The sequence below is a fragment of the Amycolatopsis sp. WAC 01416 genome (assembly GCF_003947485.1).
Taxonomy (GTDB): domain Bacteria; phylum Actinomycetota; class Actinomycetes; order Mycobacteriales; family Pseudonocardiaceae; genus Amycolatopsis.
The window spans coordinates 855,134-902,912 of sequence record NZ_QHHX01000003.1; the positions used below are offsets into that span (position 1 = coordinate 855,134).

Sequence of the window (47,779 nt, forward strand, 5' to 3'; positions counted from 1 at the left end):
CGAGCGCGCGGGTCGGAGTCATAGTGACGGCTGACCGCCCCGGATGCCGCTTGTCGCTCGTCGACGGCACGGCGGCCGAGGTCGCCGAGGTGCGCGCCGACATCGCGCCGGGCAAGCCCTTCCAGGAGAGCATCCCGCTGACGCGGCCCGCTGATCGACTCGTGCTGCGCGTCCTCCACGGTGACGAACTGTTGGTGGAGTGGGATTCCCTGGTCCCCAGTGCGGACGTTCAAGTCACCCCGGCACGCGAGCCCGCCGCGCCCGAGGACGTGCCGACCGTGGAAGAGCTGGCCGTGATCGGCGCGCACCTCGATCAGTACCGGCACGCGACGCGCTCACCGGAGCTGTACTGGCGTGAGGCAGTGCGCCGCGATCCCGCGCATGTCGCGGCCAATGTCGGGCTCGCTGGGCGCGCGTATCAGCGTGGTGACTTCGCTGAGGCGGAGAAGTTGTCGCGGGTAGCCGTTTCCCGGCTGACGACGGTGAACCCCAACCCGGTCGACACGACCGCGCTGTACTGCCTCGGTCTCGCGCTGGAGCGACTCGGCCGCGCCGACGAGGCCTACGACGTATACGGTTCCAGCTCCTGGGCGCGTGCGTGGCGGGCACCGGCGGGCTATCGCATGGCGCGCATCGACGCCGCACACGGGCGGAACGGGGAGGCGCTGGCCAGGCTTCAGGATGTGCTGCGCACCGAGCCGGAGCACCTGCAAGCCCGTGCGCTCCGGGTGATCGTGTTGCGCCGTAACGGAAAAGACGGTCAAGCGGCAGAACTTGCCGAAGCCACCCGTGCGCTTGATCCCCTGGACTGGTGGACGCGCGATCTGCTTGGCCTGCCTCTCACTACGGACGCGCAGACCTGCCTTGACATCGCGCTGGAGTACATCGGCGTTGGTGAGCACGACGCGGCGCTGCGGGTGCTCGACGTCGCCCGCGAGCGGGAGGGTTCTCGCGCGATCGGACAGACAGTGGCCGGGCCGTTGCTGGAGTACTACCGAGCCGAGGTGCTACGCAGGCTGGGCAGAGACCACGAGGCGCGTGAAGCCGTTGGGAGGGCGCAAAATCTCGACGCGACGTGGTGTTTTCCTTCGCGGTTGGACGACGCGTTGACGTTGGAGCGTGCGGCGAACTCCGACGACACGGACGCGCGGGCTCGCGCGCTGCTCGGACACTGGCTCTACGCCAACGGACGCCCTGATGACGCGTGCACGGCCTGGAATGCCGCAGCAGTGATCGACCCGGATGATCCCGTGGTGTGGCGGAATCTGGGGCTCGCGGCCTTCAACCATCTCGGTGACGCCGACCAGGCATGCGCGGCCTACGACTCCGCGCTCGCCGTCGCGGGGGACGACGCCAGGTTGATCTTCGAGCGTGACCAGCTCAGCGCGAGGCGCGGCGTGCCGCCCGGGCAACGGCTGGACTGGCTCCTGCGGAACCGCGCCCTGGTCGAGACGCGGGACGACGCCACCCTTGAGCTCGCGAACCTGCTGATCACCGCCGACCGGCTCGACGAGGCCCGCGAACTGCTGCTTGGCCGCACCTTCCAACCATGGGAGGGCGGTGAGGGCGACGTGCTGCGCGTGTGGGACCGGCTGTGCCGCTCGCAATCCACAGTGGACGATGCGTTTGCGCCGCCGGAATCCCTCAGCGAGGCAAGGCATCCGCTCGCGAACACCGCGCAGCTGCACCTGATGCGGGGTGACCTGCTCGGCGACCGGGCGGCGTGGGAGCTGGCCGCCGCGCAGCAGGGCGACTTCCAGGGGATGAGTACCCAGCCCTACTCCGAGGCGACCTACTCTTCGGTGCTCGCGCTGCGCAGGCTTGGTCGCACCGAGGAAGCCGACCGGCTCACCGAGGCATTGCGCGACTTCTGCGACACGTTGGAAGCGAGCCCGGCGACCGTGGACTACTTCGCGACTTCGCTGCCGTCGATGTTGTTGTTCACCGAGGACCTGGCCGCCGCACAGCTGCGCCGAGTAGGTTTTTTGCGGGCGCAGCTCGACATTCTCGACGGGCAGCACGCAAGCGCAGGTGACCGGTTGGACGCGCTGCTGGCTGTGGACCCCCACCACGTCGACGCGCTGGACCTCGCCCGATCGATCCGGACTCCAACGCCGTGACGGCGTCTGTGCACCGTCACGGCGTGCGGGATTCCTTACACATCAGGACTATCCGCCACGGTTCCGGTCGCGGCCGCGTCGGCGTACTTCGCGAGGCGCTCGGCCATCGGGACCCCGGCGCGATGGGCTCGCCTGCCGGTGCCGCCGCGCTGCCACGGCGCCGGGCCGGTCAGCGGGCGGAACTCGACTCCGGCCGCCGCCAGCCGGTCGAGGTGGCGGGGCAGCCGCCGGTGGAGATCCTGCGTGCGGGAGCCCCAAGCGATCTCCGCGAAGGCACACGTTCGCGGGTACAGAAGGTAGTCGACCAGTCGTGGGTCCTTGACGAACTCGGTCCACATTTGGCACTGGATCCCTTGCACACGAGCACTTTCGGCCTCGGACCAGTCCTGCGGGATCGGCTCCCACGAGGCGACGTCGTCGAGGGTGACCGGGCCGCCGATCGCGAGCGGCTCGTCGGGGTGGGCCTCCTGGAAGTAGTCGAAGTAGGTCGGCATGACCGGCGAGAGCACGACGTCGTGCCCGGCCGCCGCCGCCCGGCGGGCGACCTCCGCGCCACGCCACGCCATGACCAGCGTGGTGGTCGACTCCGCGTCGGCGGCGCTTCCTTGCGCGGCAAAGCTGTCGTCCCACGTGACCGGTGTTTTGCCGTGATCGGCCAGCATCTGCCGCACTTCGGCCATCAGGGCGGCGAAGATCTCGGCGCTCCCGGAAAGCCTCCGCTTGTCGGCGAACGCACGCACCACCGGGTCGTTGTCCCACGCCCGCAGGACGGACTCGTCGCCACCCACGTGCACGTAAGGGGAAGGGAACAGCGGGAGCAGCTCGTCGAACAGGAGGCGCAGGAACTCCAGGGACTGCTCCGACGGAGCCAGGAGCGCGTCGTGCACACCCCAGTTCGGGTGCACCGCGCGATCCGGCACGGACGGGGACCCGAACTCCGGGTAGGCGGCCAGCAAGGCGCCGGTGTGGCCGGGAACGCCGATCTCCGGGACGACCGTGATCGCGCGGTCCGCCGCGTAGGCGATGATCTCGGCGAGGTCGTCGCGGGTGTAGTAGCCGCCGTGCGGTGTGCCGTCGTGGACGACCTCGTCGGAGTAGTGGCTGACCTGGCTCGTCGCCCGCCAGCTGCCGACCTCGTGCAGGCGCGGGAAGCGAAGGCTCTCCACCCGCCAGCCCTGGTCGTCGCTGAGGTGCAGGTGCAGGGTGTTCAGCTTGTGCGCGCTCATCAGGTCGATGTGGCGCAACACCTCCCGCTTGGGCAGGAAGTGCCGGGCGACGTCGAGGAGCATTCCGCGCCAGCGGAATCGTGGGCTGTCCTCGACACGGACGACCGGTGCGACCCACCGGATGTCCGACGGCGCGGCCTGCCGGTAAGCGGCGTCGGGAAGGAGCTGGCGCAGGGTCTGCACGGCATACACGACACCGGAACGGTCCGCCGCGGTGATGGTCACTCCGGCCGCGGTCACGTCGAGCACGTAACCCTCGGGAGGGGTCGCGCCCGCGCGAAGCAGCACCCGCAGACCCGCGGGTTCGGTGACCACCTTGCCGGCCATGGGCAGCAGCGCGATCGCCCGCAGGACCGCCGCCCGTTCCTCCGCCGGCACGTCAAGGCGCACCGGGAGTTCGGCCGGAAGCTGGAACACCCCCGCGCCGAGCAGCACCGAGTGCGGTCGGGGGATGAGGTGTGCCGCCCGCTCTCGCGCGTCGTCGTGGCTCATGGTCGCTGCCTCCTGTATGCGTGCACATGTTTCTTTCTGTTCAATTACCGTCTACAGTAATCATATGCGCTCATTTCTGGGGCCATTATGCGCATAAACGAACGAAAACCACCACGAAGGGACGCCGATGTATCTCCCGATCGCCGAGGTTGCCTGCGTGCCGGCTCGGGCGCGCGTCTTCGAGCAGGGCTGGCAGTCCTGGAGTCCCACCGGCACCTACCCGGGTGACGCGACCTCTCCCCGGCCGTCCTCGGCGCAGATCGCGGCGAGCTGCTTCCGCTTCGACCGGCCGATGCCGGAGTCCGGATTCCAGGGCGAGGGACTTGTCGTGATCGACCCTGGCGACGGCGGCCCGGTGCGGTCGTGGTCCGCGGTGGATCACTCCGCCGAAGTCCCCTCCATCCGCGTGCAGGCGCTCGGGGACCGGCTCGTCGTCTCCAGCCTGGGCGCTGTCCGGGAGACCGAGCACGCCGACCTCCCGCGCGCACTCGTCGCCTGGGCCGAGGAGGTGGCGGCCGTCGGTGGCGTGACGGCGGTCCGTCCGCTCGGTCCGGGGTGGAGCAGCTGGTACGGGCACTGGAACAAGGTCACCGAGCAGGACATCGCCGACACCCTGGTGCACGCCGGACGACTGGAGCTGCCGCTGGAGATCATCCAGCTCGACGACGGCTACCAGAGCGCGATCGGGGACTGGCTCGACATCCGGCCGGGCTTCGGCTCCCTTGAAGGAGTGGCGAAACGCGTCGCCGACACCGGGCGGCGCGCGGGCATCTGGCTGACGCCGTTCTTCGTCGCCGCCGGCAGCCGGGTGGCGACCGAGCATCCGGACTGGCTGGTGCGGGGCACGCCCGCGATGCGCGAGTGGGACCGGGACATCGCGGTGCTCGACGTGACGCACCCTGGCGCGGCGGAGCATCTGGGCGGCGTGTTCAGATCCCTTGTGGCGACCGGGTTTTCGTTCTTCAAGATCGACTACATCTACGCCGGAGCGCACCCCGGCTCGCGGCACGCCGACGTGTCGGGGCACGACGCCTACGTGGCGGGGATGCGGATCATCCGCGAGGCGGTCGGGCCGGACTCGACCGTTCTCGGTTGCGGCGCACCGATGCTGCCCAGTGTGGGACTCGTCGACGCCATGCGGGTCAGCCCGGACACCGCGGTCGCCGTCGAACCCAAGTCCGGGGACGTCAGCCAGCCCTCGCAGCTCGGCGCGCGGCTGGCCGGGGCCGCGCGGGAGTTCATGCACGGCCGGTTGTGGGTCAACGATCCCGACTGCCTGCTGGTGTCTCCGCGCGTGGAAGACCGCGCCGGCTGGGCGGATCACGTGGCCTCCAGCGGTGGGTGGAGGTGTTCGAGCGATCGCCTCGCCGACCTCGACGAGTGGGGAGCCACGCGCACCCGCGAGCTGCTCACGCCGTCAACCAGTCCTGCCTGATCTCTCCGGAAGGGAGTCCGCCATGGCTCAGGTCCTCACGGTGCCGACCCCGCCGCCACCGGTCTCGACCCGGCCGGTGCCGCCACGGGGACGTCGTCGGCGGGCGCGGGAAACCCTGACGGCATATGCCTTTGTAGCCCCGAGCCTGTTCGGCGTCGTCGCGTTCCTTTTGCTGCCAGTACTGATCGTCGCCGGGCTGAGCCTGTTCGACTGGAAGCTGCTGGCCGAGCCGGAGTTCGTCGGGCTGGCCAACTACGAGCGGCTTTTCGCCGACGGCGGGATCGGCCACTCGCTGCTGGTGACCATCGCCTACGTGGTCCTGACCATCCCCGTACAGACGGTGCTGGCCCTGTTGCTCGCGCTGCTGCTCAACCAGCGAGTGCGCGGCGTGAAGATCTTTCGCGCGATGTTCGTCCTGCCTTGGATGGCGACGCCGGTGGTGATGGGCCTGGTGTGGGGCTGGATCTTCGACCCGGCCAACGGCGCGGTCAACTCCTTCCTGGAGATCTTCGGGATCGGCGGACCGAGCTGGCTGTCCTCGGCCGGCCTCGCGCTGCCCTCGGTAGCGGCGACGCAGGTGTGGCAGTTCGCGGGCTACAACATGCTGTTCTTCCTCGCCGGGTTGCAGTCCATCCCGAAGGACTTCTACGAGGCGGCCACGCTGGACGGGGCGTCGCCGGTCCGGCAGTTCTTCGCGATCACACTGCCGCTGTTGCGCCCGACGCTGTTCTTTGTCCTTGTCACCAACGTGATCGGCTCGTTCCAGGTCTTCGACACCGTTTTCGTGATGACCAACGGCGGTCCTGGCAACAGCACCGAGGTCATCAACTACACGATCTACCAGACCGCGTTCCGGCAGTTCGATTTCGGCTACGCCTCCGCCATCGCGATGGTGCTGTTCCTGATCATCCTCGCGGTCACCATGGCGCAGGTCCGGTACTTCAACCGCACCACGACCTACGACCTGACCTGAGAGGGGCCGACCGTGACCACGACCACCCGGCGACGGCGGCCATCCCGCCGCGCCGCCCTCTACGCGACGCTGATCATCGGGGCGGCCATGTCGGTCTTCCCGTACTGGCTGATCGTCTCGACCGCGTTGAAACCGCGCGGTGAGCTCTTCGAGGCGGCACCCTGGGCGCCGCCGTCCTCGCCGACGCTGGAGAACCTCGGCGCGCTGCTGGGCTCGGACTTCGCGCAGTCCATCCTCAACACCTTCATCTTCGTCACCGTCCTCACCGTGGGGCAGCTGATCTTCACCACGCTGGCGGCGTATGCGTTCGCGCGCTTGGACTTCCGGGGCCGCAACTCGCTGTTCTGGCTGTACCTGGCCACCCTGATGGTGCCCAACGTGGTGACCCTGATCCCGCTGTTCCTGATCATGCGTGAGCTGGACCTGGTGAACAGCTGGTACGGGCTCGTCGCGCCGTACGTCTTCGGCACGCCGTACGGGATTTTCCTGATGCGCCAGTTCTTCCGCAGTATCCCGCGCGAGATCGAGGAGGCCGCGCGGGTGGACGGCGCAGGGCACCTGACCATCCTGTGGCGGATCATCCTGCCGCTGAGCAGGCCGATCCTGGCCACGCTGGCGATCGTCACGGTGATCTCGTCCTGGAACAACTTCCTGTGGCCGCTGATCATCACCAGCAGCGAGGACACCCGCGTGGTCACCGTCGCGATCGCCGCCCTGCGCTCGGAGATCGGCATCGACTACACCCGGATGATGGCAGGCAGCCTGCTCACGCTGTTGCCGATGCTGCTCGTCTTCGTCTTCTTCCAGCGCTACATCGTCCGGTCGGTCGCCCTGACCGGACTCAAGTGACACAAAGGAGTGTCCCCATGAAGCTCTCGGCTTTCCGGCGGAAGGTGCTCAGCGCGCTGACAGCCGGCGCACTGGTCGGGCTGGTCGCCGCCTGTGGCGGCAGCGGCGACAGCAACGGCAAGACGACACTGACCTACCGAATCTGGGACGAGCAGCAGCAGAAGGGCTACGAGAAGGTCTTCGAGGCGTTCAAGGCCCAGTACCCTGACATCGACGTCAAGATCGAGCTTCAGCCCTACGACCAGTACTGGACCAAGCTCGTCACCGAGATGGTTTCCGGCACCGCTCCCGACGTGTTCTGGATGACGCCCGCGAACTTCCCCGAACTGGCGACGAAGGGCGCGTTGATGGACGTCTCCGACGCCGTGGAGCAGTCCGGCCTCGCCAAGGACAAGTACCACGCCAACGTGGTGGATTCCTTTACCTACAAGGGAAAGATGTACGCCGCCCCCAAGGACTGGGGCGTACCGGGGATGCTCTACAACAAGCAGGTCTTCGCCGAGGCCGGCGTCGCGATGCCCACCGAGCCGCTGACCTGGGCACCCGACGGATCCGGGACGTTCCTGCCGCTGATGCAGAAGCTCACCGTCGACGTGAACGGCAAGCACCCCAATGAAGCCGGCTTCGATCCGGCCAAGGTCAAGCGGTGGGGCTTCGCCTCCTGGAACCACTCGGGCACCCAGTGGCTGAACTGGATCCCGAGCAACGGCGGCACGACGATCACCAAGCCCTACGGCACGTTCAACTTCGACGAGCCCGCTTCGGTCGAGGCGTTGCAGTGGGGCATCGACCTGATCAAGAAGTGGCACGTGTCCCCGCCCGCCGAGCAGACCAACCCGCCGGCGGGCCGTGCGACCGAGATGTTCCAGCGCGGCGAGGTCGCGGTCTTCCCGGCCAACAACGCGCTGCTGCCCTTCGTCGCCCCCAACTCGACCTTCCCGATCGGCACCGCATCGCTTCCTGCGGGCAAGGCAGGCCGCGTCGTGATCATCAACGGCCTCGGCGAGGCGGTCTACTCCCGCACCGAGCATCCCGACCAGGCCAAGCAGCTCGTGTCGTTCCTGGCCACCCCGCAGGCGCAGGCGATCATGGCCGAGGGTGGCTATGTCTTCCCGGCCATCAACGACCTCGCCCCGCGCTACGTCGAGCATTGGAAGGCTAAGGGCATCGACACCCAGCCGTTCCTGGACGAGGCACGCGGCAAGACCGTGAACTTCCCGATCGTGTCCGGCTTCGCCGCGGCGGAACCCAAAATCAACCAGATCTTCAACGACATGTACCTCGGATCGGTCAATGTCTCCGACGCCGCCGGGGAGGCTGTCAAACAGGGCAACGCCCTGCTCACCCCCGAGAAGTAAAGAGGTCTGCCATGTCCGCATCACCCAAGAGATGGCGAGCGGCGGCGATCGCCACCGCCGCGTCGCTGGCCGTCTCACTGGCACCGGCCGCGACGGCCGAGCCCGCGCCCGGGGTGCCCGTGCAGCTGCTGTCGATCACCGACCTGCACGGCTACTTCGGCGAGTACACCACGACCGTGCCCGGCTCGCGTGCCGGTGAGCCCGCGAAAACCGTCGGTGGCGGGGCGTATCTCGCCTCGCACCTCGACCGGCTGCGCGCACCGGAGAACTCCGTACTGTTCTCCGCGGGCGACGACTTCTCCGGCTGGCCGTCGGAGACCGCGTGGTTCTGGAACGAGCCGACGATCGAGTACATGAACATGATCGGCGTCGAGTTCTCAACCGTGGGCAACCACGAGATCGACCGGAAACCGGCCTACCTCGAGCATATGATGGAGGGCACCTGCCAGGGCCGCCCCGACCGCGACCTCTGCTTCACCGACTCGACCGGGAAACGCTTCCAGGGCGCGGACTTCGACTACTACTCCGCGAACGTGATCAACGAAGCCACCGGCCGGCCGCTGGTCAAGCCGTACCACGTGCGGCAGGTCGACGACGGTCGCGGCGGCACGCTCCCGGTGGGATTCATCCACGCCACGACCACCCACACGCCGGAAGAGCAGCTCTCCTACTGGCCGAGCGAACTGAAGTTCCTGCCCGAGGTGGAGACGATCAACCGCTACGCCGAGGAGCTGCGCGGGCGGGGCGTCCAGGCCATCGTCGCCGTTGTGCACGAAGGGTTCTCGCAAGCGAACGGGGCGGGGTACAACGACTGCACCGCACCGTTCGGCCCGCTCGCCGACATGAACAAGCAGATCAGCCCGGCGGTGGACGCCATCGTCGGCGGGCACTGGCACGCGCTGGTGAACTGCATGCTGCCCGACCCGGCCGGTAATCCCCGCCCGGTGGTGGATGCGGCGAACCACGGCAGGCTGATCAACGAGATCAACCTGGAGCTGGATCCGGCGACCGGCGATGTCCGGCGAGACCGGACGAAGTCGGTCAGCCACGCCAACACCCGTGATGTCGCACCGGATCCCGAGGTGCAGCGGATGGCGAAGTACTGGAAGGACCGGCTCCCCGCGCGGGGTGACCAGCAGGTCGCCACGGTCACCGGCGATCTCACCCGCACCTCCGGCACCGACGAGGAGTCCACGCTCGGCAACACCACCGCCGATGCGTTCCGCTGGGCGGCCAACCAGGACGGACAGGCCGATCTCGCGGTCGCGATGCCGGGAATCTTGTTGCGCGACATACCTTTCGTCCCCAATCCAGCCAATCCCGCGGACGCACCGGGACGGGTGCTGTTCTCCGAGCTGGTCTTCGGCACGGTCTACGAGAACGGCATCGGCCCGGCCGTCGTGCGCGGGACGGTGACCGGCAAGAAACTCGACGAGCTGATCGAGAGCCAATGGCAGCGAGGGGCCGACGGTGTCGTGACGTATCGGCACATGGCCGTTTCCGGCAACGTTTCCTATACCTACGACCCCGACGCCCCGCTCGGGCAGCACGTCGACATCAAGAAGATCCGGATCAACGGGAAGCCGGTGAAGGCCGACCGCGAGTACCGGATCGCGACTCTGGCCAACAACTTCTTCGCCCGCAACGCCACACCCGGGTTCACGGCGCTTTTTGACGCCAGGAACCAGGATCGGAGCATCTATTCCGGTGCGGACGCGCTCTGGAAGTACCTGGAGGCGAGGTCACCGGTCCGACCGCCGAAGCTCGACCGGGTCCGGCCCGCACCGGGAAACCGGCCTGCGTAGTCACCTGAACCGGGACGGAGGGGTTGGCACGTGTTCGCTCATCGAGTCGAACTTGCGGACATAGGTCAGTCCCTCCGGGATCTCGATGCTGGTCGTCGAGGTCCAGCCACGGGTCAGGGTGGGCCAGTCGGGCACGTCGGGGTGGAAGTGCGGCCGGAACGGCTCGTAGCCGTCGATGAAGGCGGCCGGTTCCGACCTCGCCTGCCACCGGATGTCCGCCGACAACCGCAGCCGGTCGCTGAGGTTGGGGCGGGCCCCGTGCACGGTGAGGCTGGTGAACATGAGCACGTCCCCCTGGCCGAAGTGGGTGCTGCGCCAGTCGTCCACGCCACTGCCCGCCACCTGCGCGGTGACCCCGCCGGGGCCCTCCGCCCGGGACACACCGAGCACGCCGAGCTTGTGCGACCCGCCGAGGACCTCGAGCCCGCCGGCGTCGGCGGGACAGTCGGCGAGGGGGATCCACATGGTCAGGGTGTCGACCGCGCCCTGGATGAGGCGGTAGTCCTGGTGAGCGGGCGTGGGTGTGGCCCGCGGCGTCGGCGCCGTGACGCGGGCGATGTGCATCGGGTGGCAGAAGACCTCCTCGCCGAGCAGCCGCTGAGCCAGGCCGCGCAGCTCCTCCCGTTCGCTGAGCTCGTGGAAGGACTGCGTCGCCTGCACGGCGGAGTACATGCCGAAGAAGGTGGACTTGCCCTCCTCGACTGCCCGGTCGGACGCCCGAAGCTCGTGCGGCTCGGTGCCGGAGGCCAGCCACCTGCTGTCGTGGAGCACGGCCGCGATGTCGGCGCGAACACCGGTGACGTAGTCGCTGGGCAGCAGGCGGGGGAAGTAGAGGTAGCCGTCCTCGGACATGCGCTCCCGTAGCGCCGCGACGTCGTCGGCGATTTCGCTGGAATCGATCAACTGCTTCATGTTCTGCCTCCGCGGTGGGGTCTCGACGTATTCGACTGTAGGAAGGGCGGGGCATCGCGGACATGGCTGAACCTGCCGGGAAGATGACAGATCCTGCTGTGACGCCCTCGCCTCCGGCCGGGTTGCTCGTCGTCGGCGAGAGCACCTTCACCAAGCGCCTTGAGGCGATCCGGCCGACCGGCTCACCGAGCTGGCTGCTCATGTGGACAACGCGGGGGCGCGGCGTCGTGCACCACGGGGACACGGCCCTGACCACCAGCGCGGGGCGGCTCGTGCTGATCGAACCCGGCGTGCGGCACACCTATGGAGTCGCACCCGACGCCGCGGAATGGTCGCTGCTGTGGGCACATTTCCGCGCACCACAAGGAAACTGGCTCGGGACGAGTCGCCATCTGACACCGGCGGCGAGCGGCGCCGCGGAGGCCATCGACGCCGCCTTCGACCGGCTCCGCCGTTACGCCCGGCTCACCGGTGATCACATCCCGCCGTCGCCGGTCCACCTCCCGGCCTTCGCCACCCGCCCCGAACAGCAGGCCCTCGCCATGTGCGTGCTCGAGGAGATCGTGCGCCTGGCCGACCTCGTCGGCGCTCCCGCCGCGCCACCGGGCCCTGACCCGCGCATCGCCCGCGTGCGGCAGCTCATTGCCGAGACACCGGAGGCGCCGCACACCCTGAACTCGCTCGCCGCCACCGCCGGGCTGTCACCGTCGCACTTCAGCCACCTCTACGTGAGGGCCACCGGCCACAGCCCCATGCAGGAGGTGCGCACCCGCCGCTTGCACCGCGCGGCTCGGCTGCTGACCGGCACGGGAATGTCCGTCGCCGCGGTCGCCGGCACCGTCGGCTACGTCGACCAGTTCCACTTCAGCCGCGCGTTCCGCCGCGAGTTCGGCCTGCCGCCGAGCAGCTACCGGCACAACGGCGAGGTTCCCGGTTGGGACTGACGTGTGCGGAATCAGTGCGGGCGTCCCCAACACCGACCCCGTCAGGCAGGAGACCACTAGGGGGACTCATGGACCAGCCGCTCGGCGAGGCATTGCGGAGCTATCGCATCGCGTTGATGCTGACCCAGGAAGTGCTTGGTGAGCAAGCATTGTCGAGCGCACAGGCAGTGGGCGCGCTGAAGCACGGAGCCGGCGGTTCCCGCGCCGCGAGAGCGTGAACCGGCCCGCTGACGCGTTGCACCTCACCGGTGCCGAGCCGCCACTCACGACCCCTTGCGAAACCGTACGTATACAGACAACCCACAGCCGCCTGACCTGCCACCGACGACCACCCTGGCTGATCAAGTCCGGACAGTGCCGAGTCCGGCAAGGCGTAATCGGCGGCGCACCGTCTCACGGGGCCGGTCGGGCGCCTTCGACGTGGCCATCACGGCCGTCCGGGAGGCTCGTGGCGTTCGACGGCGTTCCACAGGATGGCGATGGGTGCCTGGTCCGATTTCTCTCGCCCGGCGAACTCCTCGAGGAGCGCGTCGACCCTGCTGTTCAGCTCCGCTTGGTCGCGGGCATCCAGCCGCAGAACCGCCCGGCGGGTGTGCTGGGGGACTGAAGGGTCGTTCTCGCTGATCTCCGCCCGGTGTGCGTCCAGGATGGCGAGGTCGACTTTGGCCGTTAGGTGACGGTCGCTCCCCGGCTCGAGATTGAGACGCCAGGTTTTCTTGGTCGCTCGGTAGGGATGTTCCCAGGCACCTTTAGGTCCTCGCCGTGGCTCCTCGGCCACGACAAATCCCGTTGAAGTCAGTATCCGCAGCCTGCGCAGCAGTGTGGCCGGTGCGACGTCGAGGCGTTCGGCGAGTTGCTGGTTGGTCCATGCCCTGTCCAGGCACAACCGCAGGATGCGCCAGCTCAGCGGGTGGGAGAGCGCACGCAGTTCTTCCGGCGTCGCGGCTGGGGGCTCGATCTGTCCGGCCATTGACAGGACTGTAATCGGTTCCCATACTCAAAATCAATTTCACTCGATGAAATCGATGGGAGTCGACGTGGACTCGGTCAGGGAATACGTGCGGCGGCACCGGCTGCGGCACGAGCAGGAACTCGCGGACTGGATCGCGGTGCCCAGCGTGAGCGCCACGGGCGAGGGCATGGAACAGGCCACGCCGTACGCGCGGGAGTTGCTGGAACGCAGCGGGCTCAGCTCACGGGTAGTGGAGACCGGCGGCTGGCCGCTGGTCGTCGGGCACGTGGCGGGTCCGGCGGACACCCCGCATGTGGTGATCTACGGGCACTACGACGTCCAGCCGGCGGGACCGCTGGAGGAATGGCACAGCCCGCCGTTCAAGGCGATTGTCCGCGAGGGCCGGATGTACGGGCGCGGCACCGGCGACAACAAAGGTCAACACCTCGCTCAGCTCCTCGCTCTCCGGGCACTGCGCGACATCCATGGGGGACCGCCGTGCTCGGTGACCGTGGTGCTCGACGGCGAGGAGGAGATCGGCAGCCCGCATCTGACCGGCACGCTGGCGGCGATACGGGAGGACTTGGCCGCGGATCTCGCGGTGTGGAGCGACGGTCCGGTGCATGACAGTTACGAGCCGACGGTCGCGCTCGGCGTGCGTGGCGTCGTGGCCTTCGAGATCACCGTGCGTGGCGCGAACAGCGCGCTGCATTCGGGAAACTGGGGCAATGTCGCGCCGAATCCCGCCTGGGAGCTGATCTGGCTGCTGTCGACCATGCGCGGACCCGACGGCCAGGTGACCGTCGACGGTTACGACGCGGGCGTGACGCCCTTGACCGACGCCGAACTCGACGCGGTGCGGGCACTGCCGATCGACCCGGCCGCGATGCTGGCGGAAGCCGGGCTGGACCGGATGGACACCGGTCGCGGCCAGGACGTCAACGAACGACTCGCGATGCCAACATTCAGCATCAACTCGTTGACCTGCATGGACAACGACGAGCACCGCACGGTCATCCCGTCGGTCGCGGTCGCCCGGTGCGATATGCGGCTGGCCTGTGGCCAGCGGGTGGAGACGGTCATCGACGCTGTCCGCGCACACGTCGGCAAGCACCTGCCGCACGCCGAGCTGCGGTTCGGGGCGACCATGGAGGCGTCCCGAACCTTGCCGGACGCGCCTTATGCCGACCTCGTGCTGCGTGGGGTGACCGAGGCACACGGGAAGCAGGCTTTGGCGGTCCCGGCGATGGGCGGCAGCCTGCCGATCGCGGCGCTCACCGATGGGCTGGCCCTGCCCTGCTACGGCATCGCGCTGGCGAATGTCGACGAGCGTAACCACGCGCCGAACGAGAACCTCGAACTCCATCGGTTCCACCAGGGCATCGTGACCGCGGCCAGTGTCCTCTCCAGCATCGGCCGACGATGAACGCGACAGTGCGCCTCGTCGCGGCGGCCTCGACCGGGAACATGCTGGAATGGCTGAGCTTCACCGCCTACGCACTGGTCGCCGACGTCATCGCGCGGCAGTTCTTTCCTTCGGCCGATCCGGTGACCTCGTTGATGTTGGCACTGGGTACGGCGGTGGCCGCCTACCTGGCCCGGCCGATCGGCGCGGTGGTGCTCGGTGTCTACGCCGACCGGGCCGGACGGCTGGCGGCCTTGACCGTGGCGATCCGGCTGATGACCCTCGGCTCGTTCCTGATCGTGATCCTGCCCGACTACGGGACGATCGGCGTGCTCGCGCCGATCGGGATGCTCCTCGCGCTGGTGCTCCAAGGATTCTCCGCCGGCGGTGAGTTCGGCTCCGCCACCGCACTGCTCGTCGAGAGTCACGCCGGGCGGCGTGGCTTCATGGGGAGCTGGCAAACCGCCAGCCAGGCGTTCGCGGTCCTGCTCGCGACCGGCTTGCTCGCGACCACGAGTGGGTTCCTGAGCCCGGCGCAGTTCGACGCGTGGGGATGGCGGATCCCGTTCGCGGTCGCCCTGCTCCTCGGCCCGGCCGGCTACTTCATCCGTACCCGGCTGCGCGACTCGCCGGAGTTCATCGCCGCACGCGCCAAGCCGGACTCCGGGCCGCCGCGCCCACTGGTGCACCTCATGCGGCACCACAAGACACGGGTGCTGCTGGTCATGGGCATGATCGCGGTCTCGACGGGGTTCTCCTACCTGATCACCTACATGCCGACGTTCGCCATCCGGCACCTCGGCATGTCCCCGTCGACGAGTTTCACCGCGACCTTCGTGACCGGTGTCGTCCTCACCGTGCTCACACCCGTAGCCGGTCACCTCTCCGACAGGATCGGGAGGGCCCGGATGCTCACCGCGGCCGCCGCCGTGATCGCGCTCATCAGCCTTCCGCTGTTCCTGCTCATCCGCGCCGCACCGGCGATGGTCACCCTGGTGACGGCCTTGGCACTGATGGGCCTGGTCAAAGCTTGGTACGCCGGGCCGCTGCCCGCGGCCATGGCCGAAATGTTCCCTGTCAGTGGCAGGGGAACGGGGCTGTCGATCAGCTACAACCTCGGCGTCATCCTCTTCGGCGGCGTCACCCCGCTGGCCATCACCCTGCTGATCGCGGTCACTGGATCCACCCTCGCGCCCAGCTACTGGATCACCGCGCTCGCCCTGCTCAGCGGTATCTGCGTGGTGCTCGCCCGCCGATACCGGCAATCCGCTCCGTCGTCCACTCTTGAGGGAGCCGACGGGGGCCTTCGCCGCGTCTGACGTGGCGAAGGGAGCTTTCACCGCATATCACGCGGTGAAAGCTGGCCGCGGTCGGCGGTGGGTGTCCGAGGGGCGAGTTGCTCACTATCCACAACGCTTATGCTCGTCTGAGCTGTCATATGAGCTGCCCAGGCGTCGTCCGGTCAGGCTCGATGGCCAGCCTCTTGTTCCTCGGACCCGTACGGCTGGGCTTAGGGGAATGCCTATGGACAGTGGCTTCGTTGTAGCGGTCTCCATCGTCAACAAGGGCAATGCACTCCTCTCGCCGTGGGCCTGCCTGGGCGTTCTCCGCTGGTCAGCGTTTTTCTTACGGTCGCGACGGCGGCCATGCCCAGCATGGGGGCCGTGTCACCGTGACGGCCGCAGACTGGAACATGGCCTGGCTTTGAACGGCGACTTTAACCATGCCCACCCATCACTTCGACCTCCGTGCTCAACGGTGCGCCCGCTACGATGCCGGCTAATCTCCAGGCAGAATGGTCAAATGGATTCGTTTGACTTGGGCCGTCTGAGTGCCTACGACTTCGAGGTGGTCTGCCGGGACCTGTTTGAGGAGATCTTGGGCTTGAAGATCGAGATCCACGTCCCCGGTGCGGACCATGGGATCGACCTTCGGCACATGGCCGACGACGGAGGTTCGTTAGTGATCCAGTGCAAGCACTGGATCCGCAGCGACAGGTCCAAACTGCTTGCCAACATGCGCGACAAGGAGCGTGTCAAGATCGCTGACCTGCGGCCTGCCCGGTACATCCTTGCCACGAGCATGGGGCTGAGCGTAGACGCGAAAGAAACCCTTCTTAGGGACCTTGCGCCGTACGTCCACAGCACAGGTGACCTGTACGGCGTGGAACAGCTCAGGGAGGAACTACGCAAGCGCCCTGCACTCGTGCAGCGTCACCTTCGGCTGTGGCTGAGCAGCACTGCCGTCCTGCAGACGGTCCTGAATCAGGATGCACTGATCCGTTCCGAAGACCTGGTAAGTGAACTCGACGACGCCGCGAAGACGTTCGTCCCGACTCCCACCTTCGACGTGGCCCGGCAGCTTCTCGAGCGGGAGTCGATCTGTCTGCTGGCGGGCATCCCCGGGATCGGCAAGTCGACGATCGCAAAGATGCTCGCCCGTCTCCAGCTGGCACAGGGCTACCAGGTGATCGATGTGACGCGGGAAATCGGGGAGATCGATAAACTGTGGCTCCCGGACACCCCGCAACTATTCTTCTACGACGACTTCCTTGGCGAGATCGCTCTTAACCACCACCTCGGGAAGAACGAGGACCGCCAGTTGCTCAGGGTCCTGCGCCGAATCCGAAAGACGCCGGGGAAGCTGTTGGTTCTCACCACGCGCGAATACATCCTTCGAGAGGCCAAGCGCCGCCACGAGATCCTGGACGACGGTGACCTCGAGCCGCTCACGTGCGACGTCGGAGCGGACGCTTACAGCATGGAGATCCGGGCCGGGATCCTGTACAACCACGTCTACTACGCCGATATCTCGGCCGCTGAGAAGCGGAAGTTCGCCGTCCCGTCGCAGTGGCACAAGCTCCTCTGGCACCGCAACTTCAGTCCCCGGCTCGTAGAGAACACCCTGCGCCTCGCTGGCCGCGACGGCACCAAGGAAGTGGCCGAAGCCCTGCACCTCAACTTCGAGAACCCCGAGCGGATCTGGGCACGTGTCATCGAGCAGCAGCTCGCCGCCTCCGCCGTCCACCTGCTTGAGGTGCTGTTCACCTTCGGTCGGACCACGGAACTCGACGATCTCCACGACGCCTGGCGCAGCTATCGCGTGGCCCTGAGACAGCCAGACGACCGCCGACTGTTTCACGATGCGGTGAAGGTGCTCGACGGCTCAATGATCGAAACCTTGCGCCAGTTCGACCCGACCGGGTTTGAGCGCGAAAGCGCTCCCGTCATCGCAACCTTCCACAACCCATCCGTACGTGACTATCTGCTGAGCCGCGTCCAATCGAAGCTAGTCCCTCTCGACGAGTTGCTCGGAACGATCACCGACGCTCCCCGTCTTCACCACCTAGTCTCACTCGCTTCCCTACGTCCCCAGAGCGTCCTGCGGGACGGGTTGCGCACGCGCGTCGGCGACCTGACGGATTTCTTCCTCCGCGACTACGCAGAAACCGAGAGACCGTCCTTCGAGGAGGCGTTGGAAGACGACGACTGGGTCGACGAAGACGAGGACGGCAGCTGGACGAGCGACCTGGACTACTACTTGAAGATCGCGATCGTCATCGATTCCCGCGACCTGGCCGAATTCGTCACGGACAAGATCAAGAACGCGGATTCCATTCGAATTGGCGACTGCGAACCACGTCATCTCGTCAACCTTGCCGCCCATCTCGCGGCGACCGAGCTGGTCCCGGCGGAGCAGCGTCTTCAGCTGGGGCACAAGCTGCTCGACGAGGCCATCGCCGACAGGTCGCGCGCGCAAGGCCAGCTCGGACAAATGTGGTCGGACCTCACCGAGCTGGCGGAGCTGCTGACCGATCTGAAGGTACCGGGAGCTTCCGAGCGCCTGCGGACCATCCACGAGGACATGACCGACGTAGTGCTCGGCGAACTCCGTGCATGGCAGGTTAACGATCTCGCACGGAGGGCATACATCTCCCGTAACGGCGACTGGTGGGATCTGGCGGAGGCCTTGTCGTTCATCGAGGCCGAAGACCTGCCCGAAGAGCTGCGTTCCGCACACATCATCGCGACGGCCGCGGCCCAGGCGGCTATTTCGACCGCACCCTCGACACCGATAGCCAGAGAGCTGCCGTCGACGAATAGGCCGCCCGTTCATGTCGGAGAGCCGGCTCTCGACGAGACGCTTCGCAGCCTGCTCGAAAACCTCGAATAAGCCAGGACTCCCCGCATAAAGTCCACCAGCCGGTGCTGCACCGGGCTGTGGGTGTGCGTCGAACGCCACCTCAGCCAGCTCGATATTGCTACTTCGGCATGGAATGAAAATCGGTTGCCGTAGCTGAATTTGATGTCAGAGATAGGTAAGCAGCGCTACATCGGCTCCGGTTAGCCCAACTACTTGTCGCAAGCTCGGGTGTTGTTGTGCGCCTCCAGTAGCCGCAGGGCGTGGGCGCTGGTAGTGATTTTGTTGCTGGCGCGGAGACAGATGACCTGGGTGACAATCACCTGGGTCGCGGTGAGTGTGACTGCGGCGAGCGCCACGATGACCGCGCACCAGGCAGGTAAGGCTGAGTAGAGGGCCGCGCCGGCAGTGGCGGAAGTGAGCAGTGTGATCGGTTTCGTGCTCATGTTCACCACCTCTCGTGTCGTCGCCTCCGCAGGGCCGGTCGGCGTGATTCCACGATGGCGGCGTTCGCCTCGCTGGGCAGCACATCCATCGAGTACCGCACAGACGTGGGCGATGGATGGCTCTCGACAGGGAGCTGGTCCGCTGGTAGCGGGTTGGGTAGGTACAGATGTCGGCCGTGGCAGTGATAGGTGGGAAGCTATGGCGATGGTGCAGTCGGACCTCGTCGCCGGTCAGAAGTTGCGTGCGCTCCTGGTCGGGTTCAAGGACCGCTCCGGTCTGACCTACGAGAAACTCGCGGAGCTGGCCTCGTGCAGCCGGGGAACGGCCGAGAACTACATCGCCAAGGCCGGTCACCGGCGCTCGGACGGAATCCTCGCCTCGCTGCTGTCCGTGCTCGGGGTCACCCGCGATGAGCGCGACGAGGCTATGCGCCTGCACCGGCTCAACAGGTCCTGCTCGACCGATCCGGCGACGGTGGAGTGGGCTGCGTCCGCAGCGGAGGCGGATTGCACGGTGTGGGAGATGGAACATTTCACGCCTGCCGAGGCGACCGTGCATCCCGCGATCACGCGCAGCCAAGGTCTCGCCTCAGCCCTGAACGTCGTCTCCCCGCCTCCCTCGTACGTGCTGCGGGATCATGACGCGCTGTTGCACGCGGACATCACGGCTGCGGCCCGCGGCGAACTAGCCGCGATGATCGCGCTGCGTGGTGGACCGTCGACAGGGAAAACCCGATCGCTGTTCGAGGTCGTTCACGCTCTCGGACCGCGGTGGGCGGTAGTCCGCCCCAGGTCTGCGTCGGCGCTGCGTGGCCTGGCTACGTCCGGCCTGCTGCACCGGCGGCGATGCGTGCTGTGGCTGAACGAACTGCAGGCCTTCCTCGGCCCCAACGGGACGGGATTGTCGTTGGATGTGCTGCGTGACCTGTTCGCCGTCCCCGGCGAACGCGACGGCGGGAAGCGCCGACAACGGCAGCCTCTGGTTGTGGTGGCAACGTTGTGGCCGGAGAAACTCCGCGACACCACCACGGCTGGCGAACAGGTCAGCGACAACCGTGACCTCCTTGTCACCTCCAACCAGTGGGTACGCTGGCACGATGTTCCCCGCGATTTCTCCCGGCGTGAACGCGACAAAGCCCGCGCCCTCGCGGCCAGCGACGGCCGCCTCAGAGCCGCACTCGACAACCCCGACCGGATCGGATTCGCTCAAACCCTCGCCGGCGGGCATGAGCTCCTCCAGCACTACCTCACCGTGCCGAACTACATGGACCAGCTTGTCCTGGACGCCGCCGGTGACGCCCGACGCCTCGGTCACACCAGCCCTTTGTCCCTTCCGATGCTGCGCGCGATCGCCACGGCCCTGTGGCGGGAGGAACGCGGCCAGACCAGTCCGCCCTCGGGGTGGTTCGACACCGCGATCGCCCACGCTTCGCAGCCCCTGCGTTCCACCCGAGGCGTCCAAGCCCTCATCCCGCTCGACAACGCCGACCTCCACAACGCCGAAGCCGAGGAAGTCACCTACGAACTGGCCGACTATCTCGAGCACTATCTCCGCTACGACCGCCGAACCCATACCGTCACCGACGCAGTCTGGGACGCACTACGTCAGCACGCCACACGCACCGTCGACATCGTTAACCTCGCGAGAGGCGCGATAAATCGGGGCCACTTCCAGCATGGTGAGGCTCTCTATCGCGCCGCCGGCACCCCCGAGGCGCTCCTTGAATTCGCTCGATGGCGCGCGGCGCGACCGGGACAGGAGCAGGAAGCGGAGCGGATCTACCGCGAAGCGATAGCCACCGGTCACCCTGACGCCCTTGTCGCGTTTGCTCGCTGGCTGGAGAGCCACCCTGGCCGTGAGGACGAGACCGAGCAGGTCTACAGGGAGGCCATTGCCGCCGGCGTCCCTGCGGCGCGTATCGAGTTCGCATGGTGGCTCAGGGAACAGATGGACCGAGAGGACGAGACTGAGCTGGTCTACTGGGATGCCGTTGCTGCTGGTGACCCGTCCGCGCTTCTGGCCTTTGCCAGTTGGCTGGAGTTGCAGCCTGGCCGCGAGGTGGAGACCGAGCACTTCTATCGGGGTGCCGTCGCCGCCGGACTGCCCGATGCTCGCACCGCGTTCGCTGTCTGGTTGGCGAGCCAGCCTGGCCGCGAGGGCGAGACTGAGCAGGTTTACCGAGACGCCATTGTCGCTCGTGACCTGATGGCGCAGATGGCGTTCATCAGTTGGATGAGCGAACAGCCCTGCCGCGAAGACGACACCGAGCGGGCCTATCAAGACGGCATTGCGGCTGGCTATCTTGGCGTGCTCTTGGCCTTCGCGATGTGGCTGGCGAAGCAGCCTGGTCGCGACGTGGAGATCGAAGGAGTCTTCCGTGACGCGATCGCTACGGGCCACCGGCACGCTTTCAGCTCGTTCGTATTTTGGCTGGGAGAGCAGCCTGGCCGTGACGACGACATTGAGTCGGTCTATCGGGACTATATCGCCTCCGGTGACCCCGAGGCATACACCTCGTTCGCCGGATGGCTAGCCAAACAGCCAGATCGTAAAGAGGAGACTGAACGGGCCTACCAAGACGCGATCGCCACCGGTGACCCCGACGCGTACACCGAGTTCGCAGAGTGGCTGGCGGAACAGCCCGGCCGCGAGGACGACACCGAGCGGGTCTACCGGGACCACATCGCCACCGGCCACCCCTACGCACTCACCGCGTTCGCAGAGTGGCTCGGCAAACAACCCCGCCGCGAAGAGGACAGGGCGCGACTGCTTCGCTCCGGGCTGATCGGCTGAGGCATCGCAACTAGTCACATACCGGACCCGTCGCCAGCGGGCCGGGCGGAGGTAGGTTCAGTGACATGCGGCCTGACGGCTCGGGTGCAGGTATTCGACGCGGCAGACCCAGGTGAACAGTGCCCTGGTCGAGTCCAGCTCGGTCCATTGCTTCAGCTCGATCAGGATCGCGGTCACTCCGCCGTCGCTGTGGGATCCCAGCAGAAGGGCGTCGACTCGCTGTCCGCTTCCTGGCAGTTCGTACTTGAGGAACCCGACGAAACCAGCGTCCCAGTCCGCGTCACCTGACGGACGCCTCCATCGTCGCCACGAGACCGAACCCCGGCTTGCGGTCTGCGGTGAGTTCCTCCTTCTCGGGGAAGATCCAATTAGCTCCTGACCAGGCGTTTCCTTTGTTTCTGCAGGTCTGCGGTCTCTCGATCCTCCTCGTTGGCGCGGTTTCGGACGCGTTTCGACGCGTTCCGGTCGCCTGATTAGCCCCGAAAGGCGCCAATCACGGCGCACGCCTTGAGGACCGGTGAGGACGCAGAACTCGTGCGCCACGCCGAGGACGTCCTGGCACCGCTCGCCTCTGAACCCCCGCGAAACGCGCGCGAGGGCCTCATGCTGTAGATCCAGGGCGGCGTAGGCGTCTGACCTGCGCTGATACGGCTACTGGCCTTCGGCGGTACGTGGCGGGTTCACAACAGGAGAGAACACGTCGTTTATGAGTGAGCGGGCGCGCTCGTGGGCTTGCTCGAACAGGTGGGCCGTAGGTCTCCCCGGAACTCCCGGACGCGTCTGTCGCGCCGGGTCACTTCGATCTCCCCGCCCGTCGAAAGGGCGCCCGGGGAGAAGCCATGCGCTACTTGAGCACGTTTGGCTTTTGTCCGGTGTAGATGGCGGGCTGGTTCATTTTGTGTCCGAGGTACCAATTCTCACCGTCTGCATCCGTCCAGTGGATCCGGAATGCGGTCATTACGTCAGTTTGTTTCATAACGGCACTAAGCTCCTGACTACTCCTGTTGGGAGCACGTCCACATGCCGCTTGGCCGGAACGTCAGAAACTGACGCATAGGACGGCCACACCTCGAAATTCAGGTCTAGGACCGCCCGGTCGCTGTGGTTGTGGATTTTCACCCACGCTCGCGTATTGAGGTCATTAGACTGGCCTGAGTCTCGCTTCTTGTAGTCCTTGTTCTCAAGAACAATCAATCGGGCTTGTTTAAGCAATCGTGCTTTGGCCTCCGCCTTCTTTTCTCTTTGATCCATCGCGCGTTGGACGAGATTCTGGATCGCCACGGTAATTGCCGCGACGGCCGCCGTTGCTGTGGCGATCGTGCTGGCGATTTGCCACCCGGTGATGGGAGTGCTCTGTGCGACTGCTGTGCCGAGGTTCATCGCAACAGAATAGAGCGACGTGCAGCTTGAGCACGGGCGCCACGACGGTCTCCTGTCACGCTGGCCGCGCTGACGCTGTTCGTCATTTTCTGCCATAACGTTTACCCAGGGCGCCGAACTCTTCCACTTTATTTCGGCATCGATCGCGTCGATCGCGGCCAATATGACGAAGGCGAGTGCGAGCGAACCCGCAGATGTCCAAGCGGGAACTGTTCCCAGTACGATGGACAACCTGAACGTCCGGCTCTTCACCGAGACGTGGGCCTCGAGCTAGACCTCGTTCGGGTCAAGCTCGATATGGCCCCGATCTACCGTGGAGGCCTTGGTCGCTTCCGTCTTGGAACTGGCCACTTCGGCGCAGGCTGACTGGTAGGCGTAGTTCCAAGTTCCTGGCGCGAACACGCCGATGTAGATATGGCCGCCTCCAGCCGTCGGTTTGATCAAGTACAAGTGGCCGCCTTCTTGCTTGACCGTGGTGGCGTCCTTGAACGTGAACGTTTTCGATTCCGCGTGAACTTCGACGACCATGTGATCACTCCTAGGCCGAGATCGCTGCGGAACGCCACCACGAACACAGTTCTCGCTAATCGCCCCGCGGTTCGCCGCCTATGGGGTGGAGCTCTGAGTGCCGGAGCTTGGCGGTCGGTTTGACCCGCGGAAGCCACCGCACAAGATGCTGATGAGCGTGCTCGGCGGCATGAGTGAGTCGGAGCGGCAGCACGTTCAGGCTCGGGTGAGGGTTGCGATGGATGCACAGGTGCTGAACGAGGGGCGGCATCAGGGCGGCCGTGCCCCGTACGGCTACGTGGTCGTGGACGGCGGACCCTCATCCGAACCCCAGGAAGGCTGCGGAGGGTTTCCGGCTGCGGGTGCTCGCGATCGACGAGCCTGCTGCCGAGGTCGTGCGGCGGATCTTCGCCGAGTACCTCGACGGGAAGGGCGATCGAGCGATCGCGAACGGGCTCAACCTCGATGGGATTCCGTGCCCTTCGGCTCGGCGGCCGGAGCAGAACCGGCATCGGCTCGCCGATGGATGGCGGGGCAGTACGACGCGATCGATTCTGGAAAACCCGCGTTACACCGGGTACGCCACCTGTTCGTTGCATCCCTGCACAGGATGCGTATTCATGCGACGGACCATAGCTCCGCCTAACGATGAAGCGCCAGCGTGTTGTCTGGGTCCGCGTCCCGGGGCGGCTCCAGTAGGATGCACATTGGTGAAATGGCGCGCCTGACCTGCTGATACCGACTCCAGCAGCAACTCCAGCAGTTTTGCGCAGTCCTGAGACAGCCTCACGGTCTCCAGGTGGTCTCCCCGTCCTCGTCTCGCCAGGCCCGGTGGAGGAGTTTGGGCCGCACCGGGTCGAACGCCAGCTGGAGTACTTCGCACGTTGCCGGAAGATAGGACAGCGGTTCATCGCCGTCGTCCTCCTGCGGCGGGTAGACCGCGGCCAGCAGGTCCTCGATGGCCGTTCTCGCCGGTTCATGCGCGCAGCCTTGATGGCGAGCACGCCCACCAGCCGGGCGATACGTTCCGCGCGTGTGGTCTCGGGCGGCAGCTCCCTCACGCCGGTTCCCGTCGGACGGGAGAGCGAGAGCCATCGCTGGTCGGCGCTCATGAGCACGTGTCGCAGGATCGTCAGGTCGTTGGTGACGTCAGGCCTGATTTCGGTGCCCGCCAGCTCGGTCAGCCTGCGCCCGGCCAGCCCATCCGCGACGACAGCGAACACGGGGGCGGAGCCGCGAGCCATGGCAGCCCGCAGTGCCTGGTCGTAGATCTCCGCGAATCGGCGACGCGGTGCACACACCCAGCAGGTCATCTAGGGCGCGGTACGCCGTCACCGCTTGCTCGAATAGTTCGGCTGGCCGCGGCCTGGACTCGCGGCACAGGCGAAGGCGTCCGTGGCGATCGCGCGGACGGATTCTGGCCAAATAAGGTGCCTCGGCCCGTGGTGCGGGCCAGTTTACCGGCGCGGGCCCACGGTTGTAGTGATCGTCCGGTCACTACCTCTCGACACCGCGTCGGCTCGGAGGGCAGCCACGTATTCCTCGATTTCTGCTCGCTCCGGCAGGTTCGCGTCGGTGGCGATGACCAGCGCGCGTTGCCAGTAGGACAGAGCCTCGGCAGGGTCGCCCTGTTTCACGGAGATCCTGCCGAGCCCCTGGTATGACTGGGCGGCTTTGTAGGTCTGCCCGCTTTCCCTGATGAGCCGCAGCGCGTGCCGAAAACACTCAGCCGCAGATTCGAGATCGCTTGACTCTTCGTGGATCTCCCCGAGGACGTTCATTGCCTGACTCTCGACGTCCCGGTCGCGGATAGTGCGCGCGATCACAAGGGATTCGCGACCCCGTTCCAGTGCTTCGTTGGTGTCACCGTTGCGGCGCAGGCAATCCGCGAGAATGTACAGGCTCCGCGCTTCGGCTTCCTTCGCGCCGATCCGCCGGGTGAGTGCGAGCGCATCCAGAAGGTGTCTCCGCGCCACTGCGAGCTTACCGATCAAGGTGTATGTCCACCCGACATTGAGCAGACCCATCGCCTCGGCATAGTGGTTGTCCTGGCCGGAGATCATGCCGAGCGCGTGCAGGTGGTATTCCGCAGCCTCGTCGTACCGGCCGGTCTTGGTGAGCGCCACACCGAGATTTGCCAGCACCGACGCCCGGTCGAACGGAGCCGCGGCCTCATCGAGCGCATCGAGTGCCGTTCGCAGGGTCGCGATCGCCTCGTCGTACCGGCCGAGCCGGATGTATATGGTGCCGACATGTCGAAGCGTGCTCGCTTCGCCGTCCGAGTCACCGAGTTCCCTGGCGATGGCGAGCGCCTCCCGCAGCCCGCGCTCGGCTTCCTCGTAGCGGCCGATGCCGAGCAGGGCGACGCCGAGGTTGCACCGCAGTGTCGCCTCAGCGGCCCGGTGCCCGCCCTCTCGCGCAGCGTCCAGTCCATGCGCGTAGATGTCCAGCGCGTCGTCGAGATACCCATTCCGCAGCAACAACGGGCCTACTGTCAGCGGTAGGAGGCGAGCTTGGTTGAGTAAACCGGCGGCGAGTGCGCCGCCGGCGATCGCAACCAGGTTCCGATGTTCCGCGGCGAGCAGACTTTTCGCTTGCCCTAATACCTTCTCCGCCGAGGTGGCCAGTTCGACATAGTGAGTGGTGAGTCGCTCGATCGCGGATCGCCGCTCGGCCTGCGACTCCTCTTCCTCTGCCACTTCCTGTGCATGCTGACGAACCAGGTCGTGAAAGTGGTATCGGCCGGGTTTGTGCTGGGTCAGTAGATGCACGTCGAGTAACTCCTCCAGTAGTGCCTCCACATCCTGGGAAGGTGCGTTCAACAGCGTCGCTGCGGCGCCGGAGTCGAAATCTGACCCAGGGTGGAGCCCGAGCAACCGGTAGAGTCGTCGCTGGTGATCGGTGAGGTGCCGATAGGAGACGGTGAACGCGGCCCGCACGCTCTGGTCTGCCGTGGACAGTTCGGCGAGTCGTCTTCGTTCGTTGGCCAGCCTGCTCGAAAGATATTCAATAGTCCACATCGGACGGTGGCGTAGCCGGGACGCGGCGATCCGGATGGCGAGCGGCAGACGGCCACACTGGGCTACGACGGTGCGGAGCTGATCCGGCTCGTGGTCGACTCGGTCCTGCCCGGCGATTCTGCGGAACAGTTCGATCGCCTCGTTCTCCGGCATCGGCTCGAGCGGAACCGGTGTCGATCCCTCCAAAGTGGACAGCCGACGTCTGCTGGTGATGATCGCCTGCGCACCTGGTGAGCCGGGAAGCAGGGCACGCACCTGTGCGGCGTTCGCGGCGTTGTCCAGCACGATGATCATCCGACGGCCCGCCAGCTCGGAGCGCCACCTGGCGACCTTCGACTCCACGTCGTGTGGCACCTGTTCGGGTGGCAGGCCGATGCTGCGCAGCAACAGATCCAGCGCCGCACCGATCTCCAGGGGATGTTCACCGGGGGTGTAGCCGTGTAGGTCGACGAATAGCTGTCCGTCGGGATACCGGTCGGCCAAATGGTGCGCGACACGGACGGCGACGGTGGTCTTGCCGACGCCGGCCATGCCGTCGACGGCGGTGATGACGAGCGCGGTGTCGTCGGCCGATCCCTCCGCCGCGAGCAGTCGATCGATCTCTGCGCTCCGGCCGGTGAAGTCCGCGATGTCGTGCGGCAGTACGCACGGCCGGATCGCGTCGAAGTAGGGAGCCGGTCGGCGGTGGGCCGTCGACGGGGCTGGCGGCTCCAGCCCCGGATCGCCGCGCAACATCCGCTGATGCAGGTCACGCAGTTCCGGTCCCGGGTCGACTCCGAGTTCGTTGGCCAGCCTTGTCCGAGTACGTTCGTAGAGGGCCAATGCCTCCGACTGCCTGCGGCAGCGATAAAGCGCCAGGATCAGCTGGTAGTTGAATCTCTCACGGAGCGGATTCGCCGTGGTCAGTTCGGTGAGTTCGGAGATCAGCGTGTCTGCTTCTCCGCTCTCCAGCCGGAGATCGACCAGCAGTTCCCTGGCTTCCAGCCGCTGCTCGTTCAGCCGGGCGGCAGCCGCGTCGATGAATCGCCCGCCGAGGCCGGCCAGTGCTGGACCTCGCCAAAGACCCAGCGCTGCCTGAAGCTGGGCGATGGCCGCTATTCGCTCGCCCTGTGATGATGCTTCGCGAGCCTCTGCGTGTGCATATGCGAATCGGTGTGCGTCGACACGATCCTTAGCGATGTCCACGCGATAGTGTGCGCCGTCCGTGACTACCAGTGACCGGGCCGGGCCAAGATGCTTGCGCAGGGCCGCGATGGCGTTGTGTACCTGTCGCCGCGCGGTGTCCGGCGGAGCGTCCTCCCAGAGCACGTCGATCAGGTTCGAGGTGGTGAGTACACCTCCGCCGGCGAGCAACAGTGCGGCGAGCAACTTGTCTTGTCTGCCACCGCCAAGATGGCACCGCTCGCCCTCGAGGACCACCTCGAGCGGCCCCAGCAATCGGAACTCGGCGACACCCGCCTGCGCGTTATCCCCCATGCACCCCAGTATTCAATACCGAGCATGGCTTGCGAGTCTGGTCCGGCGCTATTAGGCCGACCGGGTGCACTGCCGCAGGCCCCGGGGCCCACGGCAGTACCGTCCCCGAACCTCAGCAGTGATTCAACCAGCACATCGAGGCCAGGTTGGCCGTTTCACTCGCGGAACCCGCGGACATCACCGCAGGAACCGCGAGGGCTCCGATGACCGCAAGCGCGGCGAAGAATGCTCTCAATCGTGCGATTCGCATGACCGGTACCTCCCAGATCGTGTCATTGACGAACCACCGCATCCTGGAACAGGCCGCTATCGAACCGATATCGGAGCTACCTCGGCCGAGGGCCCGTTCCAGTACCGGCCACGCCAGAACACCAGCGGCGACACCTCGTCGCGCAGATCGCCGAGCGCCCGCACGCCGGCAACGACCAGCACGTGATCGCCCGCGGGTACCAACGAGTCCACCACGCAGTCGAAATAGGCCACACTGGCCGAGAGCACGGGTGAACCAGTGCACAGAGCGGGCTGCCAAGTGATCCCGGCCAGTGACCGCTCGTCTCGGAGGCGGTCCGGGCTGGCGAACCGCCGCGAGTCGGGTTGTTGCGCGTCGGACAGCACGCTGATCGCGAACCCGGTACCGGGGGCGACATCGGCCAGCCACCGGCTGCCCGCGCGCACTGACACCAGAACCAGGGGCGGTTCGAGCGATACCGGGAGAAATGAGTTCGCGGTCATCACGCGGGGTTCGCCGCGGACGATCGTGCAGAGCACCGTCACGCCGGTGACGAAATACCCGGCGATTTGACGAAACCGTTCGGGCTCGACCGGTGCGGGGCGCGCGGACGCGTGTGCTCGCCCGCTCACCCGGCGCCGTCCAGCCATCGCAGGAGTGCGGGAAAGACCCGGCGTGCGCCGGCGTCGGTGCGCACCCCGTGTCCTTCGCCGGCTAGCACCACGACCTCGGAGCCCGACGCGAGCCGATCCGCGTGTCGGGTCACCGCCTCGACCGGGATGCGCTGGTCGCTTCGCCCGTGTGCGACGAAGTGTGGTACCGCGGCCGGAGGGCGGTTTGGCGCGAACTGGGTGCCAGGTGCGCCGAGGAATGCGGCGACGCCGGGGTGTACCGCTCCGTCGAGGTCGGTCGTCGCGAAGAACCCGCCGAGCAGGAAGACCGCCTTGATCGCGGCGGACTCGGCCGCGGTGCGGGCGGCGAGGTAGCCACCGTAGCTGCGACCGCCGAGCACGACTGGGCCGATGGCGAACCGGCGGACGACCGCGAGTACATCCGCGACATCGTCGTCACCGTAGCGAACCGGGCGCGGCGGACGCAGCGACGGATCGAGTACGCCGCTGCCGCGCAGGTTCGGCAGCACGACCCGCCAGCCGGCGAGGACCAGTGAGTCGGCGAACGGAGACCACGTCGCCACGTTCATCCCGTTCGGTCCGCCGTGCATGAGCACAATGGTGCCCCGCGGCGGCTGGTCCGGCTCGTACCACAGGCAAGGCAGGCGACACGCGGGCCCGTCGATCACGACCGCCCGCGCGGGCGTAGGTATCTGACACGAGCCGGGGGCAACGGACAGGCGCGCTGCCTGGCAGATCCGGTCCACCGCCACGAGTTCGAGCCGCCTCGGCTGCTCGGTGGAGGTCCAGCAGAGGCCGACCACGTCGCCAACTCGACGGACACCGGATACAACGAGGTCCGCACCTTCCAGTGCCGCCCTCACCGCTCCCGTCGTCACGTCCCAGCGGAAGAGCTGCCGGGACGGCCAGTGCTCCCTGGTCACGAGCAACTCGTCACGGCTGAGCCAAGGACCCAGTTCGACCACGTTGTCGAGGCGCGCCGGAGTTCGGCCGTCCTCATGACAGAGCACCGCGCGGCTCCATCCATTCTTGCTGAGCACCGCGACTCTGCCGGGAAGGTCGGGATTGCGCCGGAAGGTCCGTGCCTCCGGCGCGGCCCGAAGCGGCGTGCCGTCGGTCGGCACCCGGAGCAGCCTGCCCGATTCACCGGCCGGATCGTCGAACACCTCACAGGTCAGGTCGGAATCCGTCCATTGCGGACGCCGATACCAGCAACTTCCGCTGGTTAGCTGCCGCCAGCCGGTGGTTTCCGGTACCGCGAGATGTCGACCCGACCACGCGTCGGTGCTCACCACTGGTCTGCCGCGGGCGTCCAGCGCGAACGCCGGTTCGAAGCCGTCGAGCTGAGCCTTGGCGAAAGGGCGGGGTAGACCACGCACGATATCTGGTGCGCGATCCGGAAGCGGGGGGACCTGCAGGAACATCGACAGGCCCGGTCAGACGTTCGCCAGGTATTCGGGCGGCTGCTTCGCTTCGAGCACGGCGGCCAGCGACCGGTCGCCGACCCGCAGAATCACCTGGTCACCGGGTCGCCGGTCGTCTATCCACTCGTCGAAGTCCTCCATGCTGTCGAAGACGACCTGGTCCGCGGAACGGATCACGTCCCCCGGCCGGACCCCGGCGAGGTCGGCAGGGGAGCCGGAGCGCACCTTGGAAACCAGGATCCCGTCGCCTTCGGTGACCCCGACCGGCACCACGCCGAGTACCGCGCGATGGCCGATCTGGTAGTTGTTCGCCCTGCCGTCGAGGTGATCGGCGAGCAATTCGAGGTGGTGTTCCCAGCCGTGTTCCCAGCCGTCCCGTTCGAAACGGCCGATTCGGTCGTCCGGGAACCCGGCGTGGGTCAGCCGCAGCGCCGTGTGTCCGTTGTCTGTTCTGGTCAGCAGCAGGGTGACCCTACTGTCCACTTGGGACTGTGCGAGCCGTAGCAAGAGAGTGAGTCGCTCCGGCCGTTGCAGGGCGGTGATTCGGCCGACGTCCGCGGACGGCATGGTCGGCCCGGCGTCGTAGAACCAGCAGAACGCCGCACCCTGCCGCTCGGGCATGACGAACCCGGCCACCCCGAGCCATCCACGTGCCGCCTCGCCGTCGAATATCTTGTCCCACACTCGGTCCGGCGTGTGGTGGAGGACTACGTCGTGGCTCACCGGGGCGATAGTGGTGGTTTCGTTTGCAGTCATGGCGCCCTTCCTTCTTCGTCTGGTTGGCTGGTGATCCGCGCGGCGGTCACCGTGCAGGTGGCGAACAAGGCGAGCGCTGCGAAGATCCCGGCCGCCAGGAACATCGCGGCACGCAGCCCTGCGGAGGCGGCGAGCAGTCCGCCGGCCGCCGCGCCGATCGGGATGGCGCCGTAGGTGACCAGCCGGTGCACGCCGTTGACTCGGCCGAGCATCTCGTCCGGTGTCTGTGACTGCCGCAGCGATACCTGCACCACATTCCGGACGGTCACCGCGAAGCCGGTGAGTACCACGATCGCGAACGGCATCCAGGTCGCGGTCGCGAATCCCAGCAGCAGGCTGCCGCCACAGCTGATGAGCAGGGTCAGCCGGATGGTCGGCGCGGTGCCGAGAAGCCGGTCGATGCGCGGAGCGGCGAGCCCGCCCGCGAACGCGCCGACCGAGCCGCTGGCCAGCAGAAGGCTGAATCCGACCGGACCGATGCCGAAGAACTGTCCAACGAACAGGACCAGAATCGACGACTGCGCGAAGTTCGCCAGGTTGCCGCCGCCTGAGAGCACGGTCAGCGAACGCAGCAGCGGATGCCCGAGCAGCCAGCGCAAGCCCTCCGCCAGGCTCGCCCTGACGGTGCCGAAGGACATCGCGCGGGGATTGGGCACCCGATAATCGCCACGCATGCGGCGCAGCAGGGCCGCGCTCACCAGATAGCTCAACGCGTCACCGACCAGCGGGAACACCCGGTGCCAGCCGAAAAGCAGACCACCGAGCGGCGGTCCGAGAAAGTCGAGGGTCAGCGTCTGGCTGGTCATCAGCCGCGAGTTCGCGGCGCGGATCCGATCAGGATCGCGGCCTGTCATCTTCGGCAGCACCGCGACACTGCTGCTGTCGAACAGGATTCCGGCGCAAGTCAACAGGAAGGCGGCCACCATCAGCAGCGGGATGGTGACCACTCCCGCCAGCACCGTGACCGCGAGTGCCGCGGTCAGCGCGGCTCGCACGACGTCGCAGATCCACATGACCCGCACCCGATTCCACGAGTCGGCAAGTGCGCCCGCCGGGAGTGCGAACAGCACCCACGGAAGCCAGCGCACGGCCACTACCGCGGCGACCACTTTCGGATCACTGGACAACGTCGCCGCCAGCAGCGGCAGTACCACCGCGGACATGCCATCGCCCGCGTACGAGATCGTGGAGGCTCCCCATAGGTAGCGAAAGTCCGGTGCGCCTTGGATGAACAATCGGGCCATTAGCCGGCCGCCTGCTTGCCTTTCGGTACTGGTCATGACGTCGCTCCGGCGGACAGCCGCTCGGCGGCGCTGATCGAGACCGGATCGAGGTCGAGACAGAGCCGATAGGCGCGGCGGGCCGCCTCGGGACGGCGGAGCCGTTGGAGGCACAGCCCGGCTCGGAACGCACCGACCGCGCCGCGGATCGTGCCGGAGTCAGCGGCCGCGAGGAACGCCACCAGCGCCTGGTCCCAGCGTTCACGGCCGGCGAGGTAGCTACCAGCGGTGAAGCGCAGATCAGGGTCGTACGCGTCGACCCGCGTCGCAGACTCGACAATCCCGGCCGGAGCCGAGTCGCGTCCGGTGATCGTGTCCAGCTTCAGGAACGCCTCGATCACCAACGCGCGGTTCTCCCGCTGGTAATGCCTGGTGAACCGATCGTGGGCAAGGTCGGCGAGCCGGTCGTCGTGGTCAAGCGCGCTCCGCATCTCCTCTGCGCTGCGGCCATGGTCACCGCCGCGCGCGGCGATCAACGCGGCGACCCGGTGCCGCCTGCTGCGGAGGAGGTGCCAGAGCCAGTCCGGCCCGATGCCCAGCTGGGTGCTTTCCTGGTCCGCACGGTAAATCCAGCTGATCGCCGTGCTGTGATCGCGGTGCGCCCGTGTCAGTGCAGAAGCGAGCTGAATCGCCGAGGAGACACGCAGCGAGGGGTGGTCGGCGTGCTCGGTGAGCCAATCGAAGACCCGCAGCGGCGCTTTGCTCTTCCGGTCGAGCAACCGACCGGACCGGGCAACCTCGAACGCGAGCTGCTGGCCAGTGGGGTCGCCTGCCCGCACGGTGACCCGAGGCACCAGTTCGGCGACCGTGTCATGGAAGCCGAGCTGTGTGAGCAGCTGGACGAGCAGCACCTGGCGGTTCGGATCCTGTTGAGGCCAGTTCCGCACGCCAACGGCCAGCATCTGCCAGTGGGAGCCAGCCAGCGCGGGTGGCAGTGAGTCCGGTGCAGGGCACAAGTGGTCGTCCGAACGGGACTGTCGGACGAGCTGCTCGCGGGTTCCCGCGGGTGAGATGATGCTGAACCAGTTCGGTACCGCGCTTTCCATCCTGCCGGAAAGCATGGCGGCGAGCAGCGGAGCGTGCCGGGCGCGCACCGGGCTATCGATCGAATCTCTCAACTCGAACCATGGGGCCCAACGGCGGTGCAACGTCGCCGTGTCCAGGACGGCCGGGGGCGGGAAAACGATGTCGCGAATCGGAATGGTCGAGTTCCTTCGATATTGAACGCGCTCCATTTCACGCCCCCTTCGGGTGCTGCCGTCAGCTGACGGGTGTCCACATCGAATTCCGGGTCGGCGACCACAACCGTGTCCGCCGACCCGGAATCTGCGACTACCGATCATTGCGCCGGTGCATCGACCGACGCCGGAGGATCAGTACTCCTTCTCCCCGAGGACGTCGAAGTCCGTCTGCTCGATGTCCAGCTCAAAGGTGTTCTCCATGGGTAGCACCTCCTTCGGTTCGCCGGGTGGGATTCCCGTTTCGGGAACAACTGCAATATTGCGGGACCGCGGTCTATTCCAGGTCTATCGGACGGCATATCCGGTGGCGACCACCTTCGGCACGCCGCCGAAGGCGGATAGCGACAGTTCTGTGGAATCCAGCCGCGGTGCTTGCCGCAAGATGTCCCGATGCAATTCGCGGAGCTCGGCACAGGGCGAAAGGCCGAGTTCGGCATCAAGGAGAGCGCGGATCCGGGTGAACGCCGCCAACGCCTCAGCCTGTCGGCCGCTCCGGTAGAGGCCGAGCATCAGCAGTCCATGCAGGCTTTCGATCAGCGGATGATCAGTGAGGATCTGACGAAGCCCCGCGACTGCCGGCGCAGCCGCTCCGGTGGCGATCCTGGCCCTGGCGAGTGCCTGCTGGGCGACGAGCCACAGTTCGGTCAGCCAGGTCGACTGGGCCTCGGCGTGCCAGATTTCCAAATCGGCGAACGGAAGGCCACGCCACAGTCGGCAGGCACTTTCGAGACCGGCCAAAGCGGCGGAGGGTTCCCCCCGATTCAGCGCGCCCACGCCCGCCAGTACCCCATCCTCGAACAGAAGCATGTCAACTTCTTCGCGGCCGAGGTTGATCCGGTAACCGCCGCGACAGGTCTCGATCACCTCGCGGCCTTCGGCCTGGGAGGTGATCGTACGCAACTGCCAGACATAGGTTTTGAGACTGCCTGCCGCGGACTTCGGCGGTCGCTCGCCCCAGATCGTGTCGATCAGCTCATCGGTTCGAACCCAGTTTCCGTTGTCCACCAGCAGGGTGGCCAACAACGCCTGCTTCTTCTTCGACGAGATAACCAAGGGATTCCCGTTCGTGGGAACAAGATCAATCCTGCCAAGGACGCGGAACAGCATCTGGACCCCCACCGGATAGTCGCACCGTGATCGGCCGAACGCTAGATTCGGTCGCCATCAAAGTGGTATCGACGGCACGATCTTGCTGGTCAGCTACCAGGGACGGTTCCCGCTGTGGTCTGGCGGCGGGCTCGGATCGAGTCCGGGCACCAACGCCGACCAGGAGAAGCAGCCGCCACGAATGTCTCTTGAAAGGCTCGAGCCTGCGGCGTCTGGAACGTCGAAGTCGACGGCCTGGAGGAAGTTCGACACGTGCGGGTGCCATCCGGTCCACCGGGGACCGGCCGCGCACGCCGGATACCCGCGGCGGGGTAGTCCATGCCCACCGCTGGAACTCGACTCGGTCTTGGTTCGCTGGATGCTGCAGGAACGACCTCAGCGGACTGGCCAGCACTCGGAAGGCCTCGCCATGGGACGCGTCCCCAGGGGGCCACCCGATCGACAGCAGGTCAGGATCCCGACGTGGTTGATCGCTGCGTACAGCGCAGGTCAAGGAGGTGGGCGGGCTGAGATGGCTGATGCGGGCGTGTTTCACCGGGCGCGAGTGGCGCGTCGAGACAAGCGACGTGGTGCGGGAGGCAGGCGACTACGACCTAGTTTGCTACGAAGTCCACGTCGTTGGTGAACCCTGGCGTCTTCGGCAAGTTCTGCTGGGAAAGGTCTGGTGCTCTCGTCTCACACGGAAATCCGTCACACGAGATCGATAGCTGAACCTGCTGTGGTCGCAGAGCCGACGCCGCTGTGGAGATCATCGGTCAGATCTGCGAAGTCGTGGTCTCGGTCGTTGGTCTGTTTGGGCGGTGCTCGGTCGTCTTTCGTCATGGCTCAGGATGCGGTGTGGTCTCGGCTTCGGGCAGGTGGAAGGGGTCGGGATGGGCACGTTGCGTGGGGCGGAGTTTGTGCAGGCTGTGGCTGCTCGTCGCCGTGGTTCGCCGCTAGGTTCTGGTGGGTCCGGTAGAGGGTGTGAGGTTTGCTTTCTATGGGCGGATGTCGACGAGTGAGTTCCAGGATGCTCGGACGTCGCGTGCCTGGCAGCGCTCGGTGTCGGAGGAGTTGGTCGAAGGCGTTGGTGAGGTTGTTGTCGAGTTCTTCGATGAAGGCCGGTCGCGGCGATGGTCGTGGTGGGAGCGGCCGTCGGCGTCGGCGCTGCTGGCTGCTGCCGAGAGCCGGGATCGTGAGTTTGATGCTGTGGTGGTGGGGGAGTATGAGCGGGCGTTTTATGGTGATCAGTTCCGGGACGTGGTCGCTCGGCTGAATGCCGTGGATGTGCAGGTGTGGTTGCCCGAGGCTGGGGGTCCGGTGGAGCTGGACAGTCCGGTTCACCTGGCGTTGATGACGTTGCTGGGTGCGCAAGCGCAGCGCGAGGTGGCGCGGGCTCGTCATCGGGTTTGGCGGCGATGAGTACCCAGGCACGGCTACAGGGTCGCTTTCTGGGTGGGCGCCCACCGTATGGGCATCGGTTGGCCGATGGCGGGCGCCATCCGAACGTCATTCATGCGCGGTGGGGCCGGCGGCTGCATGTGCTGGAGCCGAATCCGGGTACCGCGCCATGGGTGCGGTGGATGTTCGCCGAGCGGGCTCGAGGCCGGTCGGTCGCGTCGCTGGTGCGCGAGCTGAACGACCGGGGCGTTCCCTGTCCATCGAGCGCTGATCCGACGCGGAACTCCCACCGGCCGGGAGCGGAATGGATCGCGCGGACAGTCGGAATGATCTTGGAGAATCCGCGGTACACCGGACGCCAGGTGTGGAACCGTCAGACCACGAAAGGCCACGGTGCCGATGGACGCCGTGGCGGGCGAGGTTCGGGGGCCGTGCGCCGGAACACGGTGGGAGAGTGGGAGATATCCGAGCACCTGGCCCACGCCCCTTTGGTCGACGATGCCACGTTCGTCGCTGTTCAGCGGATACGTGCCGACCGGCGGACCAAAGACGGCAGCACGCGCAAATATGCGCTGGCAGGGTGGTGGCCTGCAGGGTATGTGGTCGTCGGATGGACGCGCATTGGGTGCATGGGCGTGCGGGGGTATCGGTGCCGTCACGGCTACACCACTGCCACACCGCGGCCGGCTCATGCACCTCGCAACGTCTATGTCCGAGAAGATCACCTTCTGGAGACATTGGCCGGTCTGCTTCCCCAGGGTGGACAGGCCGACGATCACAGATCGGGCGATGTCGGCGAAGACCTTCGTCGTCAAGGTCTGGAGCTGGTCTGCGGTCAAGAAAGCCGAGAACTCCAGCCAGCCGCGGCGCACAAGGTTGTCAGCCTGCCAGTCTCGTCCGGCCAGATGACGCTTGCGTTCGAAGGGCAGCCTCACCCCGGCGATGTTTGGCCTGGGTGATGTCGTACTCGACTTCGCCTTGCTCCGCGCCGGATACCGCGTCGTCGTTGGCCCCGGCAGAGATGAACGCTCGCACGAAGGAGAGCCCAGCGGCAGACATGGTTGCCCGCGAGGCGGTGTTGACGGCCATGGTCTGGCCGAAGATGCGATTGAGCCCCAGGTCAGTGAAGCCGTAGCGGATGAGTTCTTTCGCCCCCTCGCTGGCATACCCGCAGCGCCACCGGCGACGTAACAGCCGGTAGCCCAGGTCGGCCTCCTCTGCGATGTTGGGCTGGTCCGGCCCATGCGGCGGCTGCAGAATCCACCAACCGACGAAGCCATCCTCGGCGAATCCGACCCAGAAGCCCAGGCCGGGCACCTTACGCGCGGCAGCACGCCGACGGTGATGTGCACGCTCGACCTCGGCACGGGTGAGGGCCCGGCCGGTGAGGTAACGCATCACCTCGGGATCGGAATCCAGCTCGATCTCCAACTCGAGGTGCTCATCAGCCAGTGGCACGAGCGTCAGCCGCCGGGTATGCAACATACGCTGGGTCACCCGCCGATCTTCGCAGCGTAGGCAAGCGAATAAGCCCACCGCAATGAGCGACAACGACAGGGACCTCTGCCTTCACACCGCTGCGGGCTCGGCATAGTCACAGGGTCGGGATAGGTCGATCTATGCCGAACTCGGCATAGATCGACGAGCTCGGCTATCTCGGTGCGCGGCTGGTGGCCCGGCTACCCCTCAGGGGTATATGACGCAACTCGCTCGCCTATACGCCCGGGGGGTACGTTCAGACTCTTGCGGTACCTCCTGAGGTGCTATTCTGGCCGCACCGGGGCCGTCCTCACGGCCACGTAGGCCCCCTCGCTGCCCCGGGGCCGTTGTTCTCAGTCGCGAGCAGCGCGAGTATCTGGCAGTGCTCGCGGAGCTGACGCCGGCACAGCGCTGCCACTACTTCCGAGTGTTCGGCGAGCCCTGTTCTCGGTATCGGAGGCTGTGCGCCAGTCTCGGCTGCCCTCCTCTTGCCGCGAACGCCCTCTTCTGCCGATGTGCGATTGCGGCGAATCGTGTGCTGCTACGGCGGCTTGGGATGTCCGCGTGGCTGGACGTGGCAGACTCGATACCCATGGATCACGCAGGTCCGGGCCATCTTTGGAAAGAGGTCTCATGGCTGACCGCACAGGCGGACAACTGGAGTTCCTGGTGCTCGGCCACTCACCCGAAGGCGCCACTGGCTGGCCGCACCCGGTGACGATCAGCGTCTACCCGCGTGGCAAGACGACACTGCTCAACTTCTCGTTGGGGCCGCACATCGTCAACGTCGGCGGGCAGCGCTCCGTCACGCAGGTGTTCCTCGACGGCAAGTTGGACGAGACGTACGCCGAGGAGTTCGACGCCTGCGAGGCCCGGTGGCTGGTGCCACACCTGGCACGGCTTGCGGCGGGTGAGAAGGTCACCGACCGTGCCCTCATTAAGGCGTATGAGTCGAAGTTCGGTCACAGGCCGAGGACTGAGAGGTCCGCCGACTACACCTTCTGAGCAGTGGCTGCTCTGGGGCGCCGTCATCGGCTCTGTGGCGTGGACCGTCCGTCCGCTCGTGCCGATGTACACGTGCGAAATCTGACGATGGCCATGCCACGTCCCCGGGGGTTAACGCCAGGGCATGTGCTGTAGGCACCAGGTATTGCCGTCGGGGTCGGCGAAGTACGCGTAGAACACTCCGCCGAGGTCCTCGACCTCGCTGATCTCGACGCCGCGTTCGACGAGTTCGGCGCGGGCCGTCTCGATGTCGGCGACCACCAGGTGCGGACCGCGCGGTGTTCCCGGAGGCATGTCGAGGGTGATCGAGCATGCCGAACCGGGTGGGGTGAGCCTGGACGATGCGGATGCCGGGCTTCGGGTTGACGTCGACGTCGAGGCGGAACCCGAGCTGGTGCTGGTAGAAGGCTTTGGCCCGGTCGATATCGGTGACCGGTACCGGCACCAGGACATCGTGCCGGTACACCCATGCCGGCGTACATGGTGACCTCGGCAGCCACCTGCCGGCCCTGCGGCGACGTCCTCGCCGCGGCGGGATCGGGCACGACCCGACCTGGGTCCGTCGGCCAGGTACCGGGTGCCCCGACTCGACATCGAATCGCCCACCCCTGACCGCCACGGCGCCGGGCCGGCGGGCCGCGCGTCACAGCGGGGTGGGAAGAAGAAGCCGGCCGGCGGCGAAGTGGTGGTGAAAGCTGACCGCCGACAGGAAGGATCCACATGTCAGAGGTGGACACATGACCGCGGGAACGGGCGAGCAGGTGACCGATGCCGACCTGGCCGCCCGGTTGCCGCAGGACCCGGAACTGTTCACCGAAGTGCACGATCGCTACTTCGCGGCCATCTACCGGTATGTGGCCGGGCGGCTGGACGCGCAGACCGCGGAGGACATCGCCGCGGAGACGTTCCTCGTCGCGTTCGACCGGCGCGGCACGTTCGATCCTGAACGCGGTGAGGTGCGGGTCTGGTTGTTCGGCATCGCCACGAATCTGGTGGCCAGGCACCGCCGGAGGGAGGCTCGCCACTATCGGGCGCTGGCACGGGTGAACGTCGCACCGGCGGTCGAGGGGCACGAGAGCAGGGTGGTCGCGTCGGTGGCCGCCCGGCGGCTGCTTCCTCAACTCGCGAACGCGTTGTCGCGGCTGTCCGCAGGGGAACGGGACGTGCTGCTGCTCGTGGCGCTCGGCCAGCTCGGGTACGAGGAAGTGGCCGCGGCGCTCGGTATTTCCTCCGGCACGGTCGGTTCCCGGCTCAACCGTGCCCGCAAGAAGCTCAACTTCATCCTCACCCCGGAGGCACTCGATGAATGACCTGCAGACGCTGCGCACCGCGCTGGCATCGGACGGGCCGTCCCAGGACGTGGTCGACCGCAGCCGGCACCGGCTCCAGAACCGGATTCGCGGTGGCCGGACTTCCCGGCGGCGGTCCGGATGGCTGGTCGCGGGAGCCGGACTCGCGGCGGCCGCTGCCGTCGTGGCGATCGCCGCCATGCCGGCCGCACCGGTCGACGGTCCGCCGGTGCGAACGGTCAGTGGGCAGGAGATCCTGCTCGCGGCCGCCACCGCCGCCGAACGTTCCCCCGAGGGGGCCGGCAGCTACTGGCACGTGAAGGTGGCCGAGGCGGACGGCGCCGCTGCTTCGAGTGGGTACGAGTACTGGATCAAGCCGGACGGTCAGTCGTGGATGCGGGGAGCGAAGACGGGAGGCAAGGTCACGCCGTTGAAGCCGCAGTCGGCCACCCCGTTCTCACTGGTCGCCGTCGATCTGACCCTCGAGCAGTTGCGTGCCCTGCCGACGGAACCGGACGCGTTGAAGGCCTGGATCGCCGAGGCCCTCGAGCGCAGTGACGCCAGGACGAGCGCGGGCGAACTCACCGCGAGCGACCGGGAACAAGCCGCTTTCCAGTCGTTGATCTCACTGGTGTCCACCCTGCCCGCCACGCCCGAGGTCCGGGCCACGGCTTTCCGCGTGATCGCCGACTACCCAGGTGTCGAAAACCTCGGCGCGGTGCCGGGCGGGCAGGGCCTGTCGCTGCCCACGGGTGAGCGGCTCGTCGTCGATCCGGAGACCGGACGGGTGAACGGCACTTCGATCTTCGTCACCATGGACGGGGCGGTGAACAAGGTGGCCAATCCCGCCGGCGCCAGGATCAACGCCGAGTGGACCAACACCCTGCCCGAATAGCGGATCGGTGACCGGGGGCCGTATCCCGCTCCCGGCCACTTCCGCGGCCCAAGTGCGGATGCGTCGCCGCCTACGGTGTCGCGCAGGATTTCGGTCATCGACCGCACCTGGAACGGGAGTTTCACTTGTCGGTGCTGCTGTCCCAAAGCGCAGAGAACGTAGACCGGGAAACAGGCGTGAGGCCGGGGTCGGCGAGGTCGAGTGCCTGGTCGGTGAGTCCGCCGGCGTCATCCTCGATATTCCGCCACCAGTAGCGGTGAACGGCCCCGGACGAATCCTGCTCGATCTGCTTGACGGCCACTGTCTCGTGGTCGACCACGATCGCTTCCCACAGCCAGCGGGCTCCTTCGTTGACCAGGCCTTCATGATCCACGTATTCGTAGTACTGGCGAAGCTCGGAGCCCTCGTCCAACGCCCGATACCACGCGACGCTTGCCCGGAACGCGGATTCGGTCTCCGGTGGCCAGTGCCGTTGTGCTGCCAGACGCAGGTAGTGCGTCTCCACGTCCGCCGGAAGATCGGTCACTACCAGAGTATGCCGGTGGTATCGAGCTTCGCGCTCTCATGGCACCCCTTGACACAAAGGGGAGCCATGAGCGCGCGTTCGTGTATGCCGGTTGGCGGAGTGCCGGGTCGATGATTGAGGCGTACCCGAGCCATCCTCGTCGTGAACCGGCTACGCGGGCTTACTCCGTCGTAATGCCTGTTAAGGAATGGGTCTTTGGGCAGCGTGTGGCGGTCGTGAGTGTTGCCGACGGTCAGAACCGTCGGCAACACTCACGAGTCCCTTCATCAGTTTGCCGTAGTGCGTCACCCGAATGCCATTCGGTTGACCTGGTTTGTGCATTGCCCTATTTTGAAAGAAATGTTCGTAGATCGTATTGAGTAACATGCCCGATACGTCCAGCGACTCCCGATAGGCATCCACGATGACGTGGGCGCCTGTATTGTTCGGGAGGGACCTAGCGATGCGCCAACGATCTCGAAGATCTGTCCGTGCGGTCAACGTTCTGGCGCTGACCGCCGCGCTTGTGGTGACGCAGCTGCCCGGTATCGCCGCGGCCGCGCCGGTCGCGGGAAAGAACGTGCTCTATACGGCGGACGCCGATTTCGACAACGGGGTCTTGCAGGACGTCAATCACGACGCGCCCAACAACAACCAGCTGCAGCTCAACAGGTCGACGGTGTTCTTCCCGTACGTCAATGTTGCGGCTTCGGCCAGGGGAACCATGGTCCGCATCGACGTCAACACCGGCGCGATCGTCGGAGAATGGACATCGGCGCCCAGCGGTCGCGGGCACGACCCGTCCCGCACGACGGTCGACAAATTCGGCAATACCTGGTTGTCGAACCGCGCGGAAAACACCGGCGGAAAAGGCTCCGTGACCAGGGTCGGCGTGATTCAGGGCGGCACGCGCAGCAATGCCGACGGCACGCCGAACCCGGTCGGCGACTATCTCAAGGGCCCATTCGGGTACAACACCTGTGACGACCGGGACCTGGACGGCTTGTACGCCACCACCCGCGGTCTCGGCGACATCCGGCCATGGACCAACGCCGGTGGTGTCAACGACAACGGCGGCGTCAGCACAGCGGCCGACGAATGCATCATCAACTACACCCGTGTCACCGGAACGAACACCAGGACGGTCGCCGTCGACGCCAACAACGACCTGTGGACCGGCGGCGCCGACAACGATCACGAAAAGCTGATGGGAACGTCCGGGGATCCCGTGGCGGGCTCCCAGATCAACTTCGGCTGCGGCGGGTACGGCGGACTGATCGACAAGGCAGGCACGCTGTGGTCAGCGCGCTTCGGCAACAACCTGCTGCGCTACGAACCGGGTACCGGCGCCGGTGCCTGTCTCGACACCTCGCACGGTGACTACGGGCTCGGCATGGACCCGAACACCGGCGAGATCTGGCACACCACCGTTGACCGGTCCGCAGTGGTCAAGATGTCGCCGGCGGGCACCGTGCTCGGTACTTTCCCGCACGGCAACCAGTACGCACAGGGTGTCGCCGCGGACAAGGCCGGGAACGTGTGGGTCGCGCATTCGATACTCGGGGCGCAGACCACGGTCGGGCATCTCCGGACCGACGGTACTTTCGTGGGCAACGTGGCGCTGCCCGGCGGTGCCGGCCCGACCGGCGTCGCGGTGGACAGCAACGGCAAGGTGTGGGTCACGAACCTCAACACCAACAACGCCCAGCGCATCGACCCGGCCGCCGGGCCGATCGGCGGTGGCGGGTTCCCGGTCGGCGCGGTCGACCTGACCGTCGACCTCGGTGCGGGCGCGGGTCCGTACAACTACAGCGACATGACCGGGTCCGTGCTCGGTGAGATCACCGCGCCGCAGGGCACCTGGTCCGTCGTCCAGGACGGCGGCGTCGCGGGCCAGACCTGGGGCAAGATCACCTGGAACACCGAGCCGCAGGGCAGTGTCCCGGCGGGAACGAGCATCACCGTCGAGGCGCGTACCTCGGACACCGAAGCCGGGCTGGCCGCCCAGCCGTTTGCGGCGGTCGGCAATGGCGCCCAGTTCACCATGACCGGGCGCTACATCGAGGCACGTGCGACGTTGAAGGCGAGTCCCAGCGGGGCCAGCCCGATCCTGTCCGACCTGCGGATCCAAACTTCGGAACGGACCGGCGTTTTCTCCTGCCAGGCAACGGTTCTCAATCTGGCCGGATTGATGGTGACCAGGGCGAACCCGGCGGACGTGCCGTGTGCCGACGATCATCAGAACCTGGCGAACGTGAACCTGAACGCCGGTATCGTCGGTGTCCGGCTGAACGTGCTCGACGCCAGGACCGACCAGACACCCGACAGTCTCGCCGCATCGCCACCCGCTGCCGGTGACAACGCCTTCGCGGAGGCGAAAGTGGAGTCCTCGAAGGTCACCGCCGGCGCGATCATCCCGCTGGTGACGATCGAACTGGGCGTGATCAGGTCCACGGCGACGGCGACCTGTGTCGTCGGACCGGGTGGGCTGGTGCCGTCGCTGGCCGGTTCGTCGAGCATCGCCAGCCTGAAGATCAACGGGCTTTCGGTGGCGGTGGGCAGTGCACCACTGACGATCCCGCTGGCGGTCGGCTCGCTGCGGCTCAACAGCACCGTGACGACCGCGACAAGCGTCACCCAGCAAGCGGTCGCGTTGGACACCCCGCTCACCGACGTGGTGATCGGCGAGGCCAAGGCCAACGTCGAAGCCACCGCGGGCCACCCCGGCGGAAACCCCTGCCGCGTGTGACCACGGATTGACTCGTGAGTGTTCCGGGCGGTTCTAACCGCCCGGAACACTCACGAGCTTTTAGCCGCCGTTCGAGGGTCGCCAGGCCGGAGCCGCGGCCATGTCACGGGTGGATGCCGGCGCCGACTGATCTGAAGACGAACCCGAAGATTCCTCGGTAGACGGTCTCGTCGGTGATCAGAAAAGTCAACGACCTGGTCCGGCTGCAAGCCGATGACTGCGCCACTGCCTTGGAAGTCTGCAAAGAGGAACTGGCTGCCGCGCTAGCCTCGGACCCGAAGTTCGGGCGATCAAGAGGACCGACGCGCGCATTCGTCACGGCCATTCGCGGTCCGCATGTCCCGCGGCGCCAGGAACCACGTCGTGTACGTGTTCGTCTCGTTGAGGTCGCACACGAGCATTGACGATGACCTGGTCGAACAGGCGCGGCGGGAGTTGCCGCCGCCGGTGACACGCGGACGCGGGGTGAAGACCCATGGCCGCTGGTTCGCACCTGGTAAAAACACTGCGGCCGTGACCAGCGGGCGGGACGACCGCACGGACCGCGTGAACGAGATCGTGAAGGAGGCCGGGTGCCCGTTCGTGCCGTTGACGGCGGCCGCGGACGTGGAACTCAAGATCGCGGCCGAGATGCGCGACACCGGGATTACGGACGCCACGGTGGTCATCAATAACGTGCCGTGCCAGGGCCAGGCGAGCTGTGACGATCTGCTGGGCGTGGTGTTGCCGGATGGGCAGCACGTTGACGGTTCACGGGATGGGCGGGTTCACGAAGGTGTATCGGGGAGGCAAGCAGTGGTGACGTTCGATGGGTGGTTCGATCCTGGTCAGCGGGAACCGCTCGCGGTGAGCACTTCCGCTGAGGTGGACGAGCTGCTGGACCGGATGGTGGCCGAGGCCGAGTCTCCGGAGGTCGAGGTGGGCTTGGTGGCCCAGCTCGACCGCAGGGACGAAAACGGCTGGTCGATCCTTCAGTTCGGCGTGCGCGCGGCGGATACGATGTGTGGGTTCGTCGGCTACGCGAGCAAAGGCGAGACGAGCGTGATCAGCACATCTGGCGCGACGTCTCCGGAGCCGGTGGCCTACGACTACCAGTCGCACGAACGCGAGGTGCCGAGTAACGCGGAGATCTCTTGGTCCTCCGTGCGTCAGGTCGTCCATGACTACGTGTCCTCCGCCGGTGCCCGGCCCGCCCGGGTGACCTGGTTGGAAGTCGGGTGAACGGCTGGCAGATCGCGATAACCGCTGTTCTGGGTGTTCTGGCCACCTCGGGCGCTTTCATTGGCGCTCGGCTTGGCGCTCGGGCGAATGACCGGGCGACCGAGCAGCGTGAGCTAGCTGCTCGTCGTGAGGAGTGGTGGCGGCGGTTTACCTGGGCTGCCGAGCTTGCCATGGACGAGTCGTCGTCCAAGCGGGCCCTTGGGTTGAGTCTGATGCTGAAACTTGCAAGGTCGGAGCTCGCCAAACAGGACGAGTACCAGTTGCTCGACGTGTTTCACCAGCGCGTACTTGGTGAGATACTGGACTCGACCGAGAAGACGGGGCAAGACTGATGACTCGATCGCTGCGAGTAACCGAGGAGCAGATCGCTGCTGCCCAGCTACGTCTCTTTTTGGACGAGAAGCAGGGACGAACGACGCCGGAGACGGTCAGATCGATCGCGAACTCGCTACCCGGGGACGAGGTTGTCGGCACTAATCCTGCCGCTCCTGTCTCATCGCAGAATGTCGTTGAGGAGGATGCACCGAGCGTCGCCGAGCAGGACGCGCCCAGTCGAGCTAGCTTTCTTCCGCCTAAATTTGCTACGACAATCGATGAGGCGCTCCGGCGATCGGCTAGGCCTGACCCCACTGGCAGAGGCTTAGTTGTCGACGTGTACCGCCCCTATGTCACGCGAGCCGTAGATGCTGAGCTGGCCGAGAGTCTTTCGCGACAAACACTTTGGCTTCCAGTTCAGGCCGATGAATTGCTAGATAGAAAATCTGAAGTTGAACGTAATTCTGCTTTGTTTGCAGCGGCTACGGTCGAAATTGCAGCTCGGCATATGCTAGAACTTGCGGAAACGATTGAGCGCATACAGAAACGTCGCAAAGATTAGATCTCGTCCTGTTTGGAATTATAAGGTCCGATTCTATCCGCCCGGACTTGTGAATGCCGTATGTCGATCGTGGCAGGGCTTGCAGAGTGGCCGGAGTCGGTGCCAGGCGTCGGGGTCGGCTACTCCGCGGGCGACGAGGGATCGTCGGGATTCGGGGTGGTGGTCGGCCACTGTGGCCGGTTGCCGGCAGAGCACACAAAGCCGATGTTCGCGGAGGTAGGCGGCGCGGTTCTTCTGCCATTCTCGGCCGTAGCCGCGTTGGGCGGCGGTGCCTCGGGCGTGGTCGGTGTCGCGGCGTTGTTCGCGTCGGCAGGTCGGGCACGGTCCGGCGGGGACGGTGCGTCGGCAGGTCGAGCAGACGCGGCCTGACTGGCTCGGCATGTTGTCGCCGGTCAGGCGCCCAGTCCGGGCTGTGGCCGTCGGTGCGCCCGTTCCGCGTCGGCTTCGGCTTGCCAGTCGCTCCAGCGGCGCCCGTTCTGCAGCCGGGTGTAGCGCGGGATGTGGTTCGCGGGGATGCCGACGGGCGCGGGTCCGAGGACGGCGAGTAGATCGGATTCGGCTTGGCTGTGCCATCCGGCGTCCTGAATGGCCTGTTCGTCGGCGAAGACGTCAGCGACCCTGTCTCGCTCCGGGTCAAGGTCGGCGTCCTGAGTGCCGCCGTAGGAGTAGACCCAGCGGAAGTTCGGGGGCGGGTCGGGTTCGACGAGCTGCCGGAAGAGGGCGACTTCTTTGGTGTAGCAGTAGAAGCCGGTGTCGGGCCGGGCTCGTGCGATGTCGAGCCAGGCCAGGAGGTAGGCCGTGCTGTGGAAGTCTCCTGAGTCGTGGATGCGGATCCAGGCGCCGGTGAATTTGGGATGGTCGAGTTCGGCGAGCATGGCGGCTTTCCAGCCGTCGAGGTCGTCGAGGGTGTGCCGGAGGTTCGCTTCGTGTCGGGCGAGGACGACGGGGATGCGGTAGGTGCCGTTTTACTGGTAACCCCGGGTATTACATCTTGCGGAATAGGTTGTGGTGAGACTGAATGGTGCCTGACGGCCGGTGCAGGCTGGTACCTGTTCTGGGTACCTCGCTGGCGGAAGTTCTGACCGGAGGCCCGACCAGTGGGTCGGCCGCCACCGGCGTCCGTGCGGTGGGCGTGATGTCCAAGGGACGTCTTCGGCGAAGCTAGGATATCGATCTCCCATGACCAGTGGGTTCTCCGATGTTTAGGTGAGGTGGAAGCGGGTTCTTGCTCTTCCTCTGGGTGTTTCCATACCGTTGGTTCAGTCGATAGGGTCTCTGTGCTGAGCAACTCGGTCTTTGGGGGGGGGGGGGGGGGGGGGGGGTGTATTCTTTCGGGGTTTTGGGGGGGGCGGGCGGGGGGTCGCGGGGGAGGCGGGGGTGGGCAAAGTGGGCACTGTGCCAGGGGGGGGGATGCGCCAACACTTGGCGGGGGGTGTGGGGGTTTAAAACGAGTGGGGGGGGCGGGCCCACGTGGGG

General features: G+C 66.5%; 36 protein-coding genes and 3 pseudogenes (1 of these 39 only partly in view). 21 read left to right on the forward strand and 18 right to left on the reverse strand.

Translation table 11 applies throughout. The features are described 5' to 3' along the window. Positions 1–2,120, forward strand: partial view of a DUF5107 domain-containing protein gene (locus DL990_RS13545; protein WP_125798856.1) — the 3' portion only. The gene continues 1,195 nt to the left of window position 1, outside the view; the window shows 2,120 of its 3,315 coding nt (coding positions 1,196–3,315); the start codon falls outside the window, past its left edge; it ends in the stop codon at positions 2,118–2,120. Between the two features lie 35 nt (positions 2,121–2,155). Here the strand turns inward: DL990_RS13545 and DL990_RS13550 are convergent, their stop codons facing one another. Further along, positions 2,156–3,838, reverse strand: a complete 1,683-nt coding sequence (locus DL990_RS13550) for a beta-N-acetylhexosaminidase (RefSeq protein ID WP_125798857.1) — start codon at positions 3,836–3,838, stop codon at positions 2,156–2,158. Positions 3,839–3,995: 157 nt separating this feature from the next. Here DL990_RS13550 and DL990_RS13555 point away from each other — a divergent pair, with 157 nt between their 5' ends. From DL990_RS13555 to DL990_RS13575, 5 genes are read left to right on the forward strand one after another with little or no spacing between them, the layout of a single operon-like run. Beyond that, on the forward strand, positions 3,996–5,273 hold the full coding sequence (locus DL990_RS13555; RefSeq protein WP_199746343.1) for a glycoside hydrolase family 36 protein: 1,278 nt from the start codon (positions 3,996–3,998) through the stop codon (positions 5,271–5,273). Positions 5,274–5,295: 22 nt separating this feature from the next. Further along, positions 5,296–6,246 (forward strand): carbohydrate ABC transporter permease, encoded by a 951-nt coding sequence (locus DL990_RS13560; protein WP_233599135.1) that lies wholly within the window; start codon positions 5,296–5,298, stop codon positions 6,244–6,246. Positions 6,247–6,258: 12 nt separating this feature from the next. Then, entirely contained in the window at positions 6,259–7,095 is an 837-nt protein-coding gene (locus DL990_RS13565; RefSeq protein WP_125798859.1) for a carbohydrate ABC transporter permease, read from the forward strand. A gap of 17 nt (positions 7,096–7,112) precedes the next feature. After that, a complete protein-coding gene (locus DL990_RS13570) occupies positions 7,113–8,453 on the forward strand; it encodes an ABC transporter substrate-binding protein (RefSeq protein WP_125798860.1) in 1,341 nt (446 codons plus the stop codon). Positions 8,454–8,464: 11 nt separating this feature from the next. Beyond that, the gene (locus DL990_RS13575; protein WP_125798861.1) at positions 8,465–10,258 is read left to right on the forward strand and encodes a bifunctional UDP-sugar hydrolase/5'-nucleotidase; all 1,794 of its coding nucleotides are present in this window, start codon (positions 8,465–8,467) and stop codon (positions 10,256–10,258) included. Here the strand turns inward: DL990_RS13575 and DL990_RS13580 are convergent, their stop codons facing one another. Beyond that, on the reverse strand, positions 10,259–11,170 hold the full coding sequence (locus tag DL990_RS13580; protein ID WP_125798862.1) for a phytanoyl-CoA dioxygenase family protein: 912 nt from the start codon (positions 11,168–11,170) through the stop codon (positions 10,259–10,261). A gap of 83 nt (positions 11,171–11,253) precedes the next feature. Between DL990_RS13580 and DL990_RS42300 the strand changes: the two genes are divergently transcribed. After that, positions 11,254–12,114, forward strand: a complete 861-nt coding sequence (locus tag DL990_RS42300) for a helix-turn-helix domain-containing protein (protein WP_158632613.1) — start codon at positions 11,254–11,256, stop codon at positions 12,112–12,114. Between the two features lie 68 nt (positions 12,115–12,182). Then, on the forward strand, positions 12,183–12,332 hold the full coding sequence (locus DL990_RS41255; RefSeq protein ID WP_158632614.1) for a hypothetical protein: 150 nt from the start codon (positions 12,183–12,185) through the stop codon (positions 12,330–12,332). A 209-nt stretch (positions 12,333–12,541) separates the two neighbouring features. Here DL990_RS41255 and DL990_RS13590 read toward each other — a convergent pair whose 3' ends face one another. Further along, positions 12,542–13,084, reverse strand: coding sequence for a winged helix-turn-helix domain-containing protein (locus DL990_RS13590; RefSeq protein WP_125798864.1), 543 nt, complete (start codon positions 13,082–13,084; stop codon positions 12,542–12,544). 46 nt (positions 13,085–13,130) lie between these two features. Here DL990_RS13590 and DL990_RS13595 point away from each other — a divergent pair, with 46 nt between their 5' ends. The 3 genes and pseudogenes from DL990_RS13595 to DL990_RS42390 form a co-directional block, all read left to right on the forward strand. Continuing rightward, positions 13,131–14,492, forward strand: a complete 1,362-nt coding sequence (locus tag DL990_RS13595; protein ID WP_233620457.1) for a M20/M25/M40 family metallo-hydrolase — start codon at positions 13,131–13,133, stop codon at positions 14,490–14,492. Next, positions 14,489–15,790, forward strand: coding sequence for an MFS transporter (locus DL990_RS13600; RefSeq protein ID WP_125798865.1), 1,302 nt, complete (start codon positions 14,489–14,491; stop codon positions 15,788–15,790). The genes DL990_RS13595 and DL990_RS13600 overlap by 4 nt, the downstream gene beginning before the upstream one ends. 484 nt (positions 15,791–16,274) lie before the next feature. Beyond that, positions 16,275–17,258: pseudogene (locus DL990_RS42390) on the forward strand (restriction endonuclease); the annotation flags it as partial. Between the two features lie 1,565 nt (positions 17,259–18,823). Here the strand turns inward: DL990_RS42390 and DL990_RS13610 are convergent. Further along, complete coding sequence (locus tag DL990_RS13610) at positions 18,824–19,057, reverse strand: hypothetical protein (protein ID WP_125798867.1); 234 nt, start codon at positions 19,055–19,057, stop codon at positions 18,824–18,826. A gap of 199 nt (positions 19,058–19,256) precedes the next feature. On the opposite strand from DL990_RS13610, the gene DL990_RS13615 reads away from it, so the two are divergent. Further along, complete coding sequence (locus tag DL990_RS13615) at positions 19,257–21,851, forward strand: helix-turn-helix domain-containing protein (RefSeq protein ID WP_125798868.1); 2,595 nt, start codon at positions 19,257–19,259, stop codon at positions 21,849–21,851. A gap of 972 nt (positions 21,852–22,823) precedes the next feature. Here the strand turns inward: DL990_RS13615 and DL990_RS13620 are convergent. Both DL990_RS13620 and DL990_RS13625 read right to left on the reverse strand, forming a co-directional pair. After that, the gene (locus DL990_RS13620) at positions 22,824–23,462 is read right to left on the reverse strand and encodes a hypothetical protein (protein WP_125798869.1); all 639 of its coding nucleotides are present in this window, start codon (positions 23,460–23,462) and stop codon (positions 22,824–22,826) included. Positions 23,463–23,501: 39 nt separating this feature from the next. Continuing rightward, the gene (locus DL990_RS13625; RefSeq protein WP_125798870.1) at positions 23,502–23,759 is read right to left on the reverse strand and encodes a hypothetical protein; all 258 of its coding nucleotides are present in this window, start codon (positions 23,757–23,759) and stop codon (positions 23,502–23,504) included. A 374-nt stretch (positions 23,760–24,133) separates the two neighbouring features. Here DL990_RS13625 and DL990_RS41780 point away from each other — a divergent pair, with 374 nt between their 5' ends. Next, positions 24,134–24,466 carry a recombinase family protein gene (locus DL990_RS41780; RefSeq protein ID WP_233620467.1) on the forward strand — a complete coding sequence of 111 codons (333 nt, stop codon included), beginning with the start codon at positions 24,134–24,136 and terminating at the stop codon, positions 24,464–24,466. A 729-nt stretch (positions 24,467–25,195) separates the two neighbouring features. On the opposite strand, the gene DL990_RS13635 is transcribed toward DL990_RS41780, so the two are convergent. From DL990_RS13635 to DL990_RS13665, 7 genes are all read right to left on the reverse strand, one after another. Next, positions 25,196–28,234, reverse strand: coding sequence for a tetratricopeptide repeat protein (locus tag DL990_RS13635; RefSeq protein ID WP_125798871.1), 3,039 nt, complete (start codon positions 28,232–28,234; stop codon positions 25,196–25,198). Between the two features lie 306 nt (positions 28,235–28,540). Then, positions 28,541–29,095 (reverse strand): flavin reductase family protein, encoded by a 555-nt coding sequence (locus DL990_RS13640; RefSeq protein ID WP_158632616.1) that lies wholly within the window; start codon positions 29,093–29,095, stop codon positions 28,541–28,543. Continuing rightward, positions 29,092–30,474, reverse strand: a complete 1,383-nt coding sequence (locus DL990_RS13645; protein ID WP_158632617.1) for an alpha/beta hydrolase — start codon at positions 30,472–30,474, stop codon at positions 29,092–29,094. The genes DL990_RS13640 and DL990_RS13645 overlap by 4 nt, the downstream gene beginning before the upstream one ends. Positions 30,475–30,531: 57 nt before the next feature. Then, the gene (locus DL990_RS13650) at positions 30,532–31,275 is read right to left on the reverse strand and encodes an SRPBCC domain-containing protein (RefSeq protein ID WP_125798873.1); all 744 of its coding nucleotides are present in this window, start codon (positions 31,273–31,275) and stop codon (positions 30,532–30,534) included. After that, entirely contained in the window at positions 31,272–32,555 is a 1,284-nt protein-coding gene (locus DL990_RS13655; RefSeq protein ID WP_125798874.1) for an MFS transporter, read from the reverse strand. Before DL990_RS13655 ends, DL990_RS13650 begins: the two co-directional genes overlap by 4 nt. Then, on the reverse strand, positions 32,552–33,649 hold the full coding sequence (locus DL990_RS13660; protein ID WP_125798875.1) for a hypothetical protein: 1,098 nt from the start codon (positions 33,647–33,649) through the stop codon (positions 32,552–32,554). Before DL990_RS13660 ends, DL990_RS13655 begins: the two co-directional genes overlap by 4 nt. Positions 33,650–34,081: 432 nt before the next feature. Beyond that, entirely contained in the window at positions 34,082–34,903 is an 822-nt protein-coding gene (locus tag DL990_RS13665) for an AfsR/SARP family transcriptional regulator (protein WP_125798876.1), read from the reverse strand. Positions 34,904–35,890: 987 nt separating this feature from the next. On the opposite strand from DL990_RS13665, the gene DL990_RS41785 reads away from it, so the two are divergent. Next, positions 35,891–36,304, forward strand: coding sequence for a recombinase family protein (locus DL990_RS41785; protein ID WP_233620459.1), 414 nt, complete (start codon positions 35,891–35,893; stop codon positions 36,302–36,304). 161 nt (positions 36,305–36,465) lie between these two features. Then, the gene (locus tag DL990_RS41790) at positions 36,466–37,242 is read left to right on the forward strand and encodes a recombinase family protein (RefSeq protein ID WP_233620460.1); all 777 of its coding nucleotides are present in this window, start codon (positions 36,466–36,468) and stop codon (positions 37,240–37,242) included. Here DL990_RS41790 and DL990_RS13675 read toward each other — a convergent pair. Next, positions 37,163–37,780, reverse strand: a complete 618-nt coding sequence (locus DL990_RS13675; RefSeq protein ID WP_125798877.1) for a GNAT family N-acetyltransferase — start codon at positions 37,778–37,780, stop codon at positions 37,163–37,165. The genes DL990_RS41790 and DL990_RS13675 overlap by 80 nt on opposite strands. A gap of 615 nt (positions 37,781–38,395) precedes the next feature. Here DL990_RS13675 and DL990_RS13680 point away from each other — a divergent pair. Further along, positions 38,396–38,767, forward strand: a complete 372-nt coding sequence (locus DL990_RS13680) for a hypothetical protein (RefSeq protein WP_125798878.1) — start codon at positions 38,396–38,398, stop codon at positions 38,765–38,767. Between the two features lie 111 nt (positions 38,768–38,878). Here the strand turns inward: DL990_RS13680 and DL990_RS42395 are convergent, their stop codons facing one another. Beyond that, positions 38,879–39,061: a VOC family protein gene (locus DL990_RS42395; protein WP_370451314.1), complete on the reverse strand. Its 183-nt coding sequence runs from the start codon at positions 39,059–39,061 to the stop codon at positions 38,879–38,881. 43 nt (positions 39,062–39,104) lie between these two features. Beyond that, a pseudogene (locus DL990_RS42400) lies at positions 39,105–39,386 on the reverse strand (VOC family protein); the annotation flags it as partial. 118 nt (positions 39,387–39,504) lie between these two features. On the opposite strand from DL990_RS42400, the gene DL990_RS13690 reads away from it, so the two are divergent. Further along, a complete protein-coding gene (locus DL990_RS13690; RefSeq protein WP_125788168.1) occupies positions 39,505–40,077 on the forward strand; it encodes an RNA polymerase sigma factor in 573 nt (190 codons plus the stop codon). After that, on the forward strand, positions 40,070–40,951 hold the full coding sequence (locus DL990_RS13695; RefSeq protein WP_125788167.1) for a CU044_5270 family protein: 882 nt from the start codon (positions 40,070–40,072) through the stop codon (positions 40,949–40,951). Before DL990_RS13690 ends, DL990_RS13695 begins: the two co-directional genes overlap by 8 nt. A gap of 121 nt (positions 40,952–41,072) precedes the next feature. Here the strand turns inward: DL990_RS13695 and DL990_RS13700 are convergent, their stop codons facing one another. Then, positions 41,073–41,477, reverse strand: a complete 405-nt coding sequence (locus DL990_RS13700) for a hypothetical protein (RefSeq protein ID WP_125798879.1) — start codon at positions 41,475–41,477, stop codon at positions 41,073–41,075. Between the two features lie 442 nt (positions 41,478–41,919). On the opposite strand from DL990_RS13700, the gene DL990_RS13705 reads away from it, so the two are divergent. The 3 genes from DL990_RS13705 to DL990_RS13715 all read left to right on the forward strand — a co-directional run bounded on the left by DL990_RS13705 (position 41,920) and on the right by DL990_RS13715 (position 45,758). Beyond that, positions 41,920–44,205, forward strand: a complete 2,286-nt coding sequence (locus DL990_RS13705; protein ID WP_199746344.1) for a hypothetical protein — start codon at positions 41,920–41,922, stop codon at positions 44,203–44,205. 363 nt (positions 44,206–44,568) lie between these two features. Beyond that, the gene (locus tag DL990_RS13710; protein WP_158632619.1) at positions 44,569–45,426 is read left to right on the forward strand and encodes an Imm1 family immunity protein; all 858 of its coding nucleotides are present in this window, start codon (positions 44,569–44,571) and stop codon (positions 45,424–45,426) included. Further along, entirely contained in the window at positions 45,423–45,758 is a 336-nt protein-coding gene (locus tag DL990_RS13715; protein ID WP_125798881.1) for a hypothetical protein, read from the forward strand. The genes DL990_RS13710 and DL990_RS13715 overlap by 4 nt, the downstream gene beginning before the upstream one ends. A 937-nt stretch (positions 45,759–46,695) precedes the next feature. On the opposite strand, the pseudogene DL990_RS13725 reads toward DL990_RS13715, so the two are convergent. Beyond that, positions 46,696–47,256 (reverse strand): annotated as a pseudogene (locus tag DL990_RS13725) (hypothetical protein); the annotation flags it as partial. Positions 47,257–47,779 lie beyond the last annotated feature (523 nt).

What these genes read in the sequence shown, in the direction of transcription:
- DL990_RS13550 (WP_125798857.1), bottom strand. Translation starts at nt 3,838, where the DNA reads ATGAGCCACGACGACGCGCGAGAGCGGGCGGCACACCTCATCCCCCGA.
- DL990_RS13560 (WP_233599135.1), top strand. Translation starts at nt 5,296, where the DNA reads ATGGCTCAGGTCCTCACGGTGCCGACCCCGCCGCCACCGGTCTCGACC.
- DL990_RS13570 (WP_125798860.1), top strand. Translation starts at nt 7,113, where the DNA reads ATGAAGCTCTCGGCTTTCCGGCGGAAGGTGCTCAGCGCGCTGACAGCC.
- DL990_RS13575 (WP_125798861.1), top strand. Translation starts at nt 8,465, where the DNA reads ATGTCCGCATCACCCAAGAGATGGCGAGCGGCGGCGATCGCCACCGCC.
- DL990_RS13580 (WP_125798862.1), bottom strand. Translation starts at nt 11,170, where the DNA reads ATGAAGCAGTTGATCGATTCCAGCGAAATCGCCGACGACGTCGCGGCG.
- DL990_RS42300 (WP_158632613.1), top strand. Translation starts at nt 11,254, where the DNA reads ATGACAGATCCTGCTGTGACGCCCTCGCCTCCGGCCGGGTTGCTCGTC.
- DL990_RS41255 (WP_158632614.1), top strand. Translation starts at nt 12,183, where the DNA reads ATGGACCAGCCGCTCGGCGAGGCATTGCGGAGCTATCGCATCGCGTTG.
- DL990_RS13590 (WP_125798864.1), bottom strand. Translation starts at nt 13,084, where the DNA reads ATGGCCGGACAGATCGAGCCCCCAGCCGCGACGCCGGAAGAACTGCGT.
- DL990_RS13595 (WP_233620457.1), top strand. Translation starts at nt 13,131, where the DNA reads ATGAAATCGATGGGAGTCGACGTGGACTCGGTCAGGGAATACGTGCGG.
- DL990_RS13600 (WP_125798865.1), top strand. Translation starts at nt 14,489, where the DNA reads ATGAACGCGACAGTGCGCCTCGTCGCGGCGGCCTCGACCGGGAACATG.
- DL990_RS13610 (WP_125798867.1), bottom strand. Translation starts at nt 19,057, where the DNA reads ATGAGCACGAAACCGATCACACTGCTCACTTCCGCCACTGCCGGCGCG.
- DL990_RS13615 (WP_125798868.1), top strand. Translation starts at nt 19,257, where the DNA reads ATGGCGATGGTGCAGTCGGACCTCGTCGCCGGTCAGAAGTTGCGTGCG.
- DL990_RS13625 (WP_125798870.1), bottom strand. Translation starts at nt 23,759, where the DNA reads ATGGTCGTCGAAGTTCACGCGGAATCGAAAACGTTCACGTTCAAGGAC.
- DL990_RS13635 (WP_125798871.1), bottom strand. Translation starts at nt 28,234, where the DNA reads ATGGGGGATAACGCGCAGGCGGGTGTCGCCGAGTTCCGATTGCTGGGG.
- DL990_RS13650 (WP_125798873.1), bottom strand. Translation starts at nt 31,275, where the DNA reads ATGACTGCAAACGAAACCACCACTATCGCCCCGGTGAGCCACGACGTA.
- DL990_RS13655 (WP_125798874.1), bottom strand. Translation starts at nt 32,555, where the DNA reads ATGACCAGTACCGAAAGGCAAGCAGGCGGCCGGCTAATGGCCCGATTG.
- DL990_RS13665 (WP_125798876.1), bottom strand. Translation starts at nt 34,903, where the DNA reads ATGCTGTTCCGCGTCCTTGGCAGGATTGATCTTGTTCCCACGAACGGG.
- DL990_RS41785 (WP_233620459.1), top strand. Translation starts at nt 35,891, where the DNA reads ATGTCGACGAGTGAGTTCCAGGATGCTCGGACGTCGCGTGCCTGGCAG.
- DL990_RS41790 (WP_233620460.1), top strand. Translation starts at nt 36,466, where the DNA reads ATGTTCGCCGAGCGGGCTCGAGGCCGGTCGGTCGCGTCGCTGGTGCGC.
- DL990_RS13680 (WP_125798878.1), top strand. Translation starts at nt 38,396, where the DNA reads ATGGCTGACCGCACAGGCGGACAACTGGAGTTCCTGGTGCTCGGCCAC.
- DL990_RS42395 (WP_370451314.1), bottom strand. Translation starts at nt 39,061, where the DNA reads ATGCCTCCGGGAACACCGCGCGGTCCGCACCTGGTGGTCGCCGACATC.
- DL990_RS13690 (WP_125788168.1), top strand. Translation starts at nt 39,505, where the DNA reads ATGACCGCGGGAACGGGCGAGCAGGTGACCGATGCCGACCTGGCCGCC.
- DL990_RS13695 (WP_125788167.1), top strand. Translation starts at nt 40,070, where the DNA reads ATGAATGACCTGCAGACGCTGCGCACCGCGCTGGCATCGGACGGGCCG.
- DL990_RS13705 (WP_199746344.1), top strand. Translation starts at nt 41,920, where the DNA reads ATGCGCCAACGATCTCGAAGATCTGTCCGTGCGGTCAACGTTCTGGCG.